The sequence below is a fragment of the Flavobacterium erigeronis genome (assembly GCF_054075165.1).
Map to the genome: position 1 here is coordinate 173,014 of NZ_JBSKGP010000006.1, position 57,671 is coordinate 230,684.

Annotated in this window: 36 protein-coding genes (2 of these 36 only partly in view); 28 read left to right on the plus strand and 8 right to left on the minus strand. The window is 35.4% G+C overall.

The features are described from left to right. The 9 genes from ACWA1F_RS13410 to ACWA1F_RS13450 form a co-directional block, all read left to right on the plus strand. Positions 1-1,444, plus strand: partial view of a sigma-54-dependent Fis family transcriptional regulator gene (locus ACWA1F_RS13410; protein ID WP_456894316.1) — the 3' portion only. The gene continues 1,205 nt to the left of window position 1, outside the view; only the last 1,444 of its 2,649 coding nucleotides appear in the window; its start codon lies off the left edge, out of view; the stop codon is at positions 1,442-1,444. A gap of 240 nt (positions 1,445-1,684) precedes the next feature. After that, positions 1,685-2,440, plus strand: a complete 756-nt coding sequence (locus tag ACWA1F_RS13415) for an SDR family oxidoreductase (RefSeq protein WP_456894318.1) — start codon at positions 1,685-1,687, stop codon at positions 2,438-2,440. A gap of 210 nt (positions 2,441-2,650) precedes the next feature. Continuing rightward, complete coding sequence (locus ACWA1F_RS13420) at positions 2,651-3,529, plus strand: pirin family protein (protein WP_456894320.1); 879 nt, start codon at positions 2,651-2,653, stop codon at positions 3,527-3,529. A 38-nt stretch (positions 3,530-3,567) separates the two neighbouring features. Further along, entirely contained in the window at positions 3,568-3,759 is a 192-nt protein-coding gene (locus ACWA1F_RS13425) for a hypothetical protein (RefSeq protein WP_306160374.1), read from the plus strand. 37 nt (positions 3,760-3,796) lie between these two features. Continuing rightward, positions 3,797-4,153 (plus strand): YciI family protein, encoded by a 357-nt coding sequence (locus ACWA1F_RS13430; protein WP_456894322.1) that lies wholly within the window; start codon positions 3,797-3,799, stop codon positions 4,151-4,153. Between the two features lie 68 nt (positions 4,154-4,221). After that, positions 4,222-5,232, plus strand: coding sequence for a bestrophin family protein (locus ACWA1F_RS13435; RefSeq protein ID WP_456894324.1), 1,011 nt, complete (start codon positions 4,222-4,224; stop codon positions 5,230-5,232). Between the two features lie 77 nt (positions 5,233-5,309). Continuing rightward, entirely contained in the window at positions 5,310-5,888 is a 579-nt protein-coding gene (locus tag ACWA1F_RS13440) for a Crp/Fnr family transcriptional regulator (protein WP_456894326.1), read from the plus strand. A gap of 165 nt (positions 5,889-6,053) precedes the next feature. Further along, the gene (locus tag ACWA1F_RS13445) at positions 6,054-6,911 is read left to right on the plus strand and encodes an SDR family oxidoreductase (protein ID WP_456894328.1); all 858 of its coding nucleotides are present in this window, start codon (positions 6,054-6,056) and stop codon (positions 6,909-6,911) included. Between the two features lie 224 nt (positions 6,912-7,135). After that, the gene (locus tag ACWA1F_RS13450) at positions 7,136-8,143 is read left to right on the plus strand and encodes a VOC family protein (RefSeq protein ID WP_456894330.1); all 1,008 of its coding nucleotides are present in this window, start codon (positions 7,136-7,138) and stop codon (positions 8,141-8,143) included. A gap of 70 nt (positions 8,144-8,213) precedes the next feature. Here ACWA1F_RS13450 and ACWA1F_RS13455 read toward each other — a convergent pair whose 3' ends face one another. Both ACWA1F_RS13455 and ACWA1F_RS13460 read right to left on the minus strand, forming a co-directional pair. Then, positions 8,214-9,029 (minus strand): tyrosine-protein phosphatase, encoded by an 816-nt coding sequence (locus tag ACWA1F_RS13455; RefSeq protein WP_306160363.1) that lies wholly within the window; start codon positions 9,027-9,029, stop codon positions 8,214-8,216. A 29-nt stretch (positions 9,030-9,058) separates the two neighbouring features. Then, positions 9,059-11,962, minus strand: coding sequence for a TonB-dependent receptor (locus ACWA1F_RS13460; RefSeq protein WP_456894333.1), 2,904 nt, complete (start codon positions 11,960-11,962; stop codon positions 9,059-9,061). Between the two features lie 217 nt (positions 11,963-12,179). Between ACWA1F_RS13460 and ACWA1F_RS13465 the strand changes: the two genes are divergently transcribed. Both ACWA1F_RS13465 and ACWA1F_RS13470 read left to right on the plus strand, forming a co-directional pair. After that, entirely contained in the window at positions 12,180-13,397 is a 1,218-nt protein-coding gene (locus ACWA1F_RS13465; RefSeq protein WP_456894335.1) for a helix-turn-helix domain-containing protein, read from the plus strand. Positions 13,398-13,441: 44 nt separating this feature from the next. After that, on the plus strand, positions 13,442-13,843 hold the full coding sequence (locus tag ACWA1F_RS13470; protein ID WP_456894337.1) for a ribonuclease E inhibitor RraB: 402 nt from the start codon (positions 13,442-13,444) through the stop codon (positions 13,841-13,843). Between the two features lie 74 nt (positions 13,844-13,917). Here ACWA1F_RS13470 and ACWA1F_RS13475 read toward each other — a convergent pair whose 3' ends face one another. Next, positions 13,918-14,733 carry a hypothetical protein gene (locus ACWA1F_RS13475; protein ID WP_456894338.1) on the minus strand — a complete coding sequence of 272 codons (816 nt, stop codon included), beginning with the start codon at positions 14,731-14,733 and terminating at the stop codon, positions 13,918-13,920. Positions 14,734-14,822: 89 nt separating this feature from the next. Continuing rightward, entirely contained in the window at positions 14,823-15,623 is an 801-nt protein-coding gene (locus ACWA1F_RS13480) for a helix-turn-helix domain-containing protein (RefSeq protein WP_456894340.1), read from the minus strand. A gap of 157 nt (positions 15,624-15,780) precedes the next feature. Between ACWA1F_RS13480 and ACWA1F_RS13485 the strand changes: the two genes are divergently transcribed. From ACWA1F_RS13485 to ACWA1F_RS13510, 6 genes are all read left to right on the plus strand, one after another. Continuing rightward, entirely contained in the window at positions 15,781-19,476 is a 3,696-nt protein-coding gene (locus ACWA1F_RS13485; RefSeq protein WP_456894342.1) for a two-component regulator propeller domain-containing protein, read from the plus strand. A 175-nt stretch (positions 19,477-19,651) separates the two neighbouring features. After that, complete coding sequence (locus ACWA1F_RS13490; RefSeq protein ID WP_456894344.1) at positions 19,652-22,621, plus strand: SusC/RagA family TonB-linked outer membrane protein; 2,970 nt, start codon at positions 19,652-19,654, stop codon at positions 22,619-22,621. A gap of 17 nt (positions 22,622-22,638) precedes the next feature. Continuing rightward, positions 22,639-24,381, plus strand: a complete 1,743-nt coding sequence (locus tag ACWA1F_RS13495) for a RagB/SusD family nutrient uptake outer membrane protein (RefSeq protein WP_456894346.1) — start codon at positions 22,639-22,641, stop codon at positions 24,379-24,381. Between the two features lie 259 nt (positions 24,382-24,640). Beyond that, positions 24,641-26,422, plus strand: a complete 1,782-nt coding sequence (locus ACWA1F_RS13500) for an alkaline phosphatase (protein ID WP_456894348.1) — start codon at positions 24,641-24,643, stop codon at positions 26,420-26,422. Positions 26,423-26,727: 305 nt separating this feature from the next. Continuing rightward, entirely contained in the window at positions 26,728-28,998 is a 2,271-nt protein-coding gene (locus ACWA1F_RS13505) for a GH92 family glycosyl hydrolase (RefSeq protein ID WP_456894350.1), read from the plus strand. 11 nt (positions 28,999-29,009) lie between these two features. Continuing rightward, on the plus strand, positions 29,010-29,573 hold the full coding sequence (locus tag ACWA1F_RS13510; protein ID WP_456894352.1) for a hypothetical protein: 564 nt from the start codon (positions 29,010-29,012) through the stop codon (positions 29,571-29,573). A gap of 104 nt (positions 29,574-29,677) precedes the next feature. Here the strand turns inward: ACWA1F_RS13510 and ACWA1F_RS13515 are convergent, their stop codons facing one another. Both ACWA1F_RS13515 and ACWA1F_RS13520 read right to left on the minus strand, forming a co-directional pair. Next, a complete protein-coding gene (locus ACWA1F_RS13515) occupies positions 29,678-30,382 on the minus strand; it encodes an SDR family oxidoreductase (protein WP_456894354.1) in 705 nt (234 codons plus the stop codon). 232 nt (positions 30,383-30,614) lie between these two features. Continuing rightward, positions 30,615-30,914, minus strand: coding sequence for a hypothetical protein (locus ACWA1F_RS13520; RefSeq protein ID WP_306157388.1), 300 nt, complete (start codon positions 30,912-30,914; stop codon positions 30,615-30,617). Between the two features lie 751 nt (positions 30,915-31,665). Here ACWA1F_RS13520 and ACWA1F_RS13525 point away from each other — a divergent pair. Continuing rightward, positions 31,666-33,063 (plus strand): hypothetical protein, encoded by a 1,398-nt coding sequence (locus tag ACWA1F_RS13525; protein ID WP_456894356.1) that lies wholly within the window; start codon positions 31,666-31,668, stop codon positions 33,061-33,063. A gap of 1,018 nt (positions 33,064-34,081) precedes the next feature. Here the strand turns inward: ACWA1F_RS13525 and ACWA1F_RS13530 are convergent. Beyond that, a complete protein-coding gene (locus ACWA1F_RS13530) occupies positions 34,082-35,767 on the minus strand; it encodes a sodium/sugar symporter (protein WP_456894358.1) in 1,686 nt (561 codons plus the stop codon). 55 nt (positions 35,768-35,822) lie between these two features. Continuing rightward, entirely contained in the window at positions 35,823-38,435 is a 2,613-nt protein-coding gene (locus ACWA1F_RS13535; protein ID WP_456894360.1) for a beta-glucosidase, read from the minus strand. A gap of 324 nt (positions 38,436-38,759) precedes the next feature. Here ACWA1F_RS13535 and ACWA1F_RS13540 point away from each other — a divergent pair, with 324 nt between their 5' ends. From ACWA1F_RS13540 to ACWA1F_RS13585, 10 genes are all read left to right on the plus strand, one after another. Further along, on the plus strand, positions 38,760-43,094 hold the full coding sequence (locus tag ACWA1F_RS13540) for a two-component regulator propeller domain-containing protein (RefSeq protein WP_456894362.1): 4,335 nt from the start codon (positions 38,760-38,762) through the stop codon (positions 43,092-43,094). A 410-nt stretch (positions 43,095-43,504) separates the two neighbouring features. Beyond that, positions 43,505-44,263 carry a hypothetical protein gene (locus tag ACWA1F_RS13545; protein WP_456894364.1) on the plus strand — a complete coding sequence of 253 codons (759 nt, stop codon included), beginning with the start codon at positions 43,505-43,507 and terminating at the stop codon, positions 44,261-44,263. A gap of 154 nt (positions 44,264-44,417) precedes the next feature. After that, the gene (locus ACWA1F_RS13550; protein WP_456894365.1) at positions 44,418-47,639 is read left to right on the plus strand and encodes a SusC/RagA family TonB-linked outer membrane protein; all 3,222 of its coding nucleotides are present in this window, start codon (positions 44,418-44,420) and stop codon (positions 47,637-47,639) included. 25 nt (positions 47,640-47,664) lie between these two features. Continuing rightward, positions 47,665-49,560, plus strand: a complete 1,896-nt coding sequence (locus ACWA1F_RS13555) for a RagB/SusD family nutrient uptake outer membrane protein (protein WP_456894367.1) — start codon at positions 47,665-47,667, stop codon at positions 49,558-49,560. A gap of 12 nt (positions 49,561-49,572) precedes the next feature. Then, on the plus strand, positions 49,573-51,222 hold the full coding sequence (locus ACWA1F_RS13560) for a DUF5123 domain-containing protein (protein ID WP_456894369.1): 1,650 nt from the start codon (positions 49,573-49,575) through the stop codon (positions 51,220-51,222). Positions 51,223-51,402: 180 nt separating this feature from the next. Next, the gene (locus tag ACWA1F_RS13565) at positions 51,403-53,046 is read left to right on the plus strand and encodes a glycoside hydrolase family 43 protein (protein WP_456894371.1); all 1,644 of its coding nucleotides are present in this window, start codon (positions 51,403-51,405) and stop codon (positions 53,044-53,046) included. A 6-nt stretch (positions 53,047-53,052) separates the two neighbouring features. Further along, positions 53,053-54,273 carry a glycoside hydrolase family 88/105 protein gene (locus tag ACWA1F_RS13570; RefSeq protein ID WP_456894373.1) on the plus strand — a complete coding sequence of 407 codons (1,221 nt, stop codon included), beginning with the start codon at positions 53,053-53,055 and terminating at the stop codon, positions 54,271-54,273. A 22-nt stretch (positions 54,274-54,295) separates the two neighbouring features. Then, positions 54,296-55,975 (plus strand): glycoside hydrolase family 28 protein, encoded by a 1,680-nt coding sequence (locus ACWA1F_RS13575; RefSeq protein ID WP_456894375.1) that lies wholly within the window; start codon positions 54,296-54,298, stop codon positions 55,973-55,975. Between the two features lie 12 nt (positions 55,976-55,987). Next, complete coding sequence (locus ACWA1F_RS13580; protein WP_456894376.1) at positions 55,988-56,962, plus strand: pectinesterase family protein; 975 nt, start codon at positions 55,988-55,990, stop codon at positions 56,960-56,962. 199 nt (positions 56,963-57,161) lie between these two features. Further along, positions 57,162-57,671 carry the 5' portion of an alpha/beta hydrolase fold domain-containing protein gene (locus ACWA1F_RS13585; RefSeq protein ID WP_456894378.1) on the plus strand. Its footprint extends 495 nt past the window's final position, so the window shows 510 of its 1,005 coding nt (coding positions 1-510); its start codon is at positions 57,162-57,164; its stop codon lies off the right edge, out of view.

A 57,671-nucleotide genomic window follows, 5' to 3' on the forward strand; every position in this document is an offset into this window, starting at 1 on the left:
CATAATTAACGTGCTTCGTGATCTTCTAGATACCAAACTGGCTATGCTAAAAGTTTTTGATGACGATGATTACGGCTTAACTTCCTACATGTTTGACAGATCTTTATTTGTAAAAGCAGAAATTGATTTTGACAAAATGGCTGCCATAAAACTCAATATAAAAGAACCTTATACTGCTCAGGTAATAAAAAGCGACGGCACTGTTATTTTTAATGTAGAGGAAGAACTTAGAAATACCAATTCTGATTTTGCCCAATTATGGAAAAAAGTTGGATTTAAAAATGCTTATGGCGCTTTATTAAAAGTTGGCACTTTGCGAGTGGGGACGATGTGGCTTTTGGCAGACAAATTGAATCCGTTTATTTTGAAGGGACTTTGCTCTCAAATTTCTGTCGCTATTGCGAATATACAGGCCAATGAAAAATTACTGCTTTACAAACAGCAGTTAGAACATGAAAATGTCTATTTGAAAGAACAGATTAAAAACATTTATAATTTTTCTGAAATCATAGGCAGCGGAGTGCAGATGCAGAAAGTTTATCATTTGATGTCTTTAGTTGCCGATTCCAATTCGACAGTTTTGATATTGGGAGAAACGGGAACAGGAAAAGAATTAATTGCGCGCGCCATTCATAACGCATCTTTAAGAAAAGACAAATTAATGATTAAGGTAAATTGTGCAGCAATGCCAGCCAGTTTAATCGAAAGCGAATTGTTCGGACACGAAAAAGGCGCATTTACAGGAGCAACAGAAAGAAGAATCGGAAAATTTGAACTCGCCAACAACAGTACTTTATTTTTAGATGAAATAGGAGAAATGCCTCTAGAAGCACAGGTTAAACTTTTGCGTGTCATTCAGGAAAAAGAACTGGAACGCGTGGGAGGAAAAGATACCATAAAAGTGGATGTGAGAATTATTGCCGCCACAAACCGAAATCTGGAAGATGAGGTTGCTGCCGGCCGTTTTCGATCGGATCTTTTTTACCGATTGAATGTATTTCCTATTTATTTACCTGCACTTCGTGATAGAATGGAAGACGTAGAACCGCTCGCCAATTTCTTTGTCACTAAATACAGTAAAAACAGCCGCAAAAATATAAATCGCATTGCGCCAAAAGCACTGCAGCAGTTGCAGAGTTATTTATGGCCAGGAAATGTAAGAGAGCTCGAACACTTAATAGAACGTAGTGTATTAATGGCGGAAGACAATGTTTTAAGAGAAGTTTATATTCCGAGAAAAGCAGATAAAAGCAATGATGCTGACGAAAATATTTTCAGTAAATCACTAGAAGAAATGGAACGTCTGTTTATTATAAGTGCTTTAAAACGATGCAAAGGCAAGATTTCTGGAGCTGGCGGTGCAGCAGAAGTATTGGATATTCCAGGAAACACACTTCATTCTAAAATGAAAAAACTGCTCATTACAAAAGCAGATTACTTTTAGGAATAAAAATATTTTTCATCATAAATGCTCATTACTAATTCAGTATTGAGCATTTTTATTTTTAAAATTTTCACTAAATAAAGTGAATGTCAAAGTGATTTCCCTTTAGGAAGTGAATTTTGAAATATTGATTTTAATGTAACTAATTGTTTTTTAGGTATTTATATGAATGGCACGCATCTTGGCTATTACTAATCGAAAACGAAAATCAATTTTATCACAATTTAAAAAATCAATATCATGAAAATTTTAGTAATCGGAGGAACAGGATTAATCGGATCAAAAGTAGTAAACAAACTTCGCGATCAGGGACACAATGTAATTGCAGCGGCGCCATCAACAGGAATTAATACTATTACGGGCGAAGGACTTGCAGAAGCGGTAAACGGAACAGATATCGTAATTGATTTGGCTAACTCGCCATCATTTGCAGACAAAGAAGTGTTAGAATTCTTTGAAACTTCTGGAAGAAACCTTTTAGCGGCAGAAATCAATGCGGGAGTAAAACATCATATTGCACTTTCTGTGGTAGGTACAGACCGTTTGCAGGAAAGCGGTTATTTTAGAGCCAAACAAGCTCAGGAAAATTTAATCAGAAAAGCGGGAGTTCCGTTTACGATTATTCATTCTACTCAATTTATGGAATTCCTTGGCGGAATTGCTGCATCTGCTCACGAAGGAGGAAGTGTTGTAATTTCTCCAGCCAAAATCCAGCCGATAGCTTCTGAAGATGTGGCTTCTATGGTTGTAGAATTATCACTTGCCAATCCGATTAACGATATTATTGAAATCGGTGGACCGGAACGTTTTAAACTTTCAGAACTTTTACAGACTTATTTGACCAAAACAAATGATCCGCTAGAAGTGATTTCAGATGAAAAAGCATTATACTTTGGTTCTCCTCTTGAAGAACTTACTTTGGTTCCTGCAACAACCGCAAAACTAGGAACTATCACTTTTGAAGAATGGTTTCCAAACCGTCCTCAAAGAGCCTAATCTAAATTCTAAAAAACTATAAAAGCTTCGATGCCCGTTGAAACGAAGATGACGGGTAGGCAGTTTGTCGAGGCGGTTGTAATGGGCGTACACTTTCCACCCGTTCGTGTATTCTTGTGCCCTACGTCAGCGTAAATTATTTTACGAAAACTGATCAACAACACGGCAAATCAATGGGCAACGGTGTTTTCTAACCATAAAAATAATAATATGAACAAGTTAAAACTCTCAGCAGTGGTCACTCCAGAAGTACAGGGAGATGAACAGTTTTTTGCCAGAAAAGCAAGAAGCAATGATTTTGACGGACTAATGAATCCGATTATCGGATTTGATCATTTTGAATTGACTCATGATGTCTACGGTCCGCAGCCACACGCAGGAATGTCGGTACTGCATTATGTTTTTGAGAATTCGGCTCCTTTTCAAAGTTTAGATTCAAAAGGGAATAATACGGTTATAACTCCAGGAAGTCTGAATTGGTCTTATGCAGGAAAAGGAATCGTTCATTCTGAATTTCCCGTTACTGAAGGTACCAATGTTGAAGGTTTACAGTTGTTTGTAAATAGTCCAGCAGCAAAAAAACAAAACGATCCTAAAAGCTTATTTATTGATAAAGCGCAAATTCCCGAAATCAAAGAGGAAGGTCTACGCGTAAGAGTGGTTTGCGGAAAAACTGGAAATACAGAAAATAAAGTTGAAACGCCAGATTTATTAACCGTTCTCCATGTTTTTTTAAAGGCAGGAAAAGAATTTTCGCATCAGCTTCCGGCACAATGGTCGGGAACAGTTTTGGCAGTCGAAGGTTTTTTTGATTTTATAACCAATCAAGCCACTACAGAATTGGAGGAAGGAATGGTTATTTCTATGGCAGGATCAGATCTTGAAGAGCCTCTCAAATTTATCGGAATTACCAATAGCGAATTGCTGTTTATTTCTGGAGAACCGCTAAATGAACCTTTCTTTTCTAAAGGCGCTTTGGTAATGGAATCAGAATTGGCTTTATCTCAAGCTGTAGCAAATTTTGAAAATGGGAAAATGGGCTTTATCGAAGTAAAAGGGAAAACTCGAAAAGTGATTAAGCCGGTATAGAATAAAGAATTTGAAGGAACTAATTAAAAAAGAACATCATGAAACTAGTTAATATTTTTAGAATATTGGGTTTAACCAAAACTCAGATTCATAGTAATGAAGAAGAAGGTGAGCTAAATCTGCATCATCACGATTTAACCGATGGATGCGAATTACTGGACGAAACAGTTCACATGAAAGAACAGCCGTTTGACGAGAACGAAGAAGAAGATTACGCATCTATTTTTTAAATATAAAACGATTTATAAATCCTTAAATACAAGTATTATGCAAGAATTTTTAGTAGTGATCCACAGAGATTTCACTAGCGAAAAACCAGTCCCAACACCAGAACAAATGAAAGATGCCATAAAACCGTATCAGGATTGGATTGCAGGAATTGCAGCTCAAGATAAATTGGTAGCTCCGCCAAAACGTTGGGATCTAGACGGAAGAGTGATTAAACATACCAAAATGGGAAATCATATTACATCTGGACCTTTTGGACATGGAAAAGAATCAATTGGCGGTTTATTTTTAATCCGATCAAATGATTATGATGAAGCCGTTAAAATTGCAGAAGCATGTCCGATTATTCAGTACGGAGCAATCGTTGAGGTTCGAATGTCTGTTCCTGTAGCTTAATTTCCGTAAAAGCATGTCTGCGCCCCCAAAGACATGCTTTTTTTGATTTTAATTTTAAAAAACACACCATGTATATAGGTAAATCATATAAACTTTCGGAGTTTATTTTCTGGACTAGAAAGAGCATTTATATTTTGCTTTTATTGAGTAGCATTCCAGTTCTTTTATATGAAGTTTTTGCTGTAAAATGGCTTGCAATTTCTTGGACGGTTGTAGCATTACTCGGAACGGCAACGGCGTTTATTGTTGGTTTTAAAAATACCCAAACGTATAATAGAACCGTAGAAGCACAGCAAATTTGGACTTTTATATTAAATACAAGCCGAACATGGGGAGTAATGTGCCGAGATTTTATAAATAATTCTGAAGAGGCAAAAACACTAATTTATCGTCATTTTGCTTGGCTTACTGCACTGCGCTACGAAATGCGTTCCTACCGCGTTTGGGAAGCGAGCCAGAAAAAACACAATGCAGAATATCAGGAATTTTATTATAGCGTTCCAGAAAATGAAACTAGTCTTGGAGAAGAGCTTTCAAAATATCTATCTCCAGCTGATTTAGAATATGTTTTAGGAACTAAAAATAAAGCGGTGCAAATTATGGCATTGCAAAGCAAAACGCTGAAAAAGCTTTTGGACTCAGAAGAAATTGTTTTGATTCAGTTTTTAGAATTCCAAAGAGCCATAAAAGACTTTTACACCCATCAAGGGAGAAGCGAGCAGTTGAAAGATTCTCCTTATCCAAGACAATATGCCATTATAAATACTTTGCTTGTTCGTCTTTTCTGTTTTCTCTTGCCTTTTGGCTTATTAAGAGAATTTGATAAAATGAACGAAAGTATAACTGGCATCATGCAGGGAAATATGGTTTGGCTAGTGATTCCATTCAGTGTTATTATTTCTTGGATGTATACTTCGCTCGGGCAAGTGGGAGAAAGCACCGAAAATCCATTTGAAGGAAATGCGAATGATGTTCCTATTTCGCAGATTTCAAAAATTATAGAAATCGATCTTAAAGAGATGCTTGGAGAAACAAATCTTCCAGTACTGCCAGTGCCACAGCATAGTATTATATTGTAATTTTTTTGATTATGGATTACTTAGCTCGATACTGAAAAATTTGTTCATCAGATGGCTTTTATATAATTTTACATGCTATGTATGAAATATTCCAAAAGTATCTTGAAGATAAAACTGAGCTAACTCAGGAAGAATCTGAGCGTATTCGGTCATTTGCCATTATAAAAAAACTTCGAAAAAGACAGTATCTTCTACAGGAAGGTGATATCTGGAAATATGACGCATTCATTACCCAAGGCTGTGTAAGGACTTATACAGTGGATGAAAAAGGAGGCGAACATGTTAATAGTTTCAGTATAGAAAATTGGTGGACAGGAGATCGTGAGAGCTTAATGATGCAGCAGCCGTCTCGATTTAATATTGATGCTATCGAAGATACAGAGCTTGTACTTTTTACTCATGAAAATTTTGAAATGCTTTGCAGAGAAATTCCAGCCTTTAATAACATGGTCAATACTATTTTGCAAAGAAGTTTTATAGCGGCTCAGAATAGAATTCAGGCTTCACTCACTTTAACAGCCGAAGAAAAGTATTTAAATTTTGTCAATAAATATCCAGGCTTTGCTTTAAGAATTCCGCAGACTATGATTGCCTCTTATTTGGGCATGACACCAGAAACGCTAAGCCGTATTCGAAAACAGACCGCAAAAAAATAAACCATATCAGGAGCTTTAAAAGCTCCTTTTTTTATGCCCGTTTCAAACTCTTGATCTAGATCAAGTTTTTACTTATTTCTAATCAATGTGCAGGTTTTGCATTCTGCGCAACTTTGTAATGTTCAAAAGAAACAAACATTATAAACATTTAAAATATTAGAAATCATGTCAAAAACAATTTTTATTACAGGAACAAGTACAGGCTTTGGAAAACTTACCGCTATAACATTAGCAAATGCAGGACATTCAGTAATTGCAGGAATGCGCAACACAAACGATAAAAATGCCGCTGCTGCAAAAGAATTAGGAGCAATAGGAAATATTGAAGTTGTAGATATTGATATTACAGAAGATGCATCAGTTAAGGTTGCAATCGAAAAAGTAATCACTAAATACGGAAAAATTGATGTTCTGATCAATAACGCGGCAGTAAGCGGTTTTGGTCTGCTTGAAGGCTATTCTGTTGATCAGGTTCGTAAAATGTTCGACGTAAACGTTTATAGCGTTCTTCGTATGTATCAGGCAGTTCTTCCTTCTATGAGAAAAGAAAAAAGTGGCCTTGTCATTAATATTACAACAGGAGCAAGCGGACACACATTGCCTTTTATGATTCCGTATATCGCATCAAAATTGGTGGTAGAAAGTTTTACAGAAGGATTGCAAGATGAATTGGCAGAGTACGGAATTGAAAACGTAAGTATTCAGCCGGGAGTTTATCCAACAGAAATGAATAACGGATCAAAAGCGGGTATTCATGCCGATAAAGCAGAAATTATCGCCGAATACGGAGAAGCAGCAACAGACAAATTCAATGCTTTAGGAACAGCTTTATTTGGTAAAATGGCTCAGTTTGATATGAATCCACAGACTATTGCAGATGGTATTTTAGAATTGGTAAACATGAAAAAAGGAGAGAGACCGTTGCGTTTTCCATTAGATGCCATCGCTCAAGGAACTGATAAAGAATTTATTGAAGCTCGTGCCAATATCAAAGCTAAATGGCTAGCCGCTTACACTAATTAATTTTCTGAAACATTAAATAATTAGACAAAATTTAATTTTTAACACATAGAAGCATAGTTTTTTCTTTATCTGAAAAGAAGATGAAAAGAAACTCGTTTCTCACACATAGCTATGTTTGTTTATGCAAATGAAATGCCTTTTTAAGCTTGCATAAGCTATGTTTCTATGTGTTAGAATATCAACAATAAAACATTAGATAATTTATTCAAACATTTACAATAATCATGAAAACAACTCATAAAAAATCAAATAAAAAAGTACAGACTTCAGCAGCAGCAATGCTTAACTTATTAATTCTTTTTTCTGCTTCTGAAAAGACTGTGGCTCAAAATAATGCAGGAATAGTGGGAATCGATCATATAGGAATTAATGTTCCAGACCTCAATAAAGCGATACCATTTTTTGATGATGTACTCGGGTTTAAACCTGTAACACAATTAGGACCAATTCCGCTAGATGATGCTTGGAAAGAATTAAATCATATCAATCCGAAAACGGGAGCAGTTACGATAAAAATGATAAATGCAGGAAACGGAGCAAGCATTGAAGTATTTGAATATGCAGATAACAAAGGAAGCAAAACACAGCCAAATACCGATGATATCGGCGCATCGCATATTGCTTTTTACGTAAATGATATTCATGCAGCGGTGCAATATTTAAAAAGCAAAGGCGTAAAAGTATTGGGCGAACCATTTACAATGCCGTCGGGAGATACAGCTGGAGAATCTTGGGTATATTTTGAAACACCTTGGGGATCAAAAATGGAACTGGTTTCGTATCCAAACGGAAAAGGCTATCAAAAATCAAATCCGAAAACGGTTTTATGGTCGCCAAAAGATACAGCAGTAAAAAAAGTTACAGCAGATGATTTTGATGCTAAAAAGAATACGGCAATAGTAAAAAATCACCTAAAAATCTGGAATGAAAAAGACGAAGCAAAACGTAAGGTTTTATTAAATCAAGTTTACGCAGCAGATGTAGAAATGGTTGATCGTCATTTTATTGCTGAAGGAATTAATGATATCAGTAAATTTATTGTAGAACTTCAGACCAAAAATCCTGATTTTAAATTTACAGCCAAATCAATGGAAACGAATCATAATATAATTCGCTTGTATTGGCAATTTGGTTCAAAATCGAAACCAGCGGTTGTTAGCGGTATGGATTTGTTTGTGATCGAAAATGGAAAAGTACAGAAACTGTATGTTTTTGTCTCTGAAAAAGAATAAGCAACTTTCTCTATAAGCGAAAAGCTGTCCAAATTGGACAGCTTTTTCTTTGAAATAAAACACGAAACAACTACACAGTATATTTTTTTCTTAATAGGGCAATTTCTTTTGTTCCAATACCCATTTCCTGCTGAAGGAAATTTTCAATGCTTCCGTATTGGTTTTTTAAACCATTAAAAAAGGCACGGATAAGTTCTGGTTTCAATGACATTGAATTCTCAACTTCCTGTTCTGTCATACCGCTCATTTTAGCTAAAGGTGCTAACATTTTTTTATTCATTGGTTTCAAATAAACATTAGAAGCAACATAATCGGCTTCGATTGTTTCTTGAGGAACCTGCAAAATATACAAGAATAAAGCAGTTGCCATTCCCGTACGGTCGCGTCCTCCTGTGCAATGGTACATTACAGCTTCTTTTTTATCAGCAGTTAAAAGTTTTACAAATAGAGGACGGAATCTGTCGCCACTATATTTTACAGCGTCAACGCCATAGAATTTTTCCAGAAAGTTGCCTTCTTTCAAAAACTTAACCATTTGCGCCGGATTTGGAAGACTGTCACTTCCTGCTGGACTTAAAGTATAATCTGTATTTTTTGGTAAGTGATCTGGAGCTGCTTTAGCTTCGGCAACACCTCGAAAATCAATTACAGTGTGAATTTTTTTCTTGTCTAATATTGCTAAATCGGTATCTGTCAATTTATCAATTCCTGCGCTTCTATACACTTTTCCCCACGCAACCTGCTTTCCATCCATAGTTTTGTAACCGCCTACATCTCTAAAATTTACGGTTCCTTTTACAGGGACTAATCTTTTAATGCTATCTGTAAGTTGAGCAGAGGCAACTAGCGGTGCCAAAACTGCCATTGTGATTATTGCTTTTTTCATTTTGTTGAATTTATTTGTGTTTATTGTTTTTAGAAAATATCATATCTAAGTCCTGCCTGACCACGGCTTCCGTACCATTCTTGAGAAGTAACACGGCGTTTTTCTTTACCCATATACATTTTTACAGGAGAATCGGTTAAGTTGTTCAGCTCAAGAAAAACTTTCAGTCTTTTAGTGATGCTGTAGGTTGCAGAGGCGTCAACGGTAAAATTAGAATCTGTCCAGATGTAATAATCTGGGCCTAATTGCTGATTGATGCTTTCTACAGAATTTCCGCGGTAATTACCTGCAAGACGCACCATTAAACCATTTCTTTCGTAAAAAAGAATCGCATTAAATAAGTTTTTAGATTGGTTTGGCAGTCCTGTTTTATCATTTTCAACACCAGTTGCGGTAATTCTTGGCACTTCCGTTTTAGAGTCGATAAAAGTATAGTTGAACTCTACTCCAAAGCCACTCCAGAATCCGTTAAGGAAATCGAATCTTTTGTTGATTCCTGCTTCAAAACCAAATAAAGTAGCTTTGTTTAGGTTTTTTGCCTGAGTTACTAAGTAATCTTCACCGTCAATATTCTGCATGCTTACATCTGTAAAAACAACGTCAGTAATATTTTTATAGAAAGCGCCTCCAGAAAGTAGTCCAACATTGTCGAAGAAGTATTCTCCCATCAAATCAAAATTGTTGCTGAATGTTGGTTTCAGATCAGGATTCCCTTGTGTAATCGTCATTGGTGAAGAAGTGGTATTGGTCGAACTTCCTGGTGTCATATCTCCAAAATTCGGACGTACAAATGAGCGTGTATAAGCGGCACGAAGATTAGATTTATCGCTCAATTTATATTTTAAATGCAACATCGGAAGAAACGCGTTATAATCATTTTCAACCTTTGACGGACTTAAGGTTACAACAGCTGGAGTTCCTTCTGTAGTAGCTTTTGTTCCGTTTAATGTCATATCGGTATATTCATTTCGAATACCTCCAATTATTTTAAAATTTTCTGAAGCATCTATTTCAGCCATCGCATAACTTGCAATTACACTTTCGTCGCCCGTATAAAAAGCAGTTGCATTCGTTTTAGAAGTAAAATCCATTATGCCGTTAGCCGTTTGAAAAGGCTGTCCGAACATAGCAAACAACTGATCTTTAGTTAACGGATTTACGATGAATTGGCTAAAATCTCCATTCATGTTTCCAAAGAATTTGCTTCCGCTTGGGAAACTAGTTGTCTGCAGATTCGATAACGGGACCAAAGCTGGTGAATTTGGAATTCCAACCGCAGCAGCTGGCAAGTACACATAATTTGATCCGTAAGTATTGGTTCTGTCTTTATGGCGGTATTTTGCACCAAACTTCAGATTTACTTTAGAGCTAGCTTCAACCTTTAAATTGATTTGTCCGATTTGATCTCTTTCGCTGTTGTTTAATTGTGCAATTACCAATTGGTTTAGCAATAATTTTGAAGGATCCATCACTTCATTTGGATTTGCAATTCCAGTTTCAAAATTGTCAACCGTTCCTCCAACACCGTTTGGAGAATCAAAGCCCCAATAACGTTTTCCATCGCTTGAAAGATCATTGAAACCACCTGTAATTTTCTGGCGGAAAGTAGCAATTGGAAGACCTTTGTTTACAGAAGTAGGAGGCGTATCCAAATAATAATCTGATTTATGATTGCTGTAACTCCAATCCAGTTTGAATTTTTCGCTCATTTGATGTTCACCGCCAACTTCAAATCCGTTAAGCGCCGTTTGGTAATGAGAATATCTGTAATTGTATTGAAAACGAGAATTTGTATAATCAATATAAGATTCATATACTGGGCGTATATCGTCAAACTTATTCGCCATTCCTCTAAAGAATATTTTGTCGGCAGGTGTAATTTTGTATTCTGCACCCACATTTAATCCTTTAGTTTCGCGTTCTCCCATATAACGTTTAAAAAGAACGGTATTTAAAGATCTTTTCTGCTGTTCGGTCGCTGCACCGGTATTGTAAGTTGCGGCAAACTCATCAGATCCCCATTGTCTGCTCCAGATCGCTCCAGAAACAATTACACCTAATTTATTGTTGAAGAAACGATCGCCGTAAGTAATAGAACCATTATACGTTCCATTTTCGCTAAAAGTATTGTAACCTCCCGCAGCACTTACGTTTAAGGTACGTTTTGAAGGTGCAGTACGAGTAATAAAGTTAATCGATCCTCCAATTGCATCGCCTTCCATATCTGGTGTAATAGCTTTGGCAACTTGAACATATTGAATCATTTCTGATGGAACTGCATCCAATACAGACGAACGGTTCCCCATAACATTCGAACTTGGCAGGCGATTTCCGTTAAATAGAGTAGAAGTCCAAGCAAAAGGAGTTCCTCTTACCGTAGCCTGATCGGCCTCACCGTGATATCTCGCCACGGCAACACCCTGCATACGCTGTACCGCTTCGGCAGCGTTACGGTCTGGTAATTTACCAATGGCATCGGCAGCCATAACGTCCATAATCGCGAGCGAATTCTTTTTAATGCTATACGCTTTTGCCTGAGAAGGAGCCATTGTTCCAGACACCACAATTTCTTTTAATGTGCTTGAACCGTCTGGCGACATTTGGATTAAACCAATATCATTGATTCCTTTTACTAAGTTTAAAGTAATTGATTTTGTTTCAAAACCGATATAGCTAATTTCGATTGTGACTTCGCCAATCAGTGGTGCAGTCAAGGTAAAAGCACCTTGAATATCTGATATGGTAGAATTTTGAAAACTTTTTCCAGTAATATTCGCAGTCGGTAATGTGCCGGTATCGCTGGTAACGATTCCTTTAATGGTCTGAGCATTTCCAGACAGTAAAGCGCCTGTTGTAAGCAGCAGGGTAAAAAGTATTTTTTTGAATACCTGCTTTTGATTGAGTTTAAATTTGCAAGAGTTTTTCAGTAACATGGTTGTGTTTTTTTTGGCAAATTTGTTACGAAATATACTTTGTCGCGACCCTGTAGATTTATAAGTACTTAACAGTCGTCTCAATTTTTTATTTTTTATTTAAAAGCTTGTTTTTAAAGGGATTTAAGATTGTTATTAAATTGTTACGAACTGATTTTTTTGCAATTTGTAAACATTTAGTTAACTCCGTGAAAGTACTTTAGCACAAAGATTTCAGATGAAATATATAATTGCTATAGGAATATTTCAGGCTTTGCTAGCCGTAGTTTTACTTTTGAGAAGCAGATACAGAACCCATGCTGATGATTTACTGATTTCATTAGTAATTTGTATCGGACTTCATCTTTCGATTAAATTTTACATTTTTAATTTTATAGAAGATCAGCAAGTGCTGAATATGCTGAATACCTTTATCGGTTTTTCTTATATTCCGCTGTTGTATCTGTATTTGCGGAAAACGCTTAATCCCGAATTTATTCCTTCTTCAAGATGGTATTTGTTTATACCTTTAATACTTGGTGCTATTGCTTATTTTTCTACGATTTGTGTTTTAGCGGCAGGATCTCCAAAAGCACATCAGTTTTTATATTGGTATAATACGGTAACGCTGTACGTTTTGCTTTCGTCAGATATTATTTTCTCGTGTTTTATAATCTATACAGCGGTGAAAAAACTATCACCAAACTGCATGGAAAGAAACCTAATTATACAGGTTGCTGCGCTTTTTCTTTTAATTGGTTGCATTGGTTCCTTTCTAACCATCTTTTTACCTAATGCATTTTCTTTAAGTTACATCAGCCGAAGCGTTGTCTATGCTTTACTAATTTGTATTGTGATCAGAATCATCACTCATAAATACACCGTTTCTATTGAGCCTTCTGAAGATCCTATTCAAGAAGAAATTATATTTCAAGAAGTAAACTTTGCGGTTGCAGAAATTACAGCACCATCTGAAGTTCAAACCGATGCTTTAAGCTTATTTAAAACGCCGCCGTTATCTAATACGATAGTGATTTCGAAAAAAGAACGTCCGGCAGCACAAAAGAGAAAAGAAGTGCTTCGTGAAAAAGAAATGTTCAAAATATTATTGAAGCTCGAAGCTGCTATGGAGTCAGAAAAGCACTTTACAGACAGCGAACTCACAATTGACAAACTTTCTCAGCTTACGAATCAGAAGAAATATCACGTAAGCGAAACCTTGAACCATTTTGTAAATAAGCCATTCTATACGTTTGTAAATGAATATAGAATTCAATATGTAAAAGACAAATTGAACCAGTTATCCAAGCATAACAAAAACGTCAATATTCTGGAAGTGGCTTATGAAGCTGGCTTTAATTCAAAATCGTCTTTTAATCGATATTTTAAAGAAATTACCACCAATACTCCAACTGAATATCTGAGTTCGCTAACTAAAGAAATGGAGAAAGCATAACATCAGAACTGCCAAAACAAGTAATCTAAATAACAAACCATATAATGGAAATTTTAAGTTTTTTGAAGCCTAAAAAACAGAAGCGTCTAGTTTCTGAAAATGATTTTGACACCAATCTTTTAAGACATTTGCGACTTGCGACTGAGTCACTTGTGAGTTTGAGAGATGCTGCAGTCGAAGAAGAAGATGAATTGAAAATTGATTATTTTTTTAATTCGGACACGCTTGAAAAAGCACAGGAATTGAAAAAAGAATTGCATAGCAAGAGTTACATTGTAAATTATGAAGCCGCACAACAGGATAAAAATTTATTTGTAATTTCTGGAAAAACTACAGAGATTAAGATGATGCATGAGTCATTAAGTCAATGGGTTACGGAAATGTGCGAGCTAGGATACAAACACGATTGCAAATTTGATTCTTGGACGATTATCCCTCAGAAATAATGATTTCAATTTATTCTAAAAAACTAAAAAGCCAGAACTATTTCTGGCTTTTTAGTTATATGGCAAAAGATTATTTATCTAATTCTTATAAGTTTTAAATTATCGGTTTTGGTTGTAATAATTAAGTCAGCTTTGTGCAATTTGTATTTTCCTTTTAAATAGTCTTTCTTGTTATCGTCGCCTGATTTTAAAGTTAAAGAATCTTTTGTAAACGAATATTCTCCATTTACGATGCTTTTTTGCTGATCGGTTTTATTAATTTGAAAACTATTTAGATCCTCAAAATGTAATCTTTCCTTAGTTTGAAGATTTTCCCAAGTTCCGTAAAATTTGTCCTCTTTCATATATTCATTTTTCAAAGTATTGAACATGACAAAGAAACCAATGAAAACGGCAGGAATATAAATAAATTTGATCACGCTAATTTTATTTACCCATTTTGGTCTGTCACTGTTTTGGTACAATGGAGGTTCTTCTAAAAAATATTTTAGAAAAACTTTATAATCAGAAAAGAATACAAACAGCGCCATTAAAGTTAAGGTTATCGCAACTTCTTTTGCATTAATATCATAAGCAAAATCGGTTAGCAGAATATTGACCATAAAAGTGAGGAAAAGGACAATCCCGATTCTAGTCGTTTTTCTAAAAAAGAGTAAAACGGCACTTAAAATTTGTGTACTAGCAATGACAATCGGGTACCAGTAGCAGTAACCATAATAATACCAAGTGAGACGAAAACCATCTAGAGAGCCAATTGGCATATCGTAAACGCTTGGCTGCGATACAAATTGGGTTTTTAATAGTTTGCCGTAAGCATACATGATGATAATGGTAGCCAGAGTATATCTGCAAAAGGTGTGTAAAAAAAGATGGATTTTTTGCCAGTTCATATTTATTGGGATTTTTTGGTTTTACGTAATTTCGAACTTGGTAAAAGTATATGATCCCAAAATTGCAGAATTGTACAAATGGAAACCATTTAGACAAAAAGCCAAATATTTTCTTTTTCTGTATCTATGTTTTTAAAAAATATATGCGGGTTTCGGTTTGTGAGTTCTTTAAAATTTCGAATAAAGTGAGACTGGTCATAAAAATCGTACTGAGATAATTCAGAAAAATTCTTGCTTTGTTTCTGTTTGAGAATGGAATTTCTGAAGCGGTGTATTTTTCGATATTCTGAAGGCGATTTGCCAATATGTTTGGTGAAGATTTTATTCAAATATTGCCTGCTCATCTGATGTTTAAGGGCAATTTCTTCAATCTTTTCGTCAGTTTCAATATCGGCAAGTATTTTTTCAATTAATGCTAAATCTTTGATTTGTAATTTAGAAAGCAAATAATCTTCAAGCTCCTGACTTTGTTTGTCTTTGGCTAAACCGAAAATTTCAATCATTTTGGTATTGAAATCAGGCATGAAAGTAAAATCCAAAATAGTTCCTTCAGAAAAAATACTTTTCGAATCTGATAAAAAGTGGCTTATTCCTAATGGCTTAAAGTAGATGGTAACTTCATTTATAAGCTCTTTGTAATGTATTTTTATAGGTTTGGTATAACGAGAAACTACACATGTCATTATATTTTTGTCTGGCGATGACTTTATGGTAACTTCATTGTTTTGTATTTCGACATCTAAATCTTCATTGGTAGTCAAGATGCAGAAATTATTTGGGAAAGTAAGGTATTGTACAGGTCCTGAATTTTTGTCTTTTGAAATAAAGTAATATCCTTCAATATATTTTTTTAAAATTTTATTCTTTGGCTGATAAAAATCCAGATTCATTTGTTCTATTTGAGGTAATTTTTAAAAGTTGGTTTATAAAAACTAAAATAACAAATAAAAGGTTACAGATATACTTACGACCATCTTTTTAACTTAACCTAAGCTTTATATTCGATTTACGTTGCGATTGTATACTTGTAGGTTAAATTACTTCACAATGATCAGGTCTTTATTTTTCTTCTTTATTTTTAATGTATTCGCCTTTGGACAGCAGATTAAGTTCGAAAATTTTACAACCAATCAAGGGTTGTCCAACAACTCGGTAAATGATGTAGAAAATGACAGCAACGGAGGCTTATGGATTGCTACTTGGGATGGTCTAAACTACTTTGATGGTTACAATTTTAAGATTTATAAAAACGACCAAAATAACGATAAAACGATTTCTAGCAACTACGTTACCAAATTAGAAAAAGATGCTGCTGGTACTATTTGGCTCATTACAAAAGAAGGGCATATCAATCAGTATTTAGGACAACACGAGTTTAGAAATTTCAAATTTAAAAGTATCCCAAAAGATATTCATTTGTCTGAAAAAGGAAATATAGTAGTTCAGACCAAGGATGGTTATTACGAATTTAAAAACAACTCTTTTTCTGTAATTGCTTATAACAAAGTAAGATCAACCGATTTTACCAATCTTAAAAATATACTGCTAAGAAAATATCCGAAACTGACCATCAACGATATTTTAAAAGATAAAGAGGGTAATATTTGGTTTGCTACGCGCGAAAATGGAATTTATATCATTACAAATGACTCCGAAGAAAATATAAAGCATTTTACTTCCGATTTATATTCGCCGTATTCTTTTAAAAGCAATGAAATAGAAGCACTTCATGAAGATGATTTCGGAAATATTTGGCTGGGGTTAAAAGATGGAGGTTTAAGCATGGCTTATACCGGTTCTGAAAAAATAAACTTGATCGCGCCGCATCCTGTCAAACAGCCTAATCTGCCAGCCGAAACCATCAGAGCGGTTACCAAAGACGCCAAAGGCAAAATCTGGCTCGGATTCTACACAAGAGGTCTTTACTATCTTAATGAAGGAAATGGTTTTTTCGAAAAATTCAAAATTGCTCAGGCGGCATCTGCTCCAGATTGGGAGCGCATTAGAAGTTTGTTTACCGCAAGTGATGGATCGGTTTGGGCAGGAACGTACAAAGGCATTTTGCGAATTAAAGACAATAGCTATACAAGTTATGAGAATAGCGGTATTCCAGGTTTATCTATTGCTAGATGTTACTCGATGTGCGAAGACCAGAACAAACAGATTTGGATGGGTTGCTGGGGAGGACTTGCAAAATTTAATTTGCTGTCAGGAAAATTTGAAAAATTTAAAGGGCAGGAGTTGCTAAATAAATACCACATCAGATGTGTTAGAAAAAACAATCAGAATCTTATACTGGCAACAGAAAACAGTGGAGTAATTGTTTTTGATTTAAATACAGGTACTTTAAGAAATATTACTGCAAAAGATGGAATTTTAGGCAATAGCATTTATTCTGTTTTTGTTGACAAGCAAACCGATAATTACTGGATCGCTTCTCTTGGCGGTGTGAGTATTTTTAATAAAAAAAAGGGGCTGATAAAAAATTTTACTGAGAATGACGGACTTCCGAGCCACATGGTTTATGGGCTTATTGACAATGGCGACAAAATTTGGATCAGCACTACAAAAGGAATTGCTTCTATTCATAAAAAAAGCTACAATGTTGATTCTTATAATCCGTCGTATGGATGGCAGGCTCCCGAATTTTCTGAAGGTGCTTATTATCAGGATTCTAAAGGAAATATGTTTTTTGGAGGAGTTGGCGGACTGAATTATTTTAATCCGAGTACCATTTATTGTGATAATGCCCAAGCCAAAATAAAACTGAAAATAGATGGAAACGAAAATTATCTGAAAACCATTGAAAAGAGTTTTAGCAATAATGAATTGGAAATAGAAGTAATAGCAATTTTATTTCCAAGAAATAAAAAAGCGAATATCTATTACAAACTAGAAGGAGAAGATGACGACTGGGTTTTGTTGCCTGCAAACAATAAAATTGAGTATACCGATTTATCGTCTGGAAAGCATCGGTTTTTAATAAAACAAGGAAAAAATGGAACTGTTGAACCTGTCTTTTTTGAACTTCAAATTGGTGCAGCGTTTTATGAATCGGGATTGTTTTATGTTTTCTTAATTGGTTTTGTGCTTGTTGTCTGCGTAATCGCAATGTACATTAAAAACAAAGCGGTTCTTTCTCAGCAAAAGTATCTGGAAGATCTCGTAAAAGCGCGAACGACAGTTATTGAAAATCAGAAAAAAAATCTGGAAGAGATTAACAATGAACTGGATCAGAAGAATAAGAAAATAGTAGAGCAGAAAGAAAAACTCTTGATTCTGCACAGCAATTTAAAAAACGAAAATTTTGAAATCGAGAAATTTAAAACGTTCATGCTGGCTGAATTTCAAGAACCCATTTCACAAATAATTAAAATTTCAAGTTCATTCAAAAAAGATACGGAAGCGCATAAAGACTTAACGCTTCAGTCTGGAAAATTGGTCAATTTGATATCCGAATGGAATTATCTGGAACATGTAAAAGAACTTGGACCTTTAAAAAAGACTGCGACTAATTTGTTTCCAGTATTAAAGAATAATGTCGAAAAATTAAAAAAAGACCTTCAAATAAATCAAGTGAATTTCAATTGCGAAATAACGAATCAAGATCATTTCGCGGCTGTAGATTTACTTCGTTTAAAACTCTCGCTTCAATATTTTTTTAATGATTTAAGCAAATATTCAGATAAGGACAGCACTTTGAAAATTACGATTGGCTATGAAAAAAATTGCCTAGAAATCAAAACCACTTCTGATAGTGTTATTTTAAAAAACAACTGGTACAATATTTCACATTACAGTCCGTATTTTAGAGCATTGCAGATTTTATTGCAAGATTTGGAAGGAGAAGTGCTGTATTCATCAGAAGAGCATTTCAAGGCAGTTTTGCGTATTCCGATACAAGCTGTAGAAGAAGATTTAAGTTTAAAAGAAACTATTTCGTGGAAAAATTTCAATTCTCAGGAGCAATTTTCTGAAGATAAAAAATGTCTTTTGGTTTTTAGTGACGAATATAATAATCCTGCTGCAAATCAGGTTTTGGAAAGCGAAAATTATAACTTAATGTTTGAAAATTCGGTTTATAATCTAAACGCCGTAATTAAACACAGTGAAATTTCGGCCATCGTTTTTTATCAGGCAGAATTCTCCAAAGAATTGCTTCACTTTTTAAAATCAAATAAAGAAAATACGAATGTAAAAATTCCACTGATTTATATTTCTGAAGATATTAATTACGAACTTGATGAACAATTGCTAGAATTAGGCATTGATACGCATATTAAACTTCCTGCTCGCGCTTCATTCATAAAGAAAAAAATAGACAGCTTGATCGACCAGAATCAAGAACCGGTACGAGAATATAAAATTCAGCAGAAAATATTTGAAATCTTAACAGAGGACAATGAACATATTACTGCAAATGAAAAACTTTTGAAAAGGGCTTTAGAAATTATTAGAAAGCAATTGCAGAATCCTTTATTTAATGTAGAATTGCTAGCAGATGAATTGGGAATTTCGAGAGTAAAATGCTATCGATTGTTTAAAGAAGCTTTAAATCAATCTCCGTCAGATATTCTAATGTCACTTCGACTTCAGAAAGCAGAAATGTTGCTTAAAACAAAGAAATTGAACATTTCGGAAATCAGTTTTGAGTGTGGTTACAATGATCCGAAATATTTTGGACGCTCTTTTAAGAAGTATTTTGGTAAAAGTCCGAAAGAATATAAGGAGTTATCTCTCTAGGTTTTGTTAGGACTGTATTTACAGAAAGTTAGGGTAAAGTTAATGAGCAAAAACACCCCTTTTTTGATGTTAATTATATCCTAAATTGAATTAAAAGTCCTCTTTTGAAAAACAAAAATCCTCCTCTTGGAGGGATCGTTAAGATACTTTTGGCAAAACAAAAAAAGTATTTTAAATGAAAAAAATTTATGCATTTTTAATTCTTGTTTTAGGATGTATGTCATATTCCTATGCACAAGTAAATGTATCGGGAGCTGTAGTTTCTGATGTTGAAAAAATACCAGTTCCTGGAGTCTCTGTATTTATTAAGGGAGAACCAAGAGGAGCCGTAACAACTGATTTTGATGGAAAATTTGTAATTAAATCACAGCAAAACTCAGGTGTTTTAGTTTTTTCTTACGTAGGATTCCAAAAGAAAGAGGTTTCTTTTTCTGGAACTCAAAAATTGACTGTTTCATTAGCAGAAGAGGTGAGTACTCTTAATGAAGTGGTAGTTGTAGGTTACGGTTCTCAAAAGAAATCTGATGTAACAGGAGCAATTGGTTCTGTAAAAAGCGAAAATTTCAACAAAGGAGTCGTATCAAATGCAGGACAATTGATTCAGGGTAAAGTAGCCGGAGTTAACGTTGTTGCAGCAAGTGGCGAGCCTGGTGCAGCTCAAGATATTATTATTCGTGGAGCAGGAAGTTTGCGTTCGGGAACTACACCACTTTATGTAGTTGACGGATTTGCATTAGACAATTCTGGAACTGGTGTAGCTTCTAACCCAATGAACTTTATTAATCCGCAGGATATCGAAAGTATCGAAGTTCTTAAAGATGCATCTGCCTCTGCTATTTACGGTTCGAGAGCTGCTAATGGAGTTATTGTAATTACAACTAAAAAAGGATCAAAAGGACAGACTAAAATTGATCTTTCTATGACTACAGGAATTTCGACTTTGACAAATAAAGTAGATGTTTTTAGTGCTGACGAATTTAGAAGAAGTGTTGCAGCTGTAAACGGAACTTTACTTGATGGTGGAGCAAATACAGATTGGCAGGATGAATTGACCAGAACTGGAGTTTCTCAAAATCTTAATTTATCTATGAGCGGAGGAACAGACAAATCTACTTATGCCGCTTCTTTAGGTGCAGATAGCCAGCAAGGTGTTTTACAGAATAGTGATTTAAAGCGTTATACAGGACGTTTAAATTTAAATCAGAAAGCACTTAATGATAAATTTAATATTGCTTTTAACATGACAGCAACTAAACTGGACAACTCAAGACCAGATGCTAGAAGTGTAGTTGGCAATATGCTGACAATGAATCCGACGGATGCAGTTTATGTTAACGGACAGCCAAACCTTAATTTGAGCAATGATATTTTAAATCCGATGATTAGTCAGAGCTTATATTCTGATGAAACAACCAACAATCGTATTTTAGCAAATATTTCTCCATCATTTGAATTTATAAAAGGATTAACGTATAAATTCAATCTTGGTGTAGATTACTCCATGTCAGAAAGAGATATTCAAGTTTTACCGTACGCATCTGCTACTAATACAACTTTGGGTACTGTAAATAATATTGCAACCAATAACAATAACGTTTTATACGAAAATACATTAACGTATAACTTTAATAAAAAAGCGCATAGCTTTACAGTTCTTGCAGGTCAATCTTATCAGAAAATCCAAGTAAATCAAAAGAATTACAACTTTAGAGGTTTTCCTAATAATGGTGTTGAACCAAAAAATCAGATTGGAGCAGCAAGTGAGCTTGTGAGCAAATCTTCATCTGCTGTAGAAAATGAGCTGCAGTCTTTCTTCGGAAGATTAAACTATGCTTATGACAATAAATATCTTCTTACTGCTACTATGCGTGCTGACGGTTCTTCTAAATTTGGAGAAAACAACAGATACGGATACTTCCCATCTGTTGCCTTAGGATGGAATATTACAAAAGAAGAATTTTTAAAAGATTCTGAAACATTAAACAACCTTAAGTTAAGAGCGAGCTGGGGACAAACTGGATCTCAGGAAATTCCTTCTAAGATCACTAAAGCAAGTTATACAGAAAGTAATTCAGGAAACAATACCTATCCGCTTGATCCGTCTGCTGTAGATTTAGCAAGTTATCCATACGGAACAATCTTTACACGTTTGGCTAATCCAGATATTCAGTGGGAGGTTTCAACACAAACAAACGTAGGTCTTGATTTCAGTTTATTTAATAATAGATTATCAGGTACTGTAGATTATTTTAACAAAGTTTCAAGTAAACTATTGCTTCAAATTGCACCGACAGATCCTATTCAGCCTGTACCGATGTATTATACCAATATTCCTAATATGGAAATTAAAAACAATGGTATTGAGGTAGCTTTAGATTACAGCAGTGATAGAAGCCGTGATTTCTCTTATAGCATTGGAGGTAACATCTCTTTTACAAAAAACAGAGTAGAAAATTCTGCTTATAAAATATTGACAACTGGAGGTGCGCAAGGAGGCGGACAATCTGGAGCAACTATCAATGGTATTATTAACAATCAGCCAATTGGTTCATTTTATATGCTTGACTTTATCGGAATTGGTCCTGACGGTTTAAATCAGTTTGCTGATACAAATGGAGACGGAAAAATTCTTGATGATGACCGTATCGTTGCAGGAAGTGCTTTACCAGATTATATCTATGCTTTCTACTTGAATTTAAGATATAAAAACTTTGATTTCGGAGCTAATTTTAATGGTGTAGGAGGTAATAAAATTTACAACCACGTTGCAATGACTTCATTCAACAGAGGAAATTTGGCTAACTCTTTTAATACTACAGACAGAGCTACACAATATTTAAATGAAGCGTCTACAAATTCTAATACGGTTTCTACAAGATATTTAGAAGATGGAGGTTTCTTAAGATTAAACAATGCTACACTAGGATATAACTTAAGCCCTAAATTGATCGGATTAGGAGATGTAATGGATAACATTCGTCTTTCTGTAACAGGACAAAACTTATTCGTAATTACAAGATACAGCGGTTATGATCCAGAATTAAATACAGGTACTTCTGTTGGAGAAATTCAGTCTTTTGGTATTGATTATTTCAGTTACCCAAGAGCGAGAACCATTGTATTTGGCTTAAATGTGGCATTTTAATAAAAAAATAATATAACATGAAAAATAAAATAATAGTAGGAGCCATTGCATTCAGTTTATTATTTACTTGGAGTTGTACAGACTTAGAAGAAAAAGTATTAGATGAATCTTTAAACGGAATTGGACAAGCAGAGGCAGTTAACGGAGCCATTGCTCCAGCCTACGGACAGTTAAAATCAACTTGGATACATACGAACAATTTTGGTTTACAGTTAATTGCTAGTGACGAAGGTATTTTGCCTTACAGAGGTGGTACAGACTGGTATGATGGCGGTAAATATTTAGCAGTTCACGCACATACAACGACCCCTACAAATGATTTGGTTTCAAGTACTTGGAATGAAGTTACAATAAACCTTTCGAGAACATTAACAGCAATTGAAGTATTGACTCCTCTTGCTGAAGCTGGAAATACAGAAGCGCAGGGAGCTCTTTATGAAATGAAAGCTTTAAGAGCTTACTTAAACATGATGACCTTAGATAACTGGGGTATTGTATTTAAAAAAGAATCATCTAAAGTAAACTCAGAAATAATTCGCGGGGCAGACGCTGTTAGTTACATTGAAAGTGATTTATTGTCTGTTGCTGATGTAATCAACAAAGATAAAGGACCAGGAAGAATGACACAATCTGCAGTTTGGGGACTTCTTTCTAGATTGTATTTGAATGCAGCTGTTTATCGTGATCCTTATGGTACGCCATCATTTGCTCCAGCAGATATGGATAAAGTAATTAAATACACCGATAATATTGTGAACTCAGGTAAATTCAGTTTATCTCCTGAATATTTTGATTTATTTGATGATAATAACAATACAAATAAAGAAGTCATTTTTGCATTAGACCAGCGAGGCGTTATCAAAGAAGAGCATAACCGTTGGGCATATTGGTCAATTCCTGGATCAATGTTTCCAAGACCTGAAAAAATTGATGCTGACGGAACTGACGGACCAGCTATTACATCTGATTTTTATCAAACTTGGGTTGATGCTTACGGATCTGTAGACCCTGCAGATGCTGATGCCAGGTTTTATAAAAACAACGCAAAAGTGCCTGCTAACTTAAAAGATCTTACAGGATTCAGTCCTTTAAATGATGAGAACCATTACTATTGCGTAAAAGCAGAAGAGTTTGAAATCGACAGAGGAATTATGAGAGGTATTCCGTGGGCTGCTAGAAAAGATGCTAACGGAGCATTTTACAAATGTGATACTGGTTACAGAATCTACCCAGTTAAACAAATTAAAGGAAACGGACCAGATAAAAATGTTGGTTATGTAAACCTGACACTTAAAGTTGATTTTACAAAAGAAGGAAGTATGCACTATTCTGGTTATAGAGTATCTAAATATCAATTTAGCCACACGTCTCCAGACGGAAATAACTTTAGTAGTGTAGATATGGTTTTGCTAAGATATGCTGAAATCTTGATGATGCGTGCTGAAGCTAAACTTAGAAAAGGCGATAACGCAGGTGCATTAGCAGATATGAATACAGTTAGAACGTCAAGAACGGCTCGTGCTCCAATTCCTGCTGCACTTCCTGCAATCAATTTAGATATTTTGTATAGAGAATATGGTTTTGAATTTTACTGGGAAGGTTTGAGAAGAAATACTCAAATTCGTTTCAGCCATTTTGAAGATAAATGGACAGAAAAAGCAGATACTGATGTTAAGAAAAGATTGTTCCCAATTCCTCAAAAAGCAATTGACGGAGCTTCAAATACGCCAGGATATCTAGTTCAGAACGAAGGATACTAGTTTAAGTTTTGTTTTTTTATATTGAATTAAAGACTGCAGTTTATTTATACTGTACCTAAAAATAGCAGTCTTTTTTGTGTTAGTTGTTTAAACAGGGCTGATAAAAAAGCCCTGTTTTATTATGCATTGAAAAGTTTATTCCCCAAAAAAAGCTTTTTATATTTTCGAATTATGAAGTCTAGAATTACGGCTTTATACCACACCTTTTTTGCCCCCTCAAAACCTACGTTTTTTCTAAAATTCAGTAATTAATTCTAAAATGAAATTATCATTTATATTTAGCCTTTTGTTCTTCTCCTTTTTAGGAGCGAACGCACAAAATCCAGTCAAAGTGCATTCGCATAATGATTACAACAATACGATTCCATTTTGGGATGCCTATTCTAACGGAGCAACATCAATTGAAGCCGATATTTTTTTGAAAGACAACAATCTCTATGTTGCCCATGATAAGGAAAGTATCACCGCTTCTAGAACTTTAGAAGAATTGTATTTAAAGCCTTTAGAAACGGCTTTAAAAATGAATTACAAAAAAGGAAACCAATTATTTTTATTAATAGACCTAAAAACGGAAGCGGAGCCAACTCTTAATAAACTTATTTCGATTCTAAAAAAATATGAAACTATTACCAGTAATAAAGATGTAAAAATTATTATTTCGGGAAATAGGCCAGAACCTTCAACATATATAAAATATCCGAGCTTTATTTTCTTCGATTTTCAAGAAATAGACAAAACCATTTCGAAAGAGAACTGGGAAAAAGTAGCGATGATAAGCGTTGACTTTAAAAAATATTCTGTTTGGAACGGACTGGGAAGATTGACACATGAGGATTACAATCGCGTAAGTTCAGTTATTGCTAAAGCAAAAACATTAAATAAACCATTTCGATTTTGGGGCTGTCCTGATACAAAAAGTTCATGGAAAGCTTTTTTAAATTTAGGAGTTGATATTATTAATACAGACAAACCTTATAATTGTGTTCATTATCTGGAATCTTTCCCTAAAAGATTTGTAACCGCTACAAATTCGTCAAAAGTTTATATTCCAACTTATAAAACAGATCAAAAAAATCTTCCTGTAAAAAATGTTATTCTTTTAATTGGAGACGGAAATGGATTATCTCAAATCTCTTCGGCAGTTTTAGCCAATAACGGAGCTTTGTCTTTAACGCAATTAAAAAGTATTGGTTTTATAAAAACACAGTCGGCAGATGATTTTACAACCGATTCTGCAGCCGCAGGAACGGCATTGGCTACGGGGCAGAAAACCAATAACCGCGCTATTGGAACGGATAGTTTACGACAACCAATTCCGAATATTTCAGAAATTTTGCAAAAAAGAAACTTCTCAACAGGTGTCATTTCTACAGACGAAATTACGGGCGCAACGCCAGCTGCTTTTTTTGCGCATAGAGAAGAAAGATCTGATGCAAAAGGAATTTCAGAAGATTTATTAAAAAGTAAACTGAATCTGTTTGTGGCTGGAGGAGCCAATGAATTTAAAAATACTGCTGTAAATTCTAAATTTAAAATATTGAATTCGGTTAAGGAAATGCAGACAGAAAATAGTGAGGCTGTTGGCGTTTTTATTTCTGAAGGCAGAGTTCCATCAGTTTTAGAAGGAAGAGGAGAATTATTGGCAGATGCGACAAAATACAGTTTGGAATTTTTAGGCAAGAAGAAAAAGCCTTTTTTCCTAATGGTTGAAGGTGCGCAGATTGACAGTTTTGGACACGTTAACAATGCAGCGGGAATTGTTGCAGAAACGATAGATTTTGATACAGCAATTGCTCAGGCATTAATGTTTGCAGATCAAAACGAAGGAACGCTAGTTATTGTAACAGCAGATCACGAAACCTCAGGATTTGCAATTCCACAAGGAAATGTAAAAAAGCATGAAATTGAAGGCGATTTTATAACTAACGATCATACAGCAACCATGGTTCCAATATTTGCTTATGGGCCGCATTCACAAGATTTTCAAGGAGTTTATGAAAACAATGAAGTGTTTCATAAAATACTTTCAATTTTAAAATAATTGAAGAAAACGTATAAGTAGTTTTTGCCACAGATTAAAATGATTTTTCTCAAAAGAAATCTGTGCTAGAAGAATTTAACACATAGAAACATAGATTTTGGATAGCTAAAAAGGCGTTTCACTTACTAATAAAACATCCCGAAACTTCGGGACTATGTGTTAAGAAACGAGTTTCTTTTTGGTATTCTTTAGCTAAGTCAAAAAAATCTATGTTTCTATGTGTTTAAAAAATAATCTTTCTAATCTGTGAATCCCGATAGCTATCGGGAGTGGCTAAAAAAAACTTTTAAAGAAATTATTAAGCAATGAAGATATATAGTAAAAATATACTTTTAGGAATATCATTTTTGTTCACCCTAAGCATAAGTGCACAGAAAACCGTTCACCAATACGTTGATCCAATGATTGGTTCTGAAGGTGTAGGAAGGGTTTTTATTGGGCCTTCTTGTCCGTACGGAATGGTAAAACCAAGTCCCGATTGTACAGTTCATCCTAATAGCGGCTGGCTTCCTATGCCGAAAGAAGTAACAGGTTTCAGTCAAGTTCACGTAAGCGGAACGGGAGGCGGACCTAAATATGGCAATATTTCTATTATGCCATTTTCTGGAGCTTTGGATAAATTGGATCAAACCTCTTACCGAACGGAAGAAAATGTAAAAATGGGATATTATGAAACTGTTTTCAAGGAAAATCAAATTAAAACAGAAATCACGACTGGCGAAAAAGTTTCTTTTTACAGATTTACTTATCCTAAAAACAAATCGAAAGAATTAAAAATAGATCCTGGATTTTTTCTGGGAGAGCAAGACGAACCCGATGGTAGAGAAGCACAGATGTTTGTAGGTTCTCAAATCGAAATTGTCTCAGATACAGAAGTTCGCGGTTACAGCAGAATTCGCGGTGGCTGGAATAACGGGCGCGCTTATACGGTTTATTTCTGGGCCGTTTTCGATCAGCCAATTGCCAAATATGTGACGTATAAAGACGGTAAATTTTATAACGAAAAAGCGCAATTTGATTCTGGCAAAAAAACGGCAGCATTGCTTTCTTTCGGAAATTCAGGAAAAGAAGAAGTAAACGTAAAAATCGGAATTTCTTTTTTAAGCGAATTAAAAGCAAAAAATAATATCGAAGTTGAAATTCCGAATTGGGATTTTAATGCTGTTTTAGCTTCTCTAGAAAATAAATGGGAAAATTTATTAAGCAGAATTCAGCTTTCAGAAGACACTTCAATAGAATATAAAAAAATGTTCTACACAGGTTTGTATCATACGATGATTATGCCAGTGAATAGAACAGGCGAAAATCCGCTTTGGACGAATGACGAACCGTATTACGATGACTTTTATACCATTTGGGATACTTTCAGAACTTCAAGTCCGTTAATCACGCTGATCGATTCTAAACGTAAAGTTGAAATTATCAATGCGATGCTGAATATTTATAAACGTGAAGGCTTTTTACCTGAAGGAAGAAGTGGTAACGATAACGGAAGAACACAAGGAGGTTCTAATGCTGAGGTGGTAATTGCCGATGCTTTTGTAAAAAATCTAAAAGGAATCGATTACGAATTGGCATTGCAAGCCATGCTCAAAGATGCTACAGTTACGCCTGGCGGAAATGAAGAAAAAGAGGGAAGAGGCGGACTTATCGATTATCTAAAATTAGGGTATGTTCCATACGGCACAGACCGCGCCGGAAATAGAACGATCGATTATTCGTATAACGATTACAATATTGCTACAGTTGCCAAAGGTTTAAGCAGAATGGATTTATACAATCAGTATATGAAACAAGCGGACAGCTGGCAGAATTTGTGGCGTGCCGATTATGAAAATAGAGGTGCAAAAGGATTTATTATGCCAAAAGACAGAGACGGAAACTGGTTGGATGATATTGTTTTTGGAGAATCAAAAATTCAAAAACCTACTTTTAAATATACGCCAGTTATTATCGAATCGCCTTGGTATGTCTGCCATTGGTGCGTATTTTTCTACGAAGGAAACTCATGGGAATATTCGTTGAGCATTCCGCATGATGTTCCAGAATTAGTTAAAAAATCCGGTGGAGAAAAAGAATTTGAAAACAGACTTAATATTCTTTTCGATTCCAATTTGTACAACGTGGCCAACGAGCCGTCTTTTCTGACTCCGTGTCTGTATCATTGGATAGGAAAACCATATTTAAGCAGTGATAGAATCAGAACCATTATCAAGAATAATTTCAATACTTCTCATTCAGGTTTGCCTGGAAATGACGATTCAGGAGCGATGTCTTCGTGGCTGGCTTTCCACATGATGGGATTGTATCCAAATGCTGGTCAGCCGTATTATCTCATTAATTCGCCTTTAATTTCAGAAACGACTATGCAGTTGGAAAATGGTAAAAGTTTTAAAATCACGACTAGAAAGATGAGCGATAAAAATAAGTATATCAAAGCCGCTTTTTTAAACGGAAAATCCTATCAGAAAGCTTGGATTTCGCACGATGATATTAACAGCGGAGGCGAATTAATTTTAGAAATGGATCCTAAACCTTCAGCTTGGGGAACGACAATTTTACCGCCGTTAAAATAAATATTCAAAAGATGAAAAAAGTACTTTTATCAGTTTTAATCTGTGCGGTTTTTCAAATTGGAAAGGCACAAAATATAATCCCGACGCTTAAAAATAATACCGAACTGCATTATAGCTGTAAACTTCACGGACAAACGAGGGCACTGTCTTTAAAGACAGATTTAACTAATGACGCACTTACTTTCAAATTGGAAACAAGAGGCGTAAAAAGCAGTATTGTAACCACAAAAGAAGGACTAAAAAACGGAAATGCGTTAAGTTATAGTCAAGGCGAATATGCACCAATTTTGAATTTAAAACCATCCGAAACCTTTTTTATGATTTCACAATCGGCTTATCAGAATTTGATTCAAAATAAAAAGTTTGTTTATAACAATACGACATATGATTTAGTTGAAAATGATTCTAAAGCAGCTGTAATTCTAGATGGAAAAGCAGTTGAAACCTTTCACATAAAAGCCCAAATCGATGAAACCGAAATGTGGATTGTCAAAAATCCCGAGTTTCCTTTAATCTGCAAAGTGACAAAAAATCCGTTAGGAATAAACTGGACATTAGTTAAGATTGTGCCTTAAGCAAAATATATAGAACAGCCCCCAATGTTCATGAAACCCGCCTGACTTTTTTTTAAAAAGGGCGGGTTTCTTTATTGGTTAAACCGTTAAATGGTTTTTCTTTATTATTTTGTTTTCGTGGGACGTACTTCTATCTTGCTTGGAAGCACATTAGGATTCATTTTTAAGAGATCCACAACCATCTGTCCTAAATCTGATGGCTGGATTTTCCATTTGTCGTCTTCACTTGGAATATGGCCGTTAAAGTTTGAAGTGACTGATCCAGGCATAATGGTTGTGCATTTTACATCATAATCACGGAGATCAAGCATGGCAGCTTGCGTAAAACCCACCAAACCGAATTTTGAAGCATTGTAGGCAGCACCTTTGGCAAAGAAGTTCGCTCCAGCCAACGATGCAATTGAAATATAATACCCTTTATTTTCTTTAAGTTGCGTAGCAGTAGCTTTCAGAGTATGAAAAGCTCCCGTAAGATTGGTGTCTATCATTGTGTTCCAATCTTCAAGGGACATTTCGTCTATGGGCGCAAATTTTCCTACTCCAGCATTGGCAATAACTATATCGAGTTTTCCAAATTTGGATACTATCTGCTCAACGGCTTTTAGTTCATCATTAAAATTTCTGACATCAGATTGTATAACAACTACGTTCTGTTTTCCTAATGTTTGTTGTGCCTTTTCAAGCGCCTCAGTATCCCTACCTGAAATAGCTACTTTTAGTCCGTTTTGCACTAAAGCTTCTGCAATGCCCAGACCGATGCCTTTTGTAGCTCCTGTTATATACGCTACTTTGTTTTCTATATTCTGCATTTTTATTATAATTAATTTTAACTTTTTTATCGCGCTTCAGATTTCTACGTTGTGCATAGAAGATAAGCGGTTTATAAAAATACGATAAATTTCCAGTACAGTCGAAGGTTCTCGAAAATAGTGCACAGTTATAGCGATAGGTTTCAAAAAGTGCCAGAAAGACCATAAAGCAAAAAGTTCTGCACTGGCAGAACTTTTTATTTCTTAAGGATTATTCGATATAAGAATCCTATTAAGCTGTTTCGAAAGTCTTCTGGATTTCGGTCTCAGTCCCAGTGGCCTTTTGAGCTAAGCTTTCAGCGGCTTGTGCAAGCACATCCTTGTATTTAGCCAATCCGATACCTGCAATGGGTATGGCAAGTTTTCCGATAAGAGAGCCCGCATCGGGATGCCCATTATTTGTAAGATAAGAAGATAGAAGCAGGGAGCCTACCGCGCCTATAAGGATATAACTTCCTGGCACATCTGCAATCTTACTTTCAATAAAATCTCTAAGATCTTCAAGGTTTTCCTGGTTTATTAAGTTTTCCATAATTGTAAAGTTTTATATTCTTGTTATTTTCAGATTAAAATTAAAAAGCCTATCTGAAATTATTTTATAGAATTGGGACACAGTATTATATAATAAAAAGGTGGTTCTAACTTTCTGTTTATTTTATCGTCTGAATAAAAAGCGGTAAAAAACTTTTAAAACAGATTACCCATTAATCATTTAGAAAATTTAACATGGAATTCTTTATAACTAAGAGGTTGCTTTTTGAATTCTAGAGAGCTTAAAATGCTGTAATGTTATTCTAATATTATGTAATGAGGGGCTGTTTAAATTGCCGTAAATTTGTTTTTATACTGGTAATGATACTGTTTAAATCAGTCAGAAAAATACAGGGGACCGGCGGGGTTCGTCTGGAGGTTCTGTCCCAAATGATTTAGTTAATTACCATATACTTTTCAGGCAACCGCCGGCCGCCAAAGGACTCCCTTTTTAGGGAGTTTTTTTGTTTAATATGGATAATTCTGTGGCTGGTAGCTCTTTCTTTAGTTACACTGATAATTTAGGCAAAAATAGTATATGGTTATTTTACAGAAGTGTAGCCTAGCATGAAAAAATTATAATGCATAATTTGGCGGCGCTATGGTAAGATTATGCGCGATGTGTATGGGGTTATTTATGTAGGAATGAATTGATTACGTTTGTTTATTGCTAAGTTTTGATTTGTAATTACCGTAAAAATACCTATTCACAATCATAGGACATTATTTATTTTTACATTAAAAAGTGTAATATGAAAAAGATATTTATAGTTTTAATATTTATTCCGTTAATTGTGCAGAGTCAGAAAAAATTTGCCCGTTATCAGAAAAAGATACTCTCTGACACTTTAATAAAAAGTAGAGATGAAAATAAATTTGTAGGACTGACATTGAATAACGCCGCGAAAGCTACTATCTATAAAGGAACTGTGCCGGAGGTCAGCAAACGAAACATATTTAATCTAACAGAAAAAGGTCAGAAGGCATATATTGATGCAGTTGCCTCCAAAACAAAGGAGCTGTCAGAATTTCTTAAGGGAGTGCCAGCGCTACTGGAACCTTCTTCAACTACTGAAACTCCTGTTGATTTTAAGCAGATAGAGTTTTCGAAAAAGCTTGAAATTTTGGTAAATAATAATAGAGAAGCGTATGGGCGAATTTCAAAATTGATTTTATGGCTTACACTGGATGATAATACGCTGGTTGAGTTTACTGGATTCGGACAACTGTCCACCAAATACTGCACTGTGGATTATGGAACGGTTTCTTCCAATAAAACCACAGAATTTACCTTAAATGCAGGCATTAACATTGCAGGAACAGGTGCTACTACTGCAACCAACAACGTGAATGGCAGCAATACTACTGATACAATTGTTAATGGTGCAACTTCTTCTAATACTTCCAATATTGGAGGAACTTACAGTAATAGTAGGACTACTACAGAATCTTTAGCATTAAATAATAATGTAATTATTTCCAAGGGGTCATTAAATCAAAATGAAATCTCATTCATGCAGAATGGTGTTCCGAATAAGGATCTGAGTGATAATATTAATCTGGAGATTATATTTAAAACTGTAAACAATGTGACAATACCCATTTTGAAATTTAAGGGACTTTTCAAAGACAATGCTTATACTTCCGATGCATCTAAAATTTTAATTGATAAAGTGTATCTTACAGTTCCAAATGATTTTAAGAAAGATGTTACGGGAAAGCTTAGCTATACCTTTCTTTACCGCGAAATTAAGTGCGGAGAGAACACTATAGGAGAGTTTGATGACAAAATCAATATCTATGAGCTCAAAGATAGAGCTGTTACCGAAAAAACTGTCAAAGTAGTTGGACACGATGAAACTATTCCCAAATTGTATACAATAAGTACAGATCCTGAAAAGCCTGCAGAATCACCTAAATTATACATTAATTACCATGGCCAGCATTTGCAGCTGCGTTTTACCGATCTGGCTTCTGCTGCTGAATTTATTAATTATCTTCAATCAAGCGGTTATGATAAAGTGAAGGACTTCAAAATAGAATATGCTAAAAATGCTGTGGAGAATGTTTCTTATCAACAATATGAAAGCTGGATGTCAGGAAAATTACGGCCAATTATTGATATGAATTTTAGCAGAAGCGGATGGTGATATGGTTTGGATTTCAAAATATGGAGTTTAGGGCAATTTGTACTATCTAGATTTAAGCAGCCTTGCCTTTTAACAAGTGCATGATAGATCTGCAAAATATGTAGAACGACATCTACTACACCTGTCTGAATTGATCTCTTTGATAAACTTTGTGTGGTAATGTGTTAGATATTTTGAAATATGTATAAGATTAGAACCGAAGCTTTCTACGGCATTATTTTATTGGATTTCCTATTTTAAAAATATCAGATGCCACGAGTTTGCCACAAAACTCATAACACTAATATTTGGAGCATTTTTTTTGCTAATCCATATTTCAAATTAATCTTGAGTATATCAGTAGTTTTGCTTACAAGTTACCTTGTCTTTTGTGTCTCATAGAGGGATCCGTAAAAGGACAGATTACAAACCATTTTATGGAGGATTGAGGAGACTGTCTTACTGGAAGTAGAGGCTGTCCTTCATTGGCTTTATGAATTTGGTTTAGATGTCCTGATGGGGATTGATTCAAAATATACTTGATTTTCCAAATATTTTTTAATTAAATATTTTCAAATGATAATAAATCAAAAATGGACACCTATAAAATTTATAGCAAAAGGTATCATGTATAATTTAGCAAAGAAAAAAATGGCGTCAATTTTCTTAAATTGACACCATTTGGCCGTAATGAAATCTATGGTGCAAATTCCAAGGTGATTTATAAATTAGCACTTCAAATAGAAGGTTGTTTGAATTGCCCTCTAATTAGGGTTTAGATACCCAGTTGGGGATTGATTTAAAAAAGATATATTATTCATCAAATGATTTTTGAATTATTTTATTCCTAAAAAATCAATATTAAAATAACTGCAAGAAATACATATTTCCAAAAACTTAAGCCAAGTTTTTAGTACTAGGCATTGACAGTTGCTGTATTGTTAGAAACGGTCTTAACTTTCGGCCATAACTGCAGGAACAAACAGCTGCTGTTATTAACAACAGCTGTAAAAATAGAGAGAATTAGAACTGATATTTATTACCAGAACTTAACATAAAGCGCGATAATGATCAGCATCGTAATAACGATTAAGACCGTTGTCTGCGGTTTAACTTTGAACATTCCAGGCTCAGTCTCGAATGCTTTAGGGTTTACTTTTGGTCCAGCGAAACTCATCAGGATCATCACCAACATTGTGAAGAAGAATGATAATCCCATACAGATGTGGAACGGAATTTCGAAAGCTCCTTTTCCGTTAGGGTAAGCTGTGTATAAAAGTGTGTCGTTTCCAAATAATGCAGGAGCGTATTCGTTGAATAAAACCGATAATACAAATCCTAAAATTACACCCACGATAGCTGCTGCTCCTGTAGTTCTTTTCCAGAACATACCTAAGAAGAACATAGCAAAAACTCCAGGGCTAATGAATCCGGTGTATTTTTGGATGTATGTAAATCCACCAACACCACCGATTCCTAAGATGTCATTCCATGTAAATAATACAGCTAAAAGCATTGCAGCAAATACAGCAAGTCTACCAATGTTTACCTGTTGTTTTTCGCCAGCATCTTTTTGAATGTATTTTTTATGAATATCTAATGTATAAATTGTTGAGATACTGTTTACTTTTCCAGCCAAAGAAGCTACGATTGCAGCGGTTAAAGCCGCAACAGAAAGTCCTTTTAATCCTGTAGGAAGGAATGTTAAAACAGCAGAATAAGCACCATCTTTTCCTCCAACCAATTGAGGCAATTGTCCGTTTGTGTACAAAACATAAGCAGCGATTCCAGGAAGCATTACGATAAGCGGCATTAATAATTTTAATAAACCAGCAAATAAAATTCCTGTACGAGCTGTTTGCAAATCTGCTCCAAGTGCTCTTTGTGTAATGTATTGGTTACATCCCCAGTAGTTTAAGTTGATGATCCAGATACCAGCAGCATAAGATAACAATCCTGGGAAAGTTAAATATTTATCGATTTCTAACTGAGAAGAAGTTGCAGTCGGTTTTGGGATAATCATTTTGAAATGCTCAGGCGCTTCTTTCATTAAAACTTTGAAACCAGCAATTGCATTTTCACCAACTCCAAAAGCACTTCCAACGGTTGTAAGAGCGATATAAGAAGTTACCAAACCTCCGATAATTAAAACGGCAACCTGAATAACGTCTGTGTAAGCCACAACTTTCATTCCTCCAAGAGAAATAAATAAAGCAAAAATGGCTAATCCTAACATGATTACGTGCAGATATTCTCCACCCGCAAGACCGTTAATGGCAACAGCTCCTAAATAAAGAATAGAAGTTAAGTTTACAAAAACGTATAAAAACAACCAGAAAACGGCCATAATTAAAGCAGTAGATTCGTTGTAGCGTGTTTTTAAGAATTGAGGCATCGTGTAGATCTTGTTTTTAAGATATACTGGTATAAACCATACCGCTACGATGATAAGAGCAACGGCAGCAAGCCATTCGTAAGCAGCAACAGCGATTCCTAAAAAGAAACCTTCACCACTCATTCCGATGAATTGTTCTGCAGAGATATTAGAAGCAATAAGAGAAGCTCCAATTGCCCACCAAGTTAAATTTCCTTCAGCCAAAAAGTAAGCCTTAGCATCTTGTTCGTCCTGTTTACGTTTGCGGTAAACCGTGTAACCGTAGACCGAAACTACGATAAAATAAATAATAAAAACCGCATAATCTGCGAAAGTGAGGTTTTGGTTCATTGTAAAATTTGATTAATAAAAGTGGTTAATAGTCAGTTAAATAGTCTGCAAAAGTTTATTTCTCTAGGGTAATCGTTTTGCCAGTAAAGCTGATTCTTCCGCTTTGAATGTCATTAGATCCGTCAGGCTGTTTTCCACCAATAAAAATCGTAAACCAACCCGGTTCTACTACACGCTGTTTTTTCTTGTTGATCATAGAAAGCTGTCTTGGCGTGATAGTAAAAGTCACTGTTTTTGTTTCTCCTTTTTTAAGATGAATACGCTCAAAACCTTCTAATTGCACAATCGGACGGGGAGTAGAAGCTTTTTCATCTTTTAGATACAATTCTGCAACTTCGTCTCCGTCGCGTTCTCCAGTGTTCGTTACATCAACAGAAACTTTAAAATCAGTTTCAGAACTTAACTCTTTTGGAAGCTGTAAATTAGAATATTTGAAATTCGTGTAGCTCAAACCAAAACCAAAAGGATATAGAGGCGTTTTGCGAAAATAACGATAGGTTCTGCCTTCCATATCATAATTTTCAAATTTAGGCAATTGGTCAACTGATTTATAATATGTCACCGCAAGCCTTCCCGCTGGATTATAATCTCCGAAAAGAACATCTGCTATAGCGTTACCGCCTTGCTGTCCTGGATATCCAGCCGTTAAAATTGCAGGAATATTGTCATTTGCCCAATTGACAGAAAGCGCGCTTCCGTTTATTAAAACCAATATTACAGGTTTTCCAGTCGCTTTAACGGCTTTCATCAACTCTTCCTGATTGGCTGGAAGATCCAGACTTGTTCGGTCTCCGCCGTTGAAACCGTCTGCTTCCACTTTCATTTCTTCACCTTCCAAGCGTTCATTTAATCCTAAAACTAAAATTACAGCATCGGCTTGATTGGCAGTCAGCACTGCTTCCTCAATTAGGTTTTCCTGAGGTTCTGCCCAGAATAATTGTGCAATTGCGTCTCCATAGAAATTCTGGTATTTAACTTCTATTTTATATTTTTTTCCTGTTTCTAAATCAATTTTCTGCGGACGAAAACGTGGATGATGATTGTTTTTTCCGCCAGTGTTTTTTCCTCCTTCAATTTCAACAGTCATAAAAGGTTTTGACCATTCCGAAATGTTGTAAGTTCCCGATTTAGGAACGCTAAGATAACCTGTCCATTTTACGCTGTAATTCCCCATCTTCAAACGAGGATCTGGCGTGTTGATATCCCATTCAAAATCAATATTATCATCAATTCGAGTAAAGAGAGGTTTTCCTTTCCAATCCTTATTATCAAAATATTCACCAACTAAACCTTGCGTTCCGTTTTCGTTTTGAAAATATACTGATGGTATAATGCTCATTTCTTGAACTCCTTTTGCTAAATCAGTTCCTTTTGCATATAAAACCTTTGCATTTGGTTCCAATTTGTTTCGAATACCTTTTAGAACAGTAATCGGATTGCTTGGAATTCCACTGTAATTTCCCCATAAAGATTGAATATCATCTGCATTTGGCCCAATTACCGCAACTGTTTTGATATTTTTAGAAAGAGGCAAGGTATTGTTTTGGTTTTTTAAAAGAACAATACTTTTTTGGGAAGCTATTCTGGCAAGAAAATCATTAGCCGCATTATTGTTGGTTGAAAACGGAATTTGGGCATAAGGAACAATCTCGTCTGGATCAAACATTCCTAATTTAAAACGAGCCGTAAATAAACGTTTAACCGCAATATCAATATCGGCTTCTGTAATTAATTTTCGGTCAACAGCTTCTTTTAAAGACTGGAAACTGCTTCCGCATTCCAAATCTAAACCGTTTTTAACGGCTAATGCAGAAGCACTTGCTGCATCATTCGTAATTTTGTGATACTTCCAAATATCGGTTACAGCACCACAGTCTGAAACAATGTAACCATTAAATCCCCAGACATTTCGAAGAATATTAAAAAGAAACGGACTAGCACTTGCCGATTCTCCTCTAAAACGGTTATAAGCACCCATTACAGAATAAACATGTCCGTCTTTTACCAAAGTTCTAAAAGCTGGAAGGTAAGTTTCATACAAATCGACATCTCTTGTATTGGCATCAAAAAAATGGCGAGATGGCTCTGGTCCCGAATGCACAGCATAATGCTTGGCAGTAGCAACCACTTTCAAATACTTGTCATTAGTGCCTTGAAGTCCGTTGACATAATTAAGACCCAATTGGCTCGTCAAGAACGGATCTTCTCCATACGTTTCATGTCCGCGTCCCCAGCGAGGATCACGAAAGATATTTACGTTCGGCGACCAGAATGTCAGTCCCTGGTACATTCCGTGCTGGCCTCTTCTTAAATATTCATGATGTTTGGCACGAGCTTCATCAGAAATGGCAGTGGCAACATCCAATATTAACTGACGATCCCAAGAAGAAGCAATTGAAATAGATTGCGGAAAAACAGTGGCAAATCCCGCACGCGCAACGCCATGCAATGATTCGTTCCACCAATTGTATTCTGGAACTCCCAAACGGTCGATAGCAGGAGCAGAATCCATTAACTGGTTTATTTTTTCGTCTAATGACATTCTCGACACCAAGTCATTAACACGCTGTTCTGTTGGCAGATTTGAATTTTTGTAAGGAAAATTTTCTTGCGAAAAGGCGGTCAAAGCAAAAAAATGTAATGCAATAACTATGGTTTTTCTTTTCATAGGTTTTGGAAAGTGTTAGATTTATTATTTTTCGATTACTGCTTTAAATAAAACAGAAATATGATTTTGCAGAGATTTAAAGAGGGTAGACTATTAAATTTGCTGACTCACAAAATTAGATTTTTATCCTTTTAAAGATAGGATAAAATGCTATTTAGAGTGTGCTATAAAGCTTATTTCTAATGCTTTATAAATATCGTTGAAGTGCCAAAGGGAGACAAATCACTATTTTTAGGGTGCTATTTTGCTGAAATAACGACTTGTTTTAGGTCAGGAAAGGAATTTTGATATTTTTGCAATTCTCCTAATTTTATAAAGTTTGAAATGAAAAGAAATATATTATTATTCTTTTTTTATTGGATAAGTATTTTGTGTTCAGGGCAGCCTTCCGGTACGCTGACTCATTTTGCAAACGATTTAAAGTTAAGGCAATCCCGTATTCTTGATATTCAACAGGATAAAAAGGGATTCATCTGGCTTTCTACCTTTAACGGATTGATTCGTTATGACGGAAGCAATTTTCAAAAATTTAGGGTAAAACAAAACGGATCGTTAAATTTAATTTCCAATCGTGTTTTCAAATTCAGATTTGATAACAGCGACAGAATCTGGATTCAGTCCGAGAAAAATGATATTTATTACTTTGATACCAAACAATTAAGTTTTCATTATCCAATAGAAGAAGGTCCGTTAAAGGCTGGCAATATTGCGTTTGTCGATTTTAAAGTGATGCCTTCTGGAAGAGTTTGGCTTTTTCCAGAAGAAAAAAATTATGTAATCGCTTTTGAAGCCAATGGAAAAATAAGAAAAATAACTTTTGACCCTGCAAAACGCTGTGGGAAAATCAGTGATATTTTTGAAGATAAACAGGGAACGACTTGGTTTTTTACCGAAGCAGGAACTTGCAGATTGAATAAATCTGGAGGAGAGCCGCAGTATTTCTTTTTTAATGGAAAGCCTTGCGTGTACAATACATTTTTAGAAACCAAAGAAGATATATTTTTTGGAGGTAACAACGGAGAATTGGCGCGTTACAACAAAATAGCAAGTACCTTTTTTGACTTCCCGCTTAATATTAAAGAAGATATCATTTACACCGAACTCGTTGCCAATACTAAAATGCTTATCCTAACAGCGGGGCAGGTTTTTTATTTTTGCGATCTGAAAACGGGAAAACTAGAGGCGTACAGCAGCAAGACCTTAATAGGGTTTCCCAATAAAAAAATCACTTATTTGGGATCCACACGTTCGAGGCAATTTTGGTTTGAAGCTCGTGGTGAAGGCATGTTTCAGTTTGATCTGTTGACCAAAAAGATAAAAAAAATGTCTGTTGATTACAGTGATTCTGCAACTGCTGGAGGGGAAAGAAAAAGTTTTCTGCTTAAGTCTCCAAATGGAACAGTTTGGATTCAATCGAGCAATGCGCCATTTTCTTATTGGGATGAAAAAAACAATAAATTATCTTCTATAATTAGATGTATTAACGAATCGAAAGAGTCGATTTCAGATTTGATGCACACGGCTATGTTTGATAGATTGGGAAATCTTTGGTTTTGTTCTTTCAAACAAGGATTAGATTTAGTGACTTTTAGCAATAGTAATTTTTCGACCTTAAATCACGATTCTTCAAATGATCATCATAAACACAATGTGAGAAGTTTGATGAAAGATAATAGAGGAAATCTTTGGGTGGCGAGCCGAAAAGAAAAAATCGCTTTGTTTGACAGCCAGAAAAAGAAAATCGGATTTTTGGCCTCTGATGGAACATTATCTGCATCTGGTCCTGGTTGGGGAGCAGATATTTATAGCATGCTTCAGGATAATAAAGGCCGAATCTGGATAGGAACTAGAGGAAACGGTCTGTTCTGTTTATTGCCAACTGATCAGCCTTTCAGGTATAAAGTTACTCATTATAAAGATGACAAAAAGAGCATTTATGGCATTAACTGTGATGATATTTTTAAAATTTATCAAGCCAAAAACGGACAGATTTATATTGCAACTTGGGGTGGTGGAGTTAATATTATTCGCGAATCAAACGATGGATTTAAATTTGTCAATTTTAAAAATGAATTAAAAAATTATCCAATAAAAACGGCAGATAAAGTCCGTTCGATTGTGGAAAACAAAGATCACAAAATATTTTTTATTTCGTCTTATAAATTGTTCTCTTTTTCAGAAGAAACTAAAGTGACAAGCAAAATAAAGTTTAATGAGTATTCACAGGTTTCAGGAAATGATATTCTGGATATTTTAATAACGCACGATAATCAGATGGCGCTGGCAACCAATGGTATGGGATTGATTTTAGCCGATTTGGATAAAAAAGGACAATTGAATGTAAAATCAATTTGGAATGAAATGGTATCGTTTCCAGTCGAGGGTGTTGTTTCCATTGCAGAAGATAAAGCTGGGAAAATCTGGTTGATGAGCGATAACCAGATTGTGCGCTTTGATCCAAAAAACAATAGTGCAGAAACTTTTCCAGAATTAAAATCGATTATAGGAACAGAGATTTTTTCTGAGGCTACAAAATGCGAGCTTGCAAATGGCGAAATTGCTGTAGGATATTCTAATGGCGTGATTTATTTCAAACCTGAAAATATAAAACCTTTTCATTTTAAACCTTATTTGGCGATTTCTGGATTTTTGGTAAACAACAAAGAATTGCACGAAATAAATCCTGAAACTCCCAAAAATCCTGATTTATTAGAAGAAGTAACACTAGAGCACAATCAGAATTTTTTTAGAGTGCAGATTTCGGCTTTAGATTATCTTAAAAGTGAAAATATCGTTTACCGCTACAAATTAGAAGGCATTGACAAGCAATGGAATTACATTAAAGGCGGACAATCTATAAATTATACCAATTTAGGAAGAGGAACTTATATACTTTTGGTTTCTTCAACCAATGGGCACAATTTATGGATGGACAACGAAAGACAAATTAAAATTACGATTAGTCCTTCGATTTGGGGAACAAATTTTGCTTATTTCTGTTATTTATTATTGGCTTGTGGCTTGTTTTTCGTGGTCAACAGAGCTATTCTTACCATTCTGAAACTTCGTGGCGATGTAAAATTAGAAAAACAGATGAGCGAATTAAAACTGAAATTCTTTACTGATATTTCACACGAAATCCGCACGCCACTTACCATGATTACAGCTCCTTTGGAAGTGATGCTTGCAGATGACGATTTAAAAGACACTACAAAAGGCCAGCTTCGAATTATAGAAAAAAGCAGCAATAAATTGTTGAATTTGGTCAATCAGATTTTAGATTTAAGAAGAGTTCAAGATAAAAAATTGGCTATTAGAGAAATCAATCTAGGAGAATTTGTTTCTCAGATGTGTGAAGATTTTGAAGAAATGAGCAATCAGAGCCATATTAATTTGAAAGTTGAAATTGATTCTTCAAATCCAAAAATATGGGCAGATCCAGATAGTTTGGATAAAATCCTCATCAATCTGCTTTCTAATGCTTTTAAATATTGCAGTAAAGGAGATTCTGTCGAGGTAAAAGTTGAGGAGTCGGAGAAACATGTGTTTTTAACAGTAAATGATAATGGGCCAGGAATTAGTCCGACACTTCAAAAGAGATTATTTGTTCGTTTTTCAAATTATAATGAAAACTTGTCGAACCCAAGTACAGGTCTTGGATTATCTATTATAAAAGATATTGCAGACAGACACGGAGCAGAAGTTTTGGTAGACAGCACTCAAGGAAAAGGAAGCAGTTTTCAGGTTGCATTTTTAAAAGGCTATCAGCACTTTAAAAATGATGTCGATATTTTGTTAGATGAAACAGAAGAGCATTTTTCTAATGAAATGGATCTGGATTTTGAATCTGAACTTGAGCAAGAAATAGCAAGACCAGAAGAGATGGGAAGAGAGCAGCCTATCGGACTTGTTGTAGAAGACGACCCAGAATTGCGTACGTTTATTGTTTCTATTTTGGAAAACGATTATATGATTTATACCGCCGAAAATGGCGATGAAGGTTATGCAAAAGCAGAAGAAATTTTACCAGATTTCATTATCAGCGATATTATGATGCCTGAGAAAGATGGAATCGAAATGCTGAAATTTATTCGGGATAATCTATCAACTAGCCACATTCCCGTTATTTTGCTTAGCGCGAAATCATCGATAGAAAGTAAATTGGAAGGATTAGAATACGGAGCAGACGATTACGTTACCAAACCTTTTAATGTCAGCTTATTAAAAGCAAGAGTGAAAAATGTTTTGGAACAGCGCGCTCGTTTGCAGCAATTGTTTTCGAGCGGAAGCACAATTGAGATTTCTAAGGAAGAACCGCTTCAAATATCCAATAAAGATCAGAAATTCATGTTTCAGGTTATCGAATTTGTAAAAGAAAATATGTCAAATTCTGATTTTTCGGTTGACGAACTTGGAAAATTAATGTGCATGTCGCGCGCTAGTTTTTTCAATAAACTTAAAAGCATAACTGGCGCTTCTCCTGTTGTTTTCATTCGCGATATGCGATTAAGTGAAGCGGCCAGACTTTTAAAAGAAGACGATTTACTGATAAAAGAAATCTGTTTTGAAGTAGGTTTTAATGATTTAAAATACTTCGGAAAATGTTTCAGGTCAAAATATGATCATACGCCAGCTGAATATCGACGACAATTTCGTTAAGGATATCTTTAAATAAAAATCAATTTCAAAGCCCCATTATTTTAGTGGGGCTTTCTTTTTGATATAAAAGTATTATTTCCAAAATCAAAATTGTAAAAAAAAAATGGATTGTCAAATCTGTTTTTATTTATGATATTTTTTTTACATCGAATAAAAAAAGTAAGAAAAAGTTAGTGAATAGTTGATTTAAGGTGCTAAAATAGTGATTTGTACCATTCTGAAAAGCAAAAAATCCCCCTATTTGCGATATCCTATTTCTAGTTTTGCTTCATAATCTTAACTGATTTTTAACTAACTAACTTTAAAACCAAAATTATGAACCAAACCATTACCATTCAACTGTCAATTTGGGACTGCAGTCCTGAAATGAGTCAAAAGAAAAATTTTAATCATTTTTAAATCCAATAGATATGAAAATGATAAAAAACCTAATTCTGGGAGCAGGGATATTTTTTGTGCTCTCCTCCTGCTCTAGCGACGAACTTAAATATGAAAGCCATACGGTAAAAAAACTGGACTTTCAATTAAACGGTGAACCTTGGAATTTAAATGTTGGTATTTCAAACAGGCCTCTTTTTATATACAAGGAGAACGGAGAATATTTTGCCAGCTACAGTTCGCTCTATCCTTTTTCGCTAGACGATGGAAAATACAAATTGGTAGCGACAGATTATCCAGAGCAAATGGTTCCGTCTCCAACGAACCTTAATGAACTGATTGTTCAGCAGCCTTCATTGGCAAATCAGCCAGTAAATCTATCGGATGCAATGCCTTACGCTTCGCCTTTTGATGAGCCGTTAACGTTAAATATTATTACCAGAACGGGAATTCTTCGTTTGAAAACTTTAGACATTACTGCTGATAAAAGTTATACCACAATTAAAACTACGGTTTTGGTAAAAAGAAGCGGTTACAAAGTTGTTGACGGAACGTACATCAAAGAAGACATGTTTGTTACAAGGAGTAAAGCAACAGCGAGTGGAGGAATTAATTACACAGACGATTTTGTTTTATTTCAAACTGATGAAGAAGCAAATAATGTTCGCGTTAAAATTGAATGTCTGAATCAGAACATGGAAGTTGTGAAGACTAAGGAATTGCAGGGGACTTTTGCCATTGAAGGCAATAAGGTTACGAATGTCGATTTTCTTATAAATGAACCTTTGTAAACTTCTCTTCAAAACAAACCAATACTAAATACTATTAGCCATTATTGGGTTTTAAAAGTAATGTGATAGCTGTAAAAGGTTTTTATATACGCTTTTGATTTCTATTATATAAATCCAAAAACAGGCTTTTAATCTTATAAAAAATATTCTAGTTATGACTATAAAAAAATATATCTGGAGCATTTTGGCCATCTTATTTTTAACAGGTGGCGCTTATGCTCAGAAGCGTACAACGGTGACCGGTTTGGTTAAGGATAACATGGCGGGTATTCCGGGCGTAACAATTATGGTAAAGAATGAAAACACCAACACCGTTACCGATTTCGATGGTAAATTCAGTGTAGCGGTAGCAGATCCAGAGACAGCAATTTTGATTATCAAATTTGTTGGGATGAATGATGAAATAGTACCACTTAAAGGACGTACAGTAGGAATTACGGTAACCATGAAAGAATCGAACAGCGAGCTGAACGAAGTTGTCGTTATTGGTTATGGTACTCAAAAACGTAAAAATTTAACAGGAGCGGTGGCCAGTATAAAAGGAACCGAATTGGCAAAAGTGCCAACATCGAATGTGGCTGAAGCCTTGACGGGAAGACTTCCTGGAGTTCAGGTTACAACTGTTGACGGTTCGCCTGGAGCAGATGTGAAAATTAGAATTCGTGGAGGAGGATCTATTACCGAGGACAACTCGCCATTAATCTTAGTTGACGGTTTTGAAGTTGCCAATTTAAATGATATTCCGCCAACAGATATCGAGTCTGTAGAGGTTTTAAAAGATGCTGCATCTACAGCAGTTTATGGTGCAAGGGGAGCAAACGGAGTTATTATTGTGACGACTAAAGTTCCTAAAGCAGGAAAAGTATCTGTAAACATTCATAACTATACGCAAATTAAAACGCTTGCTAATCATTTGGATGTTATGGATCCGTATGAGTTTGTTATGATGCAGTACGAGTTTGCGCGTAAGGGAAGTTCTAATCCGACGGGATTTTATAATATGTATGGAAAACCAAGCGAGTTTTACATTTATAAAGGAAATAAGGGTACAGATTGGCAAAATGAAATTTTTGGAAGTAACCCAATTGCAAGATATACCGATATAAATGTGAGCGGCGGAAGTGAAAAAACAAAATTTAAATTTACGTTTGTAAACCAAGATCAGCCGGGTGTTTTGCTTGGTACGGGAATGCGCCAGAATTATATCTATTTGATTTTAAATTCAAAATTAACCGACAATCTAACGTTCGAATACCAAACGCGTTTAACCAATCAAACTATTGAAGGTTCAGGAACAGATGGAGTGAGTCTGCTTAGAGCTTTGCGCGAAGCGCCAACGGCAGGGCTAGAAGAGTATATGACCTTGCCTGAAGACAATACGTACTTCGATCCAGACGATTATGAGATAAAACCTCGTTTTAATCCATTTGAAGAAGCAGAAAAAAATTACCGCAATCGCACAACAAGAACATTTAATACTACAGGAGCTTTAACTTGGACCATCAAAAAAGGATTGACACTTCGTTCTTCATTTGGCTATGAATATAAATATTCTGAAGATGGGCGTTTCTGGGGTACAGACACCAAAACAGCATTAGAAAATAATAATCTGCCTCTAACGTATTGGTCGATGGCCCAGTCGCCTCGCTGGCAGCTGAATAACGTATTGAACTACGGATTTAAATTAAAAGAGCGCCACGATTTCCAATTAATGATAGGACAGGAGATTAAAGATCAGGAAAGCTCAATAAAGTTTTTCCGCACGCGTTATTTCCCTGAAGACATTACTGGAGAAAAGGCTCTAGACAATCTGTCTTTGGGAACCCCTTTCGAAAATGGTTCAAATGCAGAATCTCCAAATCGAATTTCTTCCTTTTTTGGAAGGGCCAATTATGGTTATGATGACCGTTATTTATTTACGTTTACTGTCCGTACCGACGGTTCTACAAAATTTGGTCCAGACAACAGATGGGGAGTTTTTCCTGCAGGAGCTTTTGCATGGAGAGTTTCGAATGAAAGTTTCTTAAAAGACAGCCAGACGGTTTCCAATTTAAAACTTCGTTTAAGTTATGGAGCTTCAGGTAATGATAGAATAAAAGGCGATTTGTATGCAAAATATTACGGAGTTTCTAGAGACCGTTCTGTAGGATGGGGAGAAGAAAACCATTATTACTATAATTTTTATAATGACAAATATCTGAACAATCCAAATGTAAAATGGGAAACGACTTATACGGCGAACGTTGGTCTTGATTTTGGTTTTTTTAAAGAAAGATTAACAGGGACGCTAGATTTTTATCATAATAAAGTAAAAGATTTATTGGTGCCGTCTGATATTCCATCGGCTTCTGGTTTTACTAAAATGATGACCAACGTTGGACAGACTTCTAATAAAGGTGTCGAATTGGCTCTTAACGGAAGTGTGATTAAGAAAAAAGATTTTCAGGTTGATTTGACTTTTAATATCGGTTATAACAAAAATAAAATCGACAAACTCTCAAGCGGAGAAAAGGAATGGATTTTAAGTTCGGGCTGGGCTGGATCACAATTGCTGAATGACGACGATTATCGTGCTTACGTAGGCGGAACAAAAGGTTTGATTTACGGCTTTGTAAACGATGGTTTCTATACAATGGATGATTTTGAATCCTTTGATGCGGTGACCAAAACGTGGAAACTTAAAGACGGGGTGGCCAATTCTAAAAACCTTTCTGGTGAGCCTGGTCCGGGAAGTGCCAAGTTTAAAAAACTGACTCCTGTTGATCCTTCAGACCCAAACAGCTATGTAATTGGTGATAAAGACAGAAAAGTAATCGGAGATACCAATCCTGATTTTTCCGGCGGATTTGGAGTAAATGCAATTTGGAAAAACTTTGATTTAACAGCATTCTTCAATTTTATGTACGGTTTTGACGTGTATAATGCCAACAAAATCATGATGACTTCTTTTTACCAAAACAACCAGAATAATTTAGGTATGGAAGTAGGACTGAATAACCGCTGGAGAAATTATGATGACATGGGTAACGATCTTCGTTATTCGCCTGAACAGCTGGCAAAACAGAACGAAAACGCTACAATGTGGAATCCAGTATCTATTGGCCGTCCTATCGCAATGTCTTATGCTGTTGAAGACGGGTCTTTCCTACGATTAAACACGTTAAGCATTGGCTATACTATTCCAAAACAAAACAGTTCAAAAGTAGGATTCAGCAGAATCAGATTGTATGCTACAGGAAGCAACTTGTTTGTTTGGACAAGCTATTCTGGATATGATCCAGATATCAATCTGGAAACTGGATTAACACCAAATATTGACTATAACGCTTATCCAAGAACACGTAACTATGCTTTTGGAGTACAGTTGGCATTTTAATTCAACACTATTAAATCTCACAACGATGAATAAAAAGATATTATTAAGTTTTCTGTTGATTTTTGCGCTGTCTTTTGCAGCCTGCGAGGATTATCTAGATGTACAGCCGGGATCGGGCTTTACCCAGGCAGAAGTTTTTAAAACAGAGAAAGACATTCAGTCTGCTGTTGCAGGTGTTTACACTCTTATGCTGGCAGATGATGCTTATGCGAATCGTATTGCTTTTGTTTTTAACCCCAATACAGATGTAGAAATGTCTGGTGTGGCAACAAATACCGTAAACGGAAACGGGTCTGATATTGCCTGCTATGATCCAAAGCCGTATTGGACTACTTTAAACGGGACATGGAGTGCCATGTATAAAATTATCAATGCTACCAATGATGTAATCGAAGGAATTGAAAGTTCAGATTTGTACAAAGCTGATCCCAAAAACGCAGCTTCCAATATCATGCATATGCACGGAGAGGTGAAAACCATTCGTGCAATGGTTTATCTGGACCTGATTCGGATATGGGGAGATGTTGTGTTTCGTACTAAATCTTCAACAGCAGATGAGAATTTTGCACAGGGAACTACAGATCGAAATGTAATTCTGGAATTTTTGATTGACGATCTGAAATCGGCCGAACCTTTCATGAAAAATGCTAACGAACTGGATTATGGTGTGGAACGAGCTTCGAGAAGTTTCAATCAAAGTTTAATTGGATTATTGGCACTGACAAGAGGAGGATGGACTCTTCGCCCGGACGAAAACAATCCGGCGAGCATAGGACACATGGAAAGGGGAAAAAATTATGAACAGTATTATGATATTGCGATTGAATATCTAGATAAAGTGATCCAGGGCAGACAGCACGATTTGAAGCTAAGTTTTAGAGATTTTTGGATTAAGCAGAACAATTGGGAAACGCCGGTCAATGACGACGTAATTTTTTCTATTGCAATGCTTAAAAACTCCACGGGTGAGTACGGTTATTTTGCTGGAATTCCTATCGCTGAAGGAAATCATCCTTACGGATCTGCGTCTGGGAATCTTAGTTTATGCGGCGAATACCTCTTTTCATTTGATAATAAAGATTTAAGACGAGATGTTACCTGCGCTCCGCTGTCATACGACCAGCAGCTCAATCAGGTGATCCGTCTGGATCTGGCTCGTTTGGCAGTTGGAAAATGGTCTAAATTATGGATGAATGATCCACTGGGAAGCACTAGCCAAAAGGGAACGGGAATCAATTATTCATGGATGCGGTTTGCAGATGTGCTATTAATGTATGCAGAAGCGGTAAACGAACGTTTTGGTCCGCGCGAAGATGCTAAGGAATGTTTAAGACGTGTGCGAAGAAGAGCTTTTGCGCAAGCAGACTGGGCTGCGAAAGTAGACAATTATGTAACTTCTAAATCATCACCAGATTTGTTCTTTAAAGCTATTATGGACGAACGTAAATGGGAATTTGGAGGAGAAAGCAAACGTAAATTTGATTTGGCGCGCTGGAATAAGTTTAGTGAAGTGGTTTACAACCAGTATTATAAATTATACAATTGGGGACGAGTGGCAAATGGAGCATATGTTCCTGGCATCGATCAGGTTCCAGGTAATATTTATTATAAATTAATTTCAGATCCAGTTAATTCAGGCAGAAAAATTTTAGATATAAAAGGAATTGATGAAATTCTGACAGCAAATCCTGCGGGCTATACAGCGCATCCGTTTGCAGTAGCATGGTATTCATTAAACAACGAAACAGCGAGTTATGAACCAAGAAACGATATCAAATGGAGCTTTAGAGGGTTTATTAATTACAATAATGCTTCATCGGTATCGCCTACAGATCCATTACGATATTTATGCCCTTATCCTTCAAAGGTAATTACAGATCATAGAGGAGCGATTCAAAACTATTATGGATTTAATTTTTAAATCAAGAAAAGCATGAAAAACTTTAAAAAAATACTTTATATACTATCTCTTATTGGTTTAATTGCCTGTGGAGAAATGTTGATATCTTGCGAGAACGATGAGTTTAAATATCCGCAGGAACTAGATTTATTTCAGCCAAAATTTGTACTTACAGCGCCTTTAGTAAAAGGAAACTCAATTGCTGTTGTGTGGTATAAAGTTAACGACGCGGCATCTTATACAGTAGAGTTGCATTTAGACAATTATTACAAAAGCTTATACAAATCGTACACTACGACAGAGACGCAGCTTTTAATGGATGATATTCCGTATAAAACGCAGTTTTATATTAGAGTAAGATCTAATCATGCTATTGATGGGCATAATTCGCAATGGTCGTATACGAATGCTTTGACAGAAGATCGTCCGCCGTTTCAACCTATTTTGCATTCAATCGAAAAAGTAGATTATACAGAGACTGAAGTTACCGTAAATTGGGATATTTCTTCTGAAAATCCAGTAGATAGTATTTCTGTTGCGCCGGCACAATCTGCTGAAATTCCAGCAATAGGCCGTAAACTTACTTCGGCAGAAATTGTAAAAGGAGAAGCTACAATTGTTGGTTTAGAAAAAAATACATTATACAACGTAAATGTTTTTGATAATAATAAACCAAGACGTTACGATAAACCTTATAATCAAGTTTCTTTCCGTTCTGCTGGACCATCACTTTCAACAATTATGGTAACAAAAGGAATGGATTTGGATGCTTTATTAAGAGCCAACAACGATGACCCGACCATTCCAGAAGGAACAGAATATTTCCTTGAACCAGGTTCTTTGTTTAAAATTACGCCTTTCACAATTTCAAAAGGATTTAAATTAACAGGAGGAACTGAGGGAGAACGTCCTCAAATAGAAATGAACGGAAACTGGAACATTGCCGAAGGCTCTTATTTGTCGGAATTGTATTTTGAAAACATTCGTTTCTACCAAACTATCGATGCCAGTTATTTCTTTAATAGTGGAACGGCTTGGAAAATTGATAAGATTACATTCTATAACTGTGTTTTCAATTATTTCAAACGTGGATTCTGGAGACATCAAGGAAGTGGAAAATACAAAGAAATTGGTGAATTTGATATGAGCTATTGTACGTTTGATCAAGTTGGAGGGCATTCAGGACCTTACGGGACATTCGTATTTGGTTCAGCTGGAGCTGATAACGTTAAGAAAGCCAAATTTGCAAACTGTACTTTCATGAGAGATTACTATCAGACAACAGACAAGAACAGAAACTTCAAGAATCTTTGGGACTATGGCACATCTGCTTATCCGATTCAGTTGGACTATCAAAATATTACCCTTTATGATTACGCATACAACAGATCATTAATCAATATTCCGAATGCTGTGGGATCTACTTTGATCTTTAAGAATGTATTAATGGCATCTGCTTGCGGTAAAGTAATCCAAGCTATTGCAGCCAATACCCCAACAACATACGGAAACAATTATACAACTACCGATTATCTATTAGGTGCCGCTGCAATTCAGGGAACCGATCTAGGTATAAGTGCACAAAATTTATTTGTCGATCCCGCAAATGGCAATTTGATGATTAAAGATTCAAATTCTCCAATTGTAACCAATAAAGTAGGGGATACAAGATGGTTACCTTAAAATCTGTTTAAGTTTTTGTTAATTAAGTGGTTACAGTACTATTATGAAGTGTCCTTGTGGTTGAGGATACTTCAATGTACTGTTATTCAATAATTAACGAGAGAAGATTAGACATTAAAATAGTTTAGCTTTTTCGAAAGCATTTTTAATGAAGTGAATGATATAATAAAAATTAATACAATGAAATTCAAACAATTACTATTCGCCTTAGGATTATTTTGGTATTTAGGAGCAAATGCACAAGGCTGGAACGCTGATTTGGGCAACGGAAAATATAAAAACCCAATCTTACATGTAGATTACTCTGATCCTGATGTTTGCGCTGGAGAAGACGGCTATTACATGACAGGATCTAGTTTTAATAGCACGCCAGGGCTGCCTATACTTCATTCCAAAGATCTTGTAAACTGGGAATTGGTTGGATATGCATTGCAAAATCTGTTTCCTATAGAACATTATCGTACCGTTCGTCACGGCGATGGCGTTTGGGCTCCTTCCATTCGTTATCATAATGGGGAATACTTTATTTATTGGGGAGATCCTGATTTTGGAATATTTATGGTTAAAACTAAAAATCCGTCGGGCGTTTGGGAAGAACCTGTTTTGGTAAAAGAAGCAAAAGGAATTATCGATACTTGTCCGTTCTGGGATGAAGACGGAAAAGCCTATTTATCTTATGCTTTTGCGGGAAGTCGGGCCAATGTAAAAACAGTTTTAATGCTGTCAGAAATGGCTCCAGATGGAACAAAACTAATGGGAAATCCTGCTTTGGTTTTTGACGGACATAAAGGCCACACCACAGTTGAAGGTTCTAAAATATACAAACGCGACGGTTATTATTGGATTATGGCTCCTGCGGGAGGTGTAAAACCAGGATGGCAATTGGCAATGCGTTCCAAAAATGTGTGGGGACCTTATGAATTTAAAGTGGTTTTAAACCAAGGAGATTCTCCTGTAAATGGACCACATCAAGGTGGTTATGTCGAAACGCCAAATGGAGACGGCTGGTTTTTACACTTTCAAGATCGTTGGGCTTATGGACGTGTCGTTCATTTACAGCCTGTGACTTGGAAAGACGGTTGGCCAATTATGGGAAAAGATGCTAATAAAGACGGAATCGGAGAACCTGTTATGGAATGGACAAAGCCAAACGTAGGCAAAAATTATCCTGCAACGCCATTAATTTCTTCTGATGAATTTAATAGCCATCAATTGGGATTGCAGTGGCAATGGCAGGCAAATCAGAATCCTGCTGAACATTGGGGCTGGTCTTCTGCGAATCTTGGTTTTTTGCGTCTGAATTGCATTCCCAAAAAAGAAGGAAACAAAACCATGTGGATGATGCCCAACCTTTTATTGCAAAAATTTCCTGGTGCCAATTTTACAGCAACGACAAAATTGATTTTTGAAAATAATCCAGATGCAGGAGTAAGCGGTTCGGGGTTAATTGTATTTGGTGAAGATTACGCTTATATCGCAATTGAACAAGATAAAATGGGCAATTTGAATTTGGTGCAGCGCTCTATGAAAAGTGCCAGAACGTCTAAAGAATCGGAGAAGGAAATCGCATCAATTCCTGTAAATAAAAAAGAAGTGAACCTTCGCGCCAAAGTAGAAATGGTTCAGAACAAAGAACCTTTTGATGCCAAAGTTACCTTTTATTATAGCGTTGATGGAAAGAATTTTAAAAAACTAGGAGAACCTTTTAAACCAAGTGCAGGAAGATGGGTGGGTGCCAAAATCGGACTTTTTGCAACAGGATCTAAAGCAATTAACGACAGCAGTTATGCTGATTACGACTGGTTTGGAGTCGAAGAAAATTAAAATAGTATGAAATATAAAATGAAATATTGTTTTCTTGCTTTGTTCGTTAGTTTGGTTTCATTTGGACAATCAGATTCAACAATTAAAAAAGAATTATCTCCAATTGAATGGGCGATAAAAATGGCCGATTCGGATCAGAAGCGAGTTCCCAATCCAGTTTTTCTGGATGGTGTAAAATATCCGAAATGGAATTATACCAATGGTTTAGTGGCATTGGCCAATCAGAAATTGTATGATTATACCAAAAATCAAAAATATTGGGATTACGGAGTTTCGTACGCCGAACAACTGATTGATAAAGATGGAAATATTCAAGGCGGATATGAAATCGAGAGATACAGTCTAGATCTGGTAAATTCAGGAAAAATACTTTTTGAGATTTATAAAAAGACAAACGATTCTCGTTATAAAAAAGCAATGGATACATTGCACAAACAACTAGAAGGACATCCAAGAAATTATGACGGAGGCTATTGGCATAAAAAAAGTTATCCCTGGCAAATGTGGCTGGATGGCGTTTACATGGCCGATCCTTTTTCAGCACAATACGGACAAGTATTTAATGATCCAAAAGCAATTGACGATGCGATTTTACAATTAGAATTAATTCAGAAACACACTTTTGATGCTAAAACAGGTTTGAATTTTCATGGTTACGATGAGAAACGTACGCAATTCTGGGCCAATAAAACTACTGGAACTTCATCACATATTTGGGGACGTGCGCAAGGTTGGTATTGCATGGCTTTGGTTGATATTTTGGATTTTGTTCCAGAAAATCATCCCAAACGAAAAGAGCTCATCCAAATCGTTCAAAAGGTTTTTGATGCTGTTTTAAAAGCGCAGGATTCTAAAACAGGAGTTTGGTGGCAAGTAATGGATCAGCCTGGAAGAAAAGGGAATTATTTGGAATCAACTTGTTCTACAATGTTTGTTTATTCATTTACAAAAGCTTACAACAATGGTTATGTTGGCAAAAAGTTTCTTAAATCAGCACAAAAGGGCTTTCAAGGAATTCAGAAAGAATTTATAAAAGAAAACACAGACGGAACCATTTCGATTACAAAATGTTGCGCTGTTGCCGGATTAGGAGGGAAAAATCCCGAAGATAGAAACGGCTCATTCGAATATTACATTTCAGAACCTATCAGGGAAAATGATGCAAAAGCAGTTGGTCCTTATATTCTAGCTGGTATCGAATTACAAAAATTTCTAGACAAAAAATAATGTTGCAAAATTATAATGGATTATGATAAAAATTAAAAGTACTCTTCTGATAACAGCATTCCTTCTTACGAGTTTATCTGTCTTTAGTCAAAAGAAAGGAAGTTTAAATAAGACTGATACATCTTTGAAAATTCCTTTCAAAATGCCGGAAGTTCAAATTCCGAAGTTTAAAAGCGATACTTTAAATATTGTCGATTTTGGAGCAGTGCCAAATACCGAACAGCTTTGTACAAATGCTATTAATTCGGCAATTGAAAAATGCTCTAAATCGGGCGGAGGAGTTGTAGTAATTCCTGCGGGACTTTGGACAACAGGACCAATAAAGCTGAAAAGCAATGTAAATCTTCATACTCAAAACGGCGCTTTTGTTTCTTTTACAAGCGATTTAAAACAGTACAAACTGATAGAATCTTATTTTGAGGGAAATAAAGTTATCCGTTGCGAATCGCCTATTATGGGAATCGATTTAGAAAACATTGCCATTACAGGTCAAGGAATTTTTGACGGAAATGGTGCTATATGGAGACCCGTTAAAATTGGAAAGATGACGGCTGGACAATGGAACGAATTGGTTAGTTCTGGAGGTGTTTTGTCTAAAGACGGCAAAATCTGGTATCCTTCAAAAGGCGCTTATGAAGGGAATGAGGAAAAGAACAAATTGCCGAAAAAGGAAACTGTAGAAAATATGGAACCTTATAAAGAAGCACTTCGTCCTGTTATGGTAAGTTTGGTCAATTGTAAAAAACTGCTTTTAGATGGCGTGACATTTCAAAACTCTCCTGCATGGAATGTAAATCCGTTAATGTGTGAACATCTTACTTTACGCAACTTAACGATTCGTAATCCGTGGTATTCTCAAAATGGAGATGGTTTAGATTTAGAATCTTGCAGAATTGGAACCGTAACCAATTGTCGTTTTGATGTTGGAGACGATGCCATTTGCATTAAATCTGGAAAAGATAAAGAAGGAAGAGACCGAGCAAAACCAACAGAATTATTTGTAATTACAGATTGTGTGGTGTATCACGCACATGGAGGTTTTACCATTGGAAGCGAAATGTCAGGTGGTGTTAAAAATATATACGCTAAAAACCTAACATTTAACGGAACAGACTGTGGACTTCGCTTTAAATCTGTTCGTGGCCGTGGTGGAGTGGTAGAAAATATCTGGATGGAAGACATTCGTATGAATAACATTCCAACAGATGCTATCAATTTCAATTTGTATTATTTCGGAAAATCATTGTCTGAAGATAAAGAAACGGGAGAAGTAACGGTTGCCAAAGAACCTATTACAGAAGAAACACCTGCATTTCAAAATATGTATTTCAAAAACATTTCTGTAAACGGTGCGGCTCAGGCATTAAAAATTATGGGAATCCCAGAAATGCCAGTTACGAATATAGAATTTGAAAATATGATTATCCGTTCAGATGTTGGCGTTCAGTTAAATTATGCATGTAAAATCGCTTTTAAAAATCTTGATTTAAGATTAGACAAACCCGGAATTGCCGTAAGTTTTTCAAATAGCAAAAATGTGAGTTTGGACGGTTTGAAATCTACTGGAGAAAACCAAATGTTTTGGGTTGGAGGGCTAGAAACAAAGGATATTTCGTTAAAAACCAACGGAAAGAAGATGGTTTTAAATAAAGACCTGAAAGTGCTAGAATCGATTAAAAATGAGGTAAAGATTGTGGATTAAAACCTAACAAAAATGATACTATTCAATTTTTTAGCTGCTTCGATTTTGTTTTTGAATGTTTCATTTTCTAATGATTCTGCAAATGAAACCAAATCTTATGATATTGTTGTAGATGCAAATGGAAAAGAAGATTTCAAAACAGTTCAGGAAGCGTTTAATGCTGTGCCATTGCTTAAAAACTCAGAGACTAAAATTTTTGTAAAGAATGGTATTTACAAAGAAAAACTAGAATTAGCATTAAACAAAAATAATGTGACGCTAATTGGAGAAAGTAAAGAAAAAGTCATTTTAACATATGATGATTATGCTTCAAAATCAAATGGTGCCGGTGGAACGATTGGAACTTCTGGATCTGCAAGTCTGATTGTTGCCGGAAATGGTTTCAAAGCACAGAATATAACATTCGAAAATTCATCTGGCCCAGTTGGACAAGCGGTAGCAGTACGAATTGATGGAGATAAAATCATCTTTGAGAATTGTAATTTTTTAGGTTTTCAGGATACTTTATATCCAAGAGAAAGCGCTAGCAGACAATATTATAAAAACTGTTATATAGAAGGAACAACCGATTTTATTTTTGGTGGTTCAACCGTGCTTTTTGAAGATTGTGAAATCTTCTCTAAAAAAGGGGGGGCTTATATTACAGCAGCCAATACACCAGAATCTAATTCGTACGGGTTTGTATTTCTAAACTGTAAACTGACATCAAATTCTGGAGATAACTCTTATTTCTTAGGAAGACCTTGGAGAAATTATGCTAAAACAGTTTTTATAAAATGCGAAATGGGTTCTCACATAAAACCATTAGGATGGCACAATTGGGGAAAACCAGAAGCAGAAAAAACAGCTTTTTATGCCGAATATCAATCTACTGGAGCAGGTTCAAATAGTACATCGAGAGCCAATTGGTCGCATCAGCTTTCTGTAGAACAAGTAAAAAAAGAATATTCGTTGAAAGCGATTTTTAAAGATTGGAAACCGAATTAAGTTTTTTTTAAATTCATCTTTTAGAAGTTAAAGCAAACACATAGAATCATAGATTTTTTTTCAAAAGACTTAGGAAAGAAACCAGTTTCTAACACATGGTTACTATGTGCATTTAAATAAGTGAAACGCCTTTAAGCGATCCTACAAACTATGTTTTTTTGTGTTTAAATTTAAATTAGTACGTCAAAGAATTAGTAATATGAAGTTTCAAAATAGAAAATTAGAAGCAGTATTTATTTGGGTTTGCATCTTATTTCTTCAAAAGATGAATGCGCAATATTTGGAAGGATTAACTCAGGCTCGAGATACTTCTTTCAATAATAAAAGTGCCTTTAAGAAAACAGTAAAGTATTTCCCAAACGCGACTTTGGTGCCAGAAACGAATTTTGATGCTGTTGTACAGAAGAACGATATTGTGTATTGTAGTTATGGCAAACGTAAAATGAAACTGGATGTTTTTTACAATAAAAATAAAAAACAAAAACAAAAACAGACAGCCATTATCCTAATTCATGGTGGAGGATGGCGATCTGGAAGTAGGGATCAGCACCATCAAATGGCGCAGAAATTAGCAAGTCTGGGTTATGTTTGTTTTACGCCAGAATACCGACTTTCTACAGAAGCACTTTTTCCTGCAGCGATTTATGATTTAAAAGCTTCTATTCGCTGGGTAAGAGAAAATGCTGTGAAATATAGTGTAAATCCAAAT

Coding starts and splice junctions, on each gene's coding strand:
- ACWA1F_RS13415 (WP_456894318.1), top strand. CDS start 1,685: ATGAAAATTTTAGTAATCGGAGGAACAGGATTAATCGGATCAAAAGTA.
- ACWA1F_RS13420 (WP_456894320.1), top strand. CDS start 2,651: ATGAACAAGTTAAAACTCTCAGCAGTGGTCACTCCAGAAGTACAGGGA.
- ACWA1F_RS13425 (WP_306160374.1), top strand. CDS start 3,568: ATGAAACTAGTTAATATTTTTAGAATATTGGGTTTAACCAAAACTCAG.
- ACWA1F_RS13430 (WP_456894322.1), top strand. CDS start 3,797: ATGCAAGAATTTTTAGTAGTGATCCACAGAGATTTCACTAGCGAAAAA.
- ACWA1F_RS13435 (WP_456894324.1), top strand. CDS start 4,222: ATGTATATAGGTAAATCATATAAACTTTCGGAGTTTATTTTCTGGACT.
- ACWA1F_RS13440 (WP_456894326.1), top strand. CDS start 5,310: ATGTATGAAATATTCCAAAAGTATCTTGAAGATAAAACTGAGCTAACT.
- ACWA1F_RS13445 (WP_456894328.1), top strand. CDS start 6,054: ATGTCAAAAACAATTTTTATTACAGGAACAAGTACAGGCTTTGGAAAA.
- ACWA1F_RS13450 (WP_456894330.1), top strand. CDS start 7,136: ATGAAAACAACTCATAAAAAATCAAATAAAAAAGTACAGACTTCAGCA.
- ACWA1F_RS13455 (WP_306160363.1), bottom strand. CDS start 9,029: ATGAAAAAAGCAATAATCACAATGGCAGTTTTGGCACCGCTAGTTGCC.
- ACWA1F_RS13460 (WP_456894333.1), bottom strand. CDS start 11,962: ATGTTACTGAAAAACTCTTGCAAATTTAAACTCAATCAAAAGCAGGTA.
- ACWA1F_RS13465 (WP_456894335.1), top strand. CDS start 12,180: ATGAAATATATAATTGCTATAGGAATATTTCAGGCTTTGCTAGCCGTA.
- ACWA1F_RS13470 (WP_456894337.1), top strand. CDS start 13,442: ATGGAAATTTTAAGTTTTTTGAAGCCTAAAAAACAGAAGCGTCTAGTT.
- ACWA1F_RS13475 (WP_456894338.1), bottom strand. CDS start 14,733: ATGAACTGGCAAAAAATCCATCTTTTTTTACACACCTTTTGCAGATAT.
- ACWA1F_RS13480 (WP_456894340.1), bottom strand. CDS start 15,623: ATGAATCTGGATTTTTATCAGCCAAAGAATAAAATTTTAAAAAAATAT.
- ACWA1F_RS13485 (WP_456894342.1), top strand. CDS start 15,781: ATGATCAGGTCTTTATTTTTCTTCTTTATTTTTAATGTATTCGCCTTT.
- ACWA1F_RS13490 (WP_456894344.1), top strand. CDS start 19,652: ATGAAAAAAATTTATGCATTTTTAATTCTTGTTTTAGGATGTATGTCA.
- ACWA1F_RS13495 (WP_456894346.1), top strand. CDS start 22,639: ATGAAAAATAAAATAATAGTAGGAGCCATTGCATTCAGTTTATTATTT.
- ACWA1F_RS13500 (WP_456894348.1), top strand. CDS start 24,641: ATGAAATTATCATTTATATTTAGCCTTTTGTTCTTCTCCTTTTTAGGA.
- ACWA1F_RS13505 (WP_456894350.1), top strand. CDS start 26,728: ATGAAGATATATAGTAAAAATATACTTTTAGGAATATCATTTTTGTTC.
- ACWA1F_RS13510 (WP_456894352.1), top strand. CDS start 29,010: ATGAAAAAAGTACTTTTATCAGTTTTAATCTGTGCGGTTTTTCAAATT.
- ACWA1F_RS13515 (WP_456894354.1), bottom strand. CDS start 30,382: ATGCAGAATATAGAAAACAAAGTAGCGTATATAACAGGAGCTACAAAA.
- ACWA1F_RS13520 (WP_306157388.1), bottom strand. CDS start 30,914: ATGGAAAACTTAATAAACCAGGAAAACCTTGAAGATCTTAGAGATTTT.
- ACWA1F_RS13525 (WP_456894356.1), top strand. CDS start 31,666: ATGAAAAAGATATTTATAGTTTTAATATTTATTCCGTTAATTGTGCAG.
- ACWA1F_RS13530 (WP_456894358.1), bottom strand. CDS start 35,767: ATGAACCAAAACCTCACTTTCGCAGATTATGCGGTTTTTATTATTTAT.
- ACWA1F_RS13535 (WP_456894360.1), bottom strand. CDS start 38,435: ATGAAAAGAAAAACCATAGTTATTGCATTACATTTTTTTGCTTTGACC.
- ACWA1F_RS13540 (WP_456894362.1), top strand. CDS start 38,760: ATGAAAAGAAATATATTATTATTCTTTTTTTATTGGATAAGTATTTTG.
- ACWA1F_RS13545 (WP_456894364.1), top strand. CDS start 43,505: ATGAAAATGATAAAAAACCTAATTCTGGGAGCAGGGATATTTTTTGTG.
- ACWA1F_RS13550 (WP_456894365.1), top strand. CDS start 44,418: ATGACTATAAAAAAATATATCTGGAGCATTTTGGCCATCTTATTTTTA.
- ACWA1F_RS13555 (WP_456894367.1), top strand. CDS start 47,665: ATGAATAAAAAGATATTATTAAGTTTTCTGTTGATTTTTGCGCTGTCT.
- ACWA1F_RS13560 (WP_456894369.1), top strand. CDS start 49,573: ATGAAAAACTTTAAAAAAATACTTTATATACTATCTCTTATTGGTTTA.
- ACWA1F_RS13565 (WP_456894371.1), top strand. CDS start 51,403: ATGAAATTCAAACAATTACTATTCGCCTTAGGATTATTTTGGTATTTA.
- ACWA1F_RS13570 (WP_456894373.1), top strand. CDS start 53,053: ATGAAATATAAAATGAAATATTGTTTTCTTGCTTTGTTCGTTAGTTTG.
- ACWA1F_RS13575 (WP_456894375.1), top strand. CDS start 54,296: ATGATAAAAATTAAAAGTACTCTTCTGATAACAGCATTCCTTCTTACG.
- ACWA1F_RS13580 (WP_456894376.1), top strand. CDS start 55,988: ATGATACTATTCAATTTTTTAGCTGCTTCGATTTTGTTTTTGAATGTT.